Annotated in this window: 46 protein-coding genes and 1 pseudogene; 32 read left to right on the forward strand and 15 right to left on the reverse strand. The window is 35.5% G+C overall.

Going from position 1 to position 43911, the window contains the following annotated elements; genetic code table 11:
- The 14 genes from rpl7ae (at nucleotide 1) to argH (ending at nucleotide 8487) form a co-directional block, all read left to right on the forward strand.
- Nucleotides 1–390, forward strand: coding sequence for a 50S ribosomal protein L7Ae (rpl7ae, locus tag QZU83_RS07240; protein WP_394350261.1), 390 nt, complete (start codon nucleotides 1–3; stop codon nucleotides 388–390).
- 34 nt (nucleotides 391–424) lie between these two features.
- On the forward strand, nucleotides 425–631 hold the full coding sequence (locus QZU83_RS07245) for a 30S ribosomal protein S28e (protein ID WP_116669816.1): 207 nt from the start codon (nucleotides 425–427) through the stop codon (nucleotides 629–631).
- A gap of 14 nt (nucleotides 632–645) precedes the next feature.
- Complete coding sequence (locus QZU83_RS07250) at nucleotides 646–807, forward strand: 50S ribosomal protein L24e (RefSeq protein ID WP_295610859.1); 162 nt, start codon at nucleotides 646–648, stop codon at nucleotides 805–807.
- Complete coding sequence (gene ndk, locus QZU83_RS07255; protein ID WP_295610861.1) at nucleotides 804–1256, forward strand: nucleoside-diphosphate kinase; 453 nt, start codon at nucleotides 804–806, stop codon at nucleotides 1254–1256. Before QZU83_RS07250 ends, ndk begins: the two co-directional genes overlap by 4 nt.
- Before the next feature lie 37 nt (nucleotides 1257–1293).
- On the forward strand, nucleotides 1294–3084 hold the full coding sequence (infB, locus tag QZU83_RS07260; RefSeq protein WP_295610863.1) for a translation initiation factor IF-2: 1791 nt from the start codon (nucleotides 1294–1296) through the stop codon (nucleotides 3082–3084).
- 36 nt (nucleotides 3085–3120) lie between these two features.
- On the forward strand, nucleotides 3121–3504 hold the full coding sequence (locus tag QZU83_RS07265) for a 30S ribosomal protein S6e (protein WP_295610865.1): 384 nt from the start codon (nucleotides 3121–3123) through the stop codon (nucleotides 3502–3504).
- A 63-nt stretch (nucleotides 3505–3567) separates the two neighbouring features.
- Nucleotides 3568–4782, forward strand: a complete 1215-nt coding sequence (locus tag QZU83_RS07270; protein WP_295610866.1) for a translation initiation factor IF-2 subunit gamma — start codon at nucleotides 3568–3570, stop codon at nucleotides 4780–4782.
- A 10-nt stretch (nucleotides 4783–4792) separates the two neighbouring features.
- Nucleotides 4793–5185 (forward strand): PIN domain-containing protein, encoded by a 393-nt coding sequence (locus QZU83_RS07275; RefSeq protein ID WP_295610868.1) that lies wholly within the window; start codon nucleotides 4793–4795, stop codon nucleotides 5183–5185.
- A 36-nt stretch (nucleotides 5186–5221) separates the two neighbouring features.
- The gene (locus QZU83_RS07280; RefSeq protein WP_295610869.1) at nucleotides 5222–5806 is read left to right on the forward strand and encodes a DNA-directed RNA polymerase; all 585 of its coding nucleotides are present in this window, start codon (nucleotides 5222–5224) and stop codon (nucleotides 5804–5806) included.
- Nucleotides 5803–5979 carry a transcription elongation factor subunit Spt4 gene (gene spt4, locus QZU83_RS07285; protein WP_295610871.1) on the forward strand — a complete coding sequence of 59 codons (177 nt, stop codon included), beginning with the start codon at nucleotides 5803–5805 and terminating at the stop codon, nucleotides 5977–5979. The genes QZU83_RS07280 and spt4 overlap by 4 nt, the downstream gene beginning before the upstream one ends.
- A 10-nt stretch (nucleotides 5980–5989) precedes the next feature.
- Nucleotides 5990–6499, forward strand: a complete 510-nt coding sequence (locus QZU83_RS07290; RefSeq protein WP_295610872.1) for a GTP-dependent dephospho-CoA kinase family protein — start codon at nucleotides 5990–5992, stop codon at nucleotides 6497–6499.
- A gap of 19 nt (nucleotides 6500–6518) precedes the next feature.
- Nucleotides 6519–6833: a 30S ribosomal protein S24e gene (locus QZU83_RS07295; RefSeq protein ID WP_295610873.1), complete on the forward strand. Its 315-nt coding sequence runs from the start codon at nucleotides 6519–6521 to the stop codon at nucleotides 6831–6833.
- Between the two features lie 9 nt (nucleotides 6834–6842).
- Entirely contained in the window at nucleotides 6843–6995 is a 153-nt protein-coding gene (locus tag QZU83_RS07300; protein WP_292784086.1) for a 30S ribosomal protein S27ae, read from the forward strand.
- Between the two features lie 70 nt (nucleotides 6996–7065).
- Nucleotides 7066–8487 (forward strand): argininosuccinate lyase, encoded by a 1422-nt coding sequence (gene argH / locus QZU83_RS07305; protein WP_295610875.1) that lies wholly within the window; start codon nucleotides 7066–7068, stop codon nucleotides 8485–8487.
- A 242-nt stretch (nucleotides 8488–8729) separates the two neighbouring features.
- On the opposite strand, the gene QZU83_RS07310 is transcribed toward argH, so the two are convergent.
- Genes QZU83_RS07310 through QZU83_RS07320 form a run of 3 tightly spaced genes read right to left on the reverse strand, consistent with a single transcriptional unit; the run spans nucleotide 8730 to nucleotide 10562 of the window.
- Nucleotides 8730–8915: a hypothetical protein gene (locus tag QZU83_RS07310; protein ID WP_295610877.1), complete on the reverse strand. Its 186-nt coding sequence runs from the start codon at nucleotides 8913–8915 to the stop codon at nucleotides 8730–8732.
- 30 nt (nucleotides 8916–8945) lie between these two features.
- Nucleotides 8946–9965 (reverse strand): 7-cyano-7-deazaguanine synthase, encoded by a 1020-nt coding sequence (locus QZU83_RS07315; protein ID WP_295610878.1) that lies wholly within the window; start codon nucleotides 9963–9965, stop codon nucleotides 8946–8948.
- Nucleotides 9966–10562: an NAD(P)H-binding protein gene (locus QZU83_RS07320; RefSeq protein WP_295610879.1), complete on the reverse strand. Its 597-nt coding sequence runs from the start codon at nucleotides 10560–10562 to the stop codon at nucleotides 9966–9968. It abuts the gene before it with no gap.
- Nucleotides 10563–10802: 240 nt separating this feature from the next.
- Between QZU83_RS07320 and QZU83_RS07325 the strand changes: the two genes are divergently transcribed.
- From QZU83_RS07325 to QZU83_RS07335, 3 genes are all read left to right on the forward strand, one after another.
- Entirely contained in the window at nucleotides 10803–11876 is a 1074-nt protein-coding gene (locus tag QZU83_RS07325; RefSeq protein ID WP_295610881.1) for an ABC transporter permease, read from the forward strand.
- Between the two features lie 8 nt (nucleotides 11877–11884).
- Nucleotides 11885–12562 (forward strand): ABC transporter ATP-binding protein, encoded by a 678-nt coding sequence (locus tag QZU83_RS07330; RefSeq protein ID WP_295610882.1) that lies wholly within the window; start codon nucleotides 11885–11887, stop codon nucleotides 12560–12562.
- A 154-nt stretch (nucleotides 12563–12716) separates the two neighbouring features.
- Nucleotides 12717–13865 carry an aldo/keto reductase gene (locus QZU83_RS07335; protein ID WP_295610884.1) on the forward strand — a complete coding sequence of 383 codons (1149 nt, stop codon included), beginning with the start codon at nucleotides 12717–12719 and terminating at the stop codon, nucleotides 13863–13865.
- Nucleotides 13866–13899: 34 nt separating this feature from the next.
- Here QZU83_RS07335 and QZU83_RS07340 read toward each other — a convergent pair whose 3' ends face one another.
- Together QZU83_RS07340 and QZU83_RS07345 are read right to left on the reverse strand one after the other, a co-directional pair.
- On the reverse strand, nucleotides 13900–14079 hold the full coding sequence (locus QZU83_RS07340; protein ID WP_295610886.1) for a hypothetical protein: 180 nt from the start codon (nucleotides 14077–14079) through the stop codon (nucleotides 13900–13902).
- Entirely contained in the window at nucleotides 14057–14683 is a 627-nt protein-coding gene (locus tag QZU83_RS07345) for a hypothetical protein (protein ID WP_295610888.1), read from the reverse strand. Before QZU83_RS07345 ends, QZU83_RS07340 begins: the two co-directional genes overlap by 23 nt.
- Nucleotides 14684–14896: 213 nt before the next feature.
- On the opposite strand from QZU83_RS07345, the gene QZU83_RS07350 reads away from it, so the two are divergent.
- On the forward strand, nucleotides 14897–16183 hold the full coding sequence (locus QZU83_RS07350) for an O-acetylhomoserine aminocarboxypropyltransferase/cysteine synthase family protein (protein WP_295610889.1): 1287 nt from the start codon (nucleotides 14897–14899) through the stop codon (nucleotides 16181–16183).
- Between the two features lie 227 nt (nucleotides 16184–16410).
- Here QZU83_RS07350 and QZU83_RS07355 read toward each other — a convergent pair whose 3' ends face one another.
- A complete protein-coding gene (locus QZU83_RS07355; RefSeq protein ID WP_295610891.1) occupies nucleotides 16411–17214 on the reverse strand; it encodes an alpha/beta fold hydrolase in 804 nt (267 codons plus the stop codon).
- Between the two features lie 174 nt (nucleotides 17215–17388).
- Between QZU83_RS07355 and QZU83_RS07360 the strand changes: the two genes are divergently transcribed.
- The 10 genes and pseudogenes from QZU83_RS07360 to QZU83_RS07405 all read left to right on the forward strand — a co-directional run bounded on the left by QZU83_RS07360 (nucleotide 17389) and on the right by QZU83_RS07405 (nucleotide 29794).
- Entirely contained in the window at nucleotides 17389–18846 is a 1458-nt protein-coding gene (locus QZU83_RS07360) for a sodium-dependent transporter (RefSeq protein WP_295610893.1), read from the forward strand.
- 175 nt (nucleotides 18847–19021) lie between these two features.
- Nucleotides 19022–19435: a HEAT repeat domain-containing protein gene (locus QZU83_RS07365; protein ID WP_295610894.1), complete on the forward strand. Its 414-nt coding sequence runs from the start codon at nucleotides 19022–19024 to the stop codon at nucleotides 19433–19435.
- Nucleotides 19435–21306 carry a hypothetical protein gene (locus tag QZU83_RS07370; protein WP_295610896.1) on the forward strand — a complete coding sequence of 624 codons (1872 nt, stop codon included), beginning with the start codon at nucleotides 19435–19437 and terminating at the stop codon, nucleotides 21304–21306. Before QZU83_RS07365 ends, QZU83_RS07370 begins: the two co-directional genes overlap by 1 nt.
- 179 nt (nucleotides 21307–21485) lie before the next feature.
- Nucleotides 21486–22457 (forward strand): methenyltetrahydromethanopterin cyclohydrolase, encoded by a 972-nt coding sequence (gene mch, locus QZU83_RS07375; protein WP_295610897.1) that lies wholly within the window; start codon nucleotides 21486–21488, stop codon nucleotides 22455–22457.
- Nucleotides 22458–22601: 144 nt separating this feature from the next.
- Nucleotides 22602–23432, forward strand: coding sequence for a DUF4013 domain-containing protein (locus QZU83_RS07380; protein ID WP_295610899.1), 831 nt, complete (start codon nucleotides 22602–22604; stop codon nucleotides 23430–23432).
- 198 nt (nucleotides 23433–23630) lie between these two features.
- A complete protein-coding gene (locus tag QZU83_RS07385) occupies nucleotides 23631–24119 on the forward strand; it encodes a rubrerythrin family protein (RefSeq protein ID WP_295610901.1) in 489 nt (162 codons plus the stop codon).
- A gap of 92 nt (nucleotides 24120–24211) precedes the next feature.
- Nucleotides 24212–24757 (forward strand): rubrerythrin, encoded by a 546-nt coding sequence (rbr, locus tag QZU83_RS07390; protein WP_295610903.1) that lies wholly within the window; start codon nucleotides 24212–24214, stop codon nucleotides 24755–24757.
- Nucleotides 24758–24867: 110 nt separating this feature from the next.
- Nucleotides 24868–24998, forward strand: a pseudogene (locus tag QZU83_RS07395) (nicotinamide phosphoribosyltransferase domain-containing protein); the annotation flags it as partial.
- A gap of 12 nt (nucleotides 24999–25010) precedes the next feature.
- Complete coding sequence (gene bsh, locus QZU83_RS07400) at nucleotides 25011–25991, forward strand: choloylglycine hydrolase (protein WP_295610906.1); 981 nt, start codon at nucleotides 25011–25013, stop codon at nucleotides 25989–25991.
- A gap of 128 nt (nucleotides 25992–26119) precedes the next feature.
- A complete protein-coding gene (locus QZU83_RS07405; RefSeq protein WP_295610908.1) occupies nucleotides 26120–29794 on the forward strand; it encodes a C1 family peptidase in 3675 nt (1224 codons plus the stop codon).
- A 14-nt stretch (nucleotides 29795–29808) separates the two neighbouring features.
- Here QZU83_RS07405 and QZU83_RS07410 read toward each other — a convergent pair whose 3' ends face one another.
- From QZU83_RS07410 to QZU83_RS07420, 3 genes are all read right to left on the reverse strand, one after another.
- Nucleotides 29809–30519, reverse strand: coding sequence for a thymidylate synthase (locus QZU83_RS07410; protein WP_295610909.1), 711 nt, complete (start codon nucleotides 30517–30519; stop codon nucleotides 29809–29811).
- A gap of 268 nt (nucleotides 30520–30787) precedes the next feature.
- Nucleotides 30788–31360: a sugar O-acetyltransferase gene (locus QZU83_RS07415; RefSeq protein ID WP_295610911.1), complete on the reverse strand. Its 573-nt coding sequence runs from the start codon at nucleotides 31358–31360 to the stop codon at nucleotides 30788–30790.
- 86 nt (nucleotides 31361–31446) lie between these two features.
- Complete coding sequence (locus QZU83_RS07420; RefSeq protein WP_295610912.1) at nucleotides 31447–32148, reverse strand: hypothetical protein; 702 nt, start codon at nucleotides 32146–32148, stop codon at nucleotides 31447–31449.
- A gap of 107 nt (nucleotides 32149–32255) precedes the next feature.
- Here QZU83_RS07420 and QZU83_RS07425 point away from each other — a divergent pair, with 107 nt between their 5' ends.
- Nucleotides 32256–32996, forward strand: coding sequence for a 3-oxoacyl-ACP reductase family protein (locus QZU83_RS07425; RefSeq protein WP_295610914.1), 741 nt, complete (start codon nucleotides 32256–32258; stop codon nucleotides 32994–32996).
- Between the two features lie 25 nt (nucleotides 32997–33021).
- Here QZU83_RS07425 and QZU83_RS07430 read toward each other — a convergent pair whose 3' ends face one another.
- From QZU83_RS07430 to QZU83_RS07440, 3 genes are all read right to left on the reverse strand, one after another.
- Nucleotides 33022–34821 carry an ABC transporter ATP-binding protein gene (locus QZU83_RS07430; protein ID WP_295610915.1) on the reverse strand — a complete coding sequence of 600 codons (1800 nt, stop codon included), beginning with the start codon at nucleotides 34819–34821 and terminating at the stop codon, nucleotides 33022–33024.
- A complete protein-coding gene (locus tag QZU83_RS07435; RefSeq protein ID WP_295610917.1) occupies nucleotides 34818–36524 on the reverse strand; it encodes an ABC transporter ATP-binding protein in 1707 nt (568 codons plus the stop codon). Before QZU83_RS07435 ends, QZU83_RS07430 begins: the two co-directional genes overlap by 4 nt.
- Nucleotides 36525–36631: 107 nt before the next feature.
- Nucleotides 36632–37432, reverse strand: coding sequence for a DUF169 domain-containing protein (locus tag QZU83_RS07440; RefSeq protein ID WP_295610919.1), 801 nt, complete (start codon nucleotides 37430–37432; stop codon nucleotides 36632–36634).
- Nucleotides 37433–37500: 68 nt separating this feature from the next.
- Here QZU83_RS07440 and QZU83_RS07445 point away from each other — a divergent pair, with 68 nt between their 5' ends.
- Both QZU83_RS07445 and QZU83_RS07450 read left to right on the forward strand, forming a co-directional pair.
- On the forward strand, nucleotides 37501–38043 hold the full coding sequence (locus tag QZU83_RS07445) for a ribonuclease H (RefSeq protein WP_295610920.1): 543 nt from the start codon (nucleotides 37501–37503) through the stop codon (nucleotides 38041–38043).
- A 274-nt stretch (nucleotides 38044–38317) separates the two neighbouring features.
- Nucleotides 38318–39754, forward strand: a complete 1437-nt coding sequence (locus QZU83_RS07450) for a DUF3100 domain-containing protein (RefSeq protein ID WP_295610922.1) — start codon at nucleotides 38318–38320, stop codon at nucleotides 39752–39754.
- 184 nt (nucleotides 39755–39938) lie between these two features.
- Here the strand turns inward: QZU83_RS07450 and QZU83_RS07455 are convergent, their stop codons facing one another.
- Both QZU83_RS07455 and QZU83_RS07460 read right to left on the reverse strand, forming a co-directional pair.
- Entirely contained in the window at nucleotides 39939–40241 is a 303-nt protein-coding gene (locus QZU83_RS07455; RefSeq protein WP_295610923.1) for a hypothetical protein, read from the reverse strand.
- A 200-nt stretch (nucleotides 40242–40441) separates the two neighbouring features.
- Nucleotides 40442–41932 (reverse strand): sodium-dependent transporter, encoded by a 1491-nt coding sequence (locus QZU83_RS07460; RefSeq protein ID WP_295610925.1) that lies wholly within the window; start codon nucleotides 41930–41932, stop codon nucleotides 40442–40444.
- Nucleotides 41933–42016: 84 nt separating this feature from the next.
- On the opposite strand from QZU83_RS07460, the gene QZU83_RS07465 reads away from it, so the two are divergent.
- Nucleotides 42017–43345: an FAD/NAD(P)-binding oxidoreductase gene (locus QZU83_RS07465; RefSeq protein WP_295610927.1), complete on the forward strand. Its 1329-nt coding sequence runs from the start codon at nucleotides 42017–42019 to the stop codon at nucleotides 43343–43345.
- 65 nt (nucleotides 43346–43410) lie between these two features.
- On the opposite strand, the gene QZU83_RS07470 is transcribed toward QZU83_RS07465, so the two are convergent.
- Complete coding sequence (locus QZU83_RS07470) at nucleotides 43411–43869, reverse strand: hypothetical protein (protein WP_295610928.1); 459 nt, start codon at nucleotides 43867–43869, stop codon at nucleotides 43411–43413.
- Nucleotides 43870–43911: the final 42 nt, after the last annotated feature.

Raw genomic sequence — 43911 nt, forward strand, 5'->3', positions numbered from 1 at the left:
ATGAAAAAGGAGGTATATTTTATGGCAAACATTTATGTAAAATTTGACACACCTGAAGAATTAGCTAAACAAGCTGAAGAAGCATTAGAAACCGCACAAGCTACCGGTAAAGTAGCAAAAGGTACTAACGAAGTAACCAAATTCATCGAAAGAGGAGATGCAGCATTAGTTGTTATCGCAGAAGATGTAGATCCTGCTGAAATCGTTGCTCACATTCCTGTATTAGCTGATGAAAAAGAAATTCCTTACGTATACTTACCTACCAAAGAACAAGTTGGTGGAGCTGCTGGATTAACTGTTGGTACTGCTTCTGCATGTATTGTAGATGCTGGTGATGCTGAAGCTGCTGTTGCTGAAATCGTAGAAAAAGTTGCTGAATTAAAAGAATAGATAAATTCTTTTAATGGATTTTTACGGTGATAACATGGAAGAAGGAACTCCTGCTGAAGTCATTGAAGTTTTAAAAAGAACTGGTATGACTGGTGAGGTAATGCAAATCAAATGCAGAATCCTCGATGGTAGAGACAAAGGAAGAATTTTAACAAGAAACATTATGGGACCTGTTAGAGAAGGCGACATTTTAATGTTACTTGATACAATTAGAGAAGCTAAGGAAATTAAGACTCCATAAGAAGGTGTAACAACATGAGAACTTGTTCATTCTGTAAAAAAGATATAGAAGATGGTACAGGAAAAATGTACGTTAAAAAAGATGGATCAATATATTTCTTTTGTAGCAGCAAATGTGAAAAAAATATGATTAAACTCGGAAGAGTTCCAAGAAAAGTTAAATGGGTTAAAGAATGATTCAAAAAAGTTTTGTAATGATGAAACCAGACGCTGTTCAAAGACGTCTTATGGGTAAAATATTATCCCGTTTTGAAGATAAAGGTCTTCAAATCGTTGCTTGTAAATTAATTCAAATTGATGAAGATTTAGCGAAAACTCATTATGGAGAACATGCTGAAAAACCATTTTTCCCAAGTTTAGTAGAATACATCACTTCATCCCCATCATTAGCTATGGTTATTGAAGGTGAAGAAGCTATTACTACTATTAGGAAATTAGTTGGTGCAACAAATCCTTTAGAAGCAGATCTTGGAACTATCAGAGGAGACTTTGGTATGGATACAGGTAGAAACATTATTCATGCTTCAGACGCTCCTGAATCTGCAGAAAGAGAAATTGCTCTTTTCTTTAATGAAGATGAAATTTGCGATTACAAAATCGTTGACAATGATTTAATTTACGAATAGATTTAGATTTAGAAATTTATTATAAAAAAAAGATACTATGAAAATCAGATCCCCGATTGTATCCGTTTTAGGTCATGTAGACCATGGTAAAACAACTTTATTAGATTATATTAGGGGTAGTACAATAGCTGACAGAGAGGCTGGAGGTATTACTCAACATATTGGTGCTACAGAAATCCCAAACGATACTATTGAAGAAATCTGTGGAAATTTTATCTCAAGATTAACTATCAAAGATTTAATTCCAGGATTATTCTTTATTGATACTCCAGGACATGCTGCATTCACAAGTTTGAGAAAACGTGGTGGCGCATTAGCAGATTTGGCAATATTAATTCTTGATATTAATGATGGTTTTAAACCACAAACTTATGAAGCTATTAATATTTTGAAGATGTATAAAACTCCATTCATTGTTGTAGCTAATAAAATCGACATGATTTTTGGTTGGGAGGCTCATGAAGGTGCTTCTTTTAAAGAAACATTCTCACAACAGGCTCCAAGTGTTCAGCAAGAATTGGACACCAAAGTTTATGGTCTTGTCGGTGACCTTTACAAGGAAGGCTTCCAATCCGAAAGATTTGACAGGGTAAGCAATTTTGCTTCACAAATTTCAATCATTCCGATTAGTGCCAAGACTGGTGAAGGAATAATTGAAGTATTGGCTATGCTTTTGGGTCTTGCTCAGGAATATCTCACCGAGCAGCTCGAAATCAATGAGGATGCTCCTGCTAAAGGTACTGTTTTGGAAATAAAAGAAGAGGTAGGATTAGGTCTTACTATTGATAGTATTATTTATGATGGTGTTTTACGAACCAATGATGAAATAGCTTTGATGACTTCTTCAAATGAGGTATTAACAACCAAAATCAGATCTATTTTAAGACCACTTCCATTGGAAGAAATGAGGGATTCCAAAAAGAAATTCCAAAAATTCGATGAAGTTGTTGCGGCTGCAGGTATTAAAATTGCGGCTCCTAATTTAGATGATGTTGTTTCAGGTTCCCCGCTCAGAGTGCTGAGTGAAAAAGAAAATGTTGAAGAGGAAATTCTAAAAGAGATTGAGGACATTACAATCAGTACTGAAGATGAAGGTATTTTGGTTAAAGCTGATACCTTAGGTTCTCTTGAAGCTATTGTTAAATTGTTAAGGGAATTGGATATCCCTATCCGTGAAGCAAACATAGGTGATGTAAATCGCAGAGATATCATTAATTCATCCATTGCTTTAAATGAAAATGATGCCCACGGTGCAATTATTGCTTTTAATGTGGATGTACATCCTAATTCATTAGAAGATCTTAACAATTCCGATGTTAAGCTCTTTAAAGGTGATGTTATTTATCAAATCATCGAAGATTATGAAGAATGGATTGATGAAATGGAGCAAGCTAAGAAGAAAGCATTTTATAATGCAATTATTAAGCCTGCTAAATTCATGGCTTTACCGAAACTTGTTTTCCGTCAAAGCAAACCGGCTATTATTGGAATCGAATCAATCAGCGGTACAATTAAACAAGGTCAAACATTAATCAATAAAAATGGCGAATATGTTGGTGTAATCGCCAGTATGGAAGACAAAGGTGAAACCTTACCGGACATATCTAGAGGTCAAAGAGTTGCTATGGCTATTAAAGATGCCATAGTTGGAAAACATTTCGATGAAGGGGATGAATTGTATGTTGATGTCCCTGAAAAACATTATAAATTCATTGAAAGGGAATTTAAAGATAAATTAACTGAAGATGAATATGAAACTTTATATGAATTTTTAGAGATTAAACGTAAACAAGATCCAGATTGGGGTAAATTTGGTCTTTTTGAATAATAAATTAAGGGTTATAAAAAATTAAGGAGGAATACCATGGCATTCAAAGTAGTTGTGTCTGATAAAGCTGAATCTTATCAAGTTGAAGTCGATGAAACTAAAGCTTTCAATGGTTTAGTCATCGGTGATGAATTTGATGGTGGGCTTGTTGGTTTAGACGGTTACACTTTAAAAATTACTGGTGGTAGTGATAAAAACGGTTTTACTATGAAAAAAGATGTTTCTGGTACTAGAAGAATCAAAAGTTTATTAACTGGTGGTATCGGTTATCATCCTAAAGCAGATGGTGTTAAAAGAAGAAAAACCGTAAGAGGAAACACTATTGCTGAAGATATTGTACAAATCAACACTGTAGTTACTAAAGCTGGAAGCAAATCAATAGCTGACATTCTTGGTGCTGATGAAGAAGAGGAAGAATAGTTTAACTATTTTTCTTATTTTACTTTTAAGTTAAATTAAAATTATTAAAAAAGGTGGTTATCTGTGAACGTACAGTCAGATGTTAACATAGGTTTAGTTGGTCATGTAGACCACGGTAAGACTACTCTTACTAAAGCATTATCCGGAGTATGGACTGATACTCACAGTGAGGAAACAAAAAGAGGTATTTCAATTCGTTTGGGTTATGCCGACATTGAATTCAGAAAATGTCCTAAATGCGGAGAACCTGAATGTTACACTACTTCTGAAACTTGTGAAATCTGTGGGAGCGAAACCGAATTAATCAGAAAAGTATCTTTTGTTGATGCTCCAGGTCACGAAACCCTTATGGCAACTATGTTATCTGGTGCTGCAATTATGGATGGTGCAGTGTTGGTAATTGCTGCAAATGAGTCTTGTCCACAACCACAAACTAAAGAGCATCTCATGGCGCTTGATGTTATCGGCGTTAAAGATGTTATTGTAGTTCAAAATAAAATTGATATCGTTTCAAAAGAAAGAGCTATTGAAAGTTATAATGAAATTAAGGAATTTGTTAAAGGTACTTGTGCTGAAGATGCTTTAATAATACCTGTATCTGCTCAACAAGGTGCTAATGTAGATATTTTAATCGAAACAATGCTTAAACAAATCCAACCTCCAGAAAGGAATTTCGATGATACTGCTTTAATGCATGTAGCAAGATCATTCGATATTAACAAACCTGGTTCAGGTGCCGATAAAATTAAAGGAGGAGTTATTGGTGGAACATTGGTTCAAGGTACTTTCAAATTAGGAGATACCATTGAAATCAGACCGGGTCCTACTAATAATGGTGAAAGACTCACCTTAAAATCTGAAATTATCGGTCTTGAGGCTAATGGAGAACAAGTTGGAGAAATCGGTCCTGGTGGACTTGTAGGTATTGCAACTAAATTAGATCCATCTTTAACTAAATCAGATTCATTATCCGGTACTGTTGCTGGTGAAGAAGGCACTTTACCTGATGTATTGGACAGTTTCACTATGGAAGCTAATTTACTTGACCGTGTTGTAGGTACTAAAGAAGAACGCGATGTCGCTCCAATCAAAATTAAAGAACCATTAATGATTAATTGTGGTACAACCACTACAATCGGCGTGGTTACATCAACAAAGAAAAACGATGTTGATGTTGCTTTAAAATTACCGGTCTGTGCAAGTCCGGGAGATAGAGTTGCTTTAAGTCGTAGAGTTGGAGCCCGTTGGAGATTAATAGGTTACGGTATTATTAAGTAGAGGGCAAATAATGAACTCTAAAGAAGTTGTAATTGATACCAATTTTTTTATGGTTCCTTTTCAGTTCAATGTTGATATAATCACTGAACTTGAAAAATTATTACCTTCTTATAGATTAACTACTCCAAGCTTTGTTATCAATGAATTGAAGGGTTTGAAAAGAAATACTAAAGGAAAAACAAGGTTAAATGCAAATTTGGCCTTAAAATTAGCTAATTCTTCAAAAATTGAAATAAAGGATATTTCATTATTAGAAAATGAAACTGTGGATGACGCGTTACTTAGAGTTTCAGAAGTATTAGCTACAAATGATATTGAATTGAAAAATCGTGCAAAAGATAAAGGAATAACAGTTGCTTACTTAAGGCAAAAAAAATATATTGCTGTTGAAGGTAAAATATAATATTAATTAAACTTATTAATAAGATGAGGGATTATTTTGTATTATAAAACAAAAATCGAGGATACTGTAAGAATTCCACCTTACAGATTTGAAGATCCTCTCGAAGAAGTCGCTATTCAAACTTTAAACGAAATATATGAAGGTCGTTTAGACAAAAAACTTGGTCTACTTATCTGTGTTAACGATATTGATGAAATTAGTGAAGGCAGACTCATAATGGGTGACGGAGCTTCTTACCACAATGTTGTTTTTGAAGCAATTTTCTTCAAACCGGAACAACATGAAATCTTTGATGGTGAAGTAATTGATATTGTTGATTACGGTGCATTTGTAAGAATTGGACCTATGGATGGTTTAATACATGTTTCTCAGGTCACTGATGATTACATCAGTTACGATGCTAAAAGAGGAGCATTACTTGCAAAAGAATCTAATAAAACATTAGATGAAGGTGACTTGGTCAGAGCTAGAGCAGTTAGCGTATCTATTAAGGATGAATCTACTAACAACATTGAAAATAACAGGAATTCCAAAATTCCTCTCACTATGAGACAAAGCAATTTAGGTAGATTCGAATGGATTCAAGAAGCTAAAGAAAAAAGTAGGAAGGCAAAACAATGAAAGCGTGTACTGTTTGTAAATTAATTTCAAATAAGGAACAATGTCCTAATTGCGGAAGCCCTACTTCTGATAACTGGAGTGGTCTTTTAATCATAACCGATCCTGCAGAATCAGAATTAGCTCGTGAATTAAATATTGAAATTCCAGGCGAATATTGTTTAAGAGTAAGATAGAGGGTTTTTTGTGTTAAGGTTAGATGCAGAATTAAATAAAGATATAATTATAGAGCTTAAAAAGCCGTTAGGAAAGTTATATCCTGACTTTGAAGATGCAATTGAGGAGATTAAATCTTCCGAGTTTTTAATTTCTGTGGGTGATGAAACTTTCAATAATCTTACAAAATACGAATTATATCCAAATATTGGTATAATTGACAATCTAATTCAAAGAAAAAATCATTCTCATGATGTTATACATGCGGACCACATTTTAAAAGCGGACAATCCTGCCGGATATATCACTGATGATCTATGGGAAACCATAGGCCAAGCTCTTGAATTATCTAACACTGGCGAATGTTATGTAATTGAAGTAGCGGGGGAAGAAGATCTTGCAGTTCTTCCTTGCATCATCATGGCAAATCCGGAAACTACAATTTTATATGGACAACCTAATGAGGGTTTAGTGCTTTTAAAAGTTTCGGATGTTAAAAATAAAGCTCAAAGGCTTATTGACGGATTTATTAAAGAATAAATTGAATTGAGGTCTTATAATGGAAATTGAATTTATCGATGAAAAAGAAAACAAATTGTTTAACAGAAAAGAAATTACATTTTATGTTGATTATGATGGAGAAGCAACTCCTAAACTTTTAGATGTCAAATCTAAATTAGTTGCTTTATTAAATACTCAAAAAGATTTAATCGTAGTCGACAGTATTCAACCACACTACGGTGAACCTAAAGCAAAAGGTTACGCAAAAGTCTATGACACTGTAGATGATTTAAAATACATTGAAGCGGAACATATTATTGCTAAAAATACTGAACCAGAAGAAGAACCTGCTGATGAAGAAGCAGAAGAATAGGTGATTTATATGGTAAGAAAATCAGATCTTTACAAAGTAGATGGAGACAAAATTGAAAGGAAAAACCCAATTTGTCCTCGTTGTGGTGAAGGTGTATTCATGGCTGACCATGGTGACAGATTCGCTTGTGGTAAATGCGGATACACTGAAATGAAAAAATAAGATTTTTTAAATCTTTATTTTCTTTTTTTTATTATTTTTATTTTTAACTTACTTTTTAGAAGGGATTTTTTTGGATAATATTAGAAATGGTCGTTTTAAGACTGGAATGACTGATGAAGCAGCTGAATACACTTCATCTCTTGAAGCCGACATGCTTCTTTTTGAAGCTGATATTAAAACTAATTTTGCACACACTTCAATGTTAAAGCATGAAGGCATTATTGACGAAGAAATTGCAGATAAAATTCTATGTGCACTTGATAATCTTAAGGAAGAGGGTTATGAAGCTTTGGTATTTGACGCAACTATCGAAGATGTTCACATGGCAATTGAAAATTACGTAACCTCTAAAATAGGTCCTGAAGCCGGTTTTATGCATACCGCAAAATCCCGTAATGACCAGGTTGCATGTGATGTCAGGTTAGTCTTGAGGGAGATGATTGAGGAAATCCAAATCGGCATTTTGGAATTTATTGAAGGATTGGTTGAAATGGCCGGTGAGCATATGGAAGACATTTTCATAGGTTTCACTCACTTGCAGCATGCACAACCGATTACAATAGCTCATCACCTGATGGCTCATGTTCAAGCTCTAAAAAGGGATTATGAACGTTTAGCTGACACTTATAAGCGTGTTAATTTAAACCCGTTAGGTTCAGCGGCTATGGCTACCACCAGTTTTCCGATTAACAGGCAGCTGACTACTGATCTGCTTGGATTTGATGCTTATTTGGAAAACTCCATGGACGGGGTTTCAGCACGTGATTTCATCACAGAGACAGTCTTTGATTTGGTGTCTTTATCATCAACTCTTGCAAAAATATGTGAGGAACTTGTACTGTGGAGCACTTATGAGTTTGGTGTTATTGAAATGGCTGATGAATATTCATCAACTTCTTCTATTATGCCCCAAAAGAAAAATCCTGATGTGGCTGAGCTTGCAAGGGGTAAAACCAGCATTGCAACTGGTGAGTTAATAACCATTTTGACTATTTTAAAGGCGATTCCATACACTTACAACAGGGATTTACAGGAAATCACTCCTCATTTATGGAATGCAGTAAAAGTAACCAGTGAAACATTATCAATTGTAACAAAAATGATGTTGTCTGTAGAGTTCAACGTTGACAGATGTGCCGAACTTGCAGGCAAGAACTTTGCAACAGCAACAGACCTTGCAGACATCATGGTTCGTGAAAAGAAGATTCCATTTAGAACAGCTCACAAAATCGTTGGAAGAATAGTCAATGAAGCTACATCCAGTAATATGGCTGAAGAGGATATAACTTCCAGATTCATTGATGATATTGCAGTTGAGTTGGGTTTTGATGAATTGAATCTTGATGATGATTTGATTCAAAGAGCTTTAAATCCTGCTGAAAACGTTAGAATCAGGGCAGTGCCTGGCGGTCCGGCTCCTGAAATGGTGGAAATAGCTCGCAATAACATTAAAGTATTTTTAAATAAGGAATTTGAAAACAAGGGAATTTAATTATTCCTTATATTTTTTTTAAAAAAATTTGTTTAGGTGTACCTAAACTTTATATACTTGTGCGAACAATATATTAATTGTGGATATAATCATCTGATTATTGAAGCATGATTTTGCACAAGAGATATTTAGGAAACTTATTAAATTGTTCCTCAATAAATTCAATAAGTAAAGCTCAGCTCCTAAATTTCTCATGTGCCTAATCGTTTAACTTCTTTTGATAAAAAGTTAAAAATGATTTTTTATTCAGTATTTTCCTGATTTTGAGATTCCAAATAACTTTCATGAATCTCATCGGCAAGTTCCTGGTTGCCTTCAATGATGGGGCCGGTATAGTCGCAGTCATAGCAAACCCACTGGGACCAGTTTTGTGGAATAATCCATTTTACATTGTGTGAACCGCATCTTGGACAAATTTTGCGCATCATAGTATCTAATTTTTAATAAGTTGTTAATAACTATTTGGTTTTGTAGAAACTCCAAATCAAATCAAGGGCCTCACCGGGTTCAAGTGCTCCGGAACGGGTTTCCCTTAGTATTCTCTGTATTGAAAATTTTTTCATGTGAGGGAATTTTCTGTGAACCTCATAAAGCAGAGGACAGCCGAATCCTTTAAACTCTTTTAAATCATAGTTTCTAATCAAGGATTTTATCTCTTGCTTGCCAACACATAGACTTGCCGGAAGGTTCAATCGATATAATGAATCGTCCTGTAGATTTATGCATTGACTGCCGGTTGCAAGCATATCACCGAAGATAATAATTGGTATTTCCTTTGATTTTGCATATTCCTTAACAAGTTCGGAAGTATTTTTGGAACACCTTCCACAGGGATGGACCTTGCCTGTAAATGATTCCTGAATGATGTCGGAACAGTCGGTTTCAATATATTCATGGGTGATGTCCAGCTCATCTGTCAGTAATCGAATGTTGGCTTTGAACTGTTTAGGCAATATTATTGTTCCAGGATCAACAGTAACTGCCACGGGGTTAAAACCAAGCTTTTTTGCTAATATCAACGAAAAGCTACTGTCAACACCTCCTGAAAGGGCAACAACGGCTTCAGTATTTTCAGACTCTTCAAATTTATTTTCTGACAAATAATTTTCAAAGTTAAAACTATAAATATTATCTAATTTAGCATCTATTGCGGTTTTTAAGTTGTTTAATCCAACCAAATCAAGATTAAGGTTATCTACAGTTTTTTTGGAGAGTTTGAGCTTGTAATTTTTATTTAAAAAATCACCGTAGCTTTCGACATGAATGCTTTCAAGGTTAAGCTTTTCCCTAAGCTTTCCAACAACCCAACCCCCTTTTCCGATGATAGCTGATTTGTCTGGGCGATCTTCTGTAATAATCCATAACTCATTGGTTTTTTTGCTGAAATAGATTTCTTCAATAAAGATTTCCACCCTGTCATGACCAATTTCGTCACGAATCCGATTAACTTCACTTAAAATAAATTCCTTTGTATACATTTAACTCATGTCTCTTGTAATGCTAATGCTTTCACGTGAATAGAGTTCAGGATTTTCAATAATCTCAAGAGCAATTTTCTCAACGGATTTTGAAGTGGAAACATAACCTTTAGGGGTTTCTCCTTTTTTGGTTATTACATAATCGTCTTCTTCACCGTAAATCAGATATCCGCATCTTAAAATTGTATAGTCGAGGTCGCTTTCTTCGATGATTGCAACGGCATTTCTGTTTGGAATCTGCTCCTTTTCATTGTCGACATTGTATTCGCCGCCGTTATCCTCTGCAAGTTCGTTATAAATTCCGACAACAGTCATGTAAATCAGTCTTTTTGGATTTAGTTTGGCAAGATTTCTTGCAATGGCTCCCTGGTCAGTGCCTGAAACCGCACAGAAAACAACGTCTTGCCCTTCAAGAACATTTTTTAATTCTTTAATATTTGTAGCATCTATATTTTTTGCTGTAATTCTATAACTGTCTTCATAGCTGTTTCCTGCAGATTTGGAAAGTAATGTTAAATGGAAATCAGGTTTGGTAAGTAGTTTTGCAGTAAACGGTCTTCCAAATTTGCCGGTTGCACCAATTATAGCAATATTCATTTTTTCACCTTTTCTTTTTTGTTTAATATTTTTTGATTTCAGTTTAATTAAACTTATGTGAAATTTTTGATGTGTGTACTTTCAAAATGTGTCTGGAGATATTTTTCAATAAAAATGAATAAAATTATATGTTTGATTTATTATACTTTAAAATAATATACAGTTAGGCTTAATGGAGTTGTTACTATCAGGTTCATTACATTAATACTAAAAAATCCTTTCAGAAATAAAACAAGAAGTGTGCTTTCAATCATAGGCATTGCAATAGGCATTGCAACCATTGTTGCATTAGGTCTCATTACTGCAGGAATGGAAAGTTCTGTTCAGACCACATTCAATGAGGGAGGAGCGGAAATAACAGTTACCAATGAAACAAATATAGGTGGTGCTTCAGGTCTTTTGAATGTCTCCATGATTGATGAAATAAGGAATATGACAAATGTTTCGGATGTGGCCGGTGAGCTGCAGGTTATAGAAATCGTCAACACGTCCCTGCCGTCTCAAAGTCCGTTGGCCCGAATGACTGTTTACGGTTTGGATTCAAGTAAATTAAACCTGATTGGGATAAAAAATGTAAACGGGTCTGTTTATGAAGAAAATTCAACACAGGCTATTGTCGGCGAGTACTATTGTGAAAGAAACAACATCAGCATAGGTGATAATCTGACAATTTATGGAAATGATTTTGAGGTTGTGGGAATCTATGAAACCGGCGCCATGTATAGGGACAACAGCGTTTATGTTTCATTGGATGAACTTCAAAATATAACGGATACCTATGATGTCTCATCGATTCTTGTTAAAACCACTGAAAATGCCAATGATACGGTAATTAGTGACAATATCGAAAAGAAATATGAGAATATTTCAACTTTAACAAGCGAGGAGCTTTCGTCCATGCTTGACAATGTAATTGGAATTCTTGATTCAGCTTCACTTGCCATTTCAGGTCTTGCAATCATTGTCGGGGCTATCGGTGTTATCAATACCATGATAATGGCAGTTTATGAAAGAACAAAAGAAATTGGTGTTTTAAAATCAATCGGGTGGAAAAGCAAAAAGATACTGATTATGATTTTGGGTGAAACTTTGGTGCTGACAATTTTATCAGGAATCATTGGATCCCTGTTTGGAATTCTGATAGCTGAATTGGGTGTCAAATTCTTTGGAACCAATGGATTTTCCCTGGTATACACTCCTCAAACCTTCATATTGGCATTTGGAATAACAATAATTGTTGGAATTATTGGTGGGGTTTATCCTGCGTATAAGGCGTCAAAACTTGCTCCTACAGAAGCGTTGAGGTATGAATAGGTGATAGAATGGAATTGATTAGATTGCAAAATGTTTTAAAGCAATATGATAAGGGTGCAGTCACCGCTTTGAACAATATTAATCTGTCCATTGAACAGGGGAGTTTCGTATCAATTATAGGGCCGTCAGGATCCGGAAAATCCACTCTTTTAAACATGTTGGGAGCACTAGACAGTCCGGATTCCGGTCAGGTCATTATCAATGGAGTTGATTTGTCAACACAAAAGGATTTGAGTGACTTCAGACGCCATGAAATAGGTTTTGTATTTCAGCTTCACAATCTGATACCTAACCTTTCGGTTCAGGATAATGTGGAAATTCCTCTTATGGATTCAGGTCTTTCAGAAAAGGAAAAGCACAGAAGGGCATTGCTTTTCATAGAAGCTGTTGGTCTTTTGGATAAAAGAAAACAAAAACCGAATAAGCTTTCAGGTGGTGAAAGACAAAGAGTAGCTATTGCAAGGGCATTGGTTAACTTCCCGTCAATCATTCTTGCCGATGAACCTACAGGGGCTCTTGATACAAAAACTGGTGCTAAAATTTTAGATGTTCTAAGATTTGTACAAAGATCCGTTGGAGCTACATTGATTATTGTAACCCATGACATTGACGTTGCAAGATTGGCTCAAAGAACAATTGAAATTAGGGATGGCCGGATTATAAACGATTATTATAACCGTCGTTGAACGACCGGTTCAGAATCTATTTTTTTTTAATGGTTATGTGGCGGATTGTTGATTTGTTGTCAATTATCACCCATCGGCAATTAAATTTTTGGTATCAATACTTTTTTTAGTTTTTAACTACAAATAATAATCTATATATTTTTAGAGGGATTTAATGCAATATAGAAAATTGGGAGATACTGGCATTGAAGTGTCTGAAATTGCTTTCGGTGCCGAATTTTTAGTTGAAAGACCATATGAAGACACTGAAGAGTTAATCAGGGCTTGTGAAGAAAACGGCATTAACTTTGTTGACTGCTGGATGAGTGAACCTGATGTGCGCTCACATTTGGGCCGTGCAATAAAAGATAATCGTGAAAACTGGGTAATTCAGGGCCACCTTGGATCAACATGGCAAAACGAACAGTATGTAAGGACCCGTGAAATGGACAAGGTAATTCCCGCATTTGAAGATTTTATGGAAAGATTTCAGATTGATACCTTGGATTTTGGAATGATTCACTATGTGGACCAGTTGGAGGATTATGAAAATATCATGAACGGTCCATTCATTGAATATGTAAGAAAACTCAAACGTGAAGGAACAATAGCACACATCGGATTAAGCACCCACAATCCTGACATTGGAATTTTGGCCGCTGAAAACCCTGAAATTGAACTTCTGATGTTTTCAATAAATCCAGCATTTGACATGTTCGGTTCAATGGATGATATTGAAGAGTATAGAAAAGAGGATGCCTATGACGGTGAGTTTTCAAGCATCAATCCTAAAAGGGCAGAAATTTATGAATTGTGCGAGAAAAATGGTACTGCATTAACAGTAATGAAAGGATTTGCAGGTGGAAATCTTCTTTCAGATGAGACCTCTCCTTTTGGTGTGGCATTAACTCCTGTTCAATGTATACATTATGCACTGGAGCAAAAAGGAGTTTCAAGTATTTTCGTTGGTGTGAAAACACCTGATGAGCTTATGGAATCCCTGAAATACTGCGAGGCAAGTGATGAAGAAAAAGATTATTCTCAGGTTTTAAAGAATGCTCCAAAACATTCCTTTAAAGGTCAGTGCACCTATTGCGGGCACTGTCAGCCATGCAGTTCCGGAATAGATATAGCGACTGTGAATAAACTGTTTGATCTTGCAAAATATCATGATGAGGTGCCTGCAAGTATTCAGGAGCATTACAATAACCTGAAATATAATGCAACAGAATGCATTGCATGTGGTGAATGTGAACCAAGATGTCCTTTCGAGGTTCATATTGTAGATGTGATGTTGGATGCACAGGATCTGTTTGGTTTTTGAATGGAAAATTAATCATTTTCCATTTTATAATTAATTATTCTGTAAAAATGTCATCCCATTCAATTGGTATTCCCATCATATTAAACAAATAGTATACTCCTTCTTTTCCAGTAATTATATTTGGATTATCCATTCTTTCTTGAGCATTTTTGAATGCTTGGGGGTCTGTTATCCTTTTCTTACAGGAATATTCAGCAATTTTTGTTGTCATCATAATACTCCTTTTTTTCTAATTGTATTTCTTTTATAATTTTATTATTTATATATTTTGATAGTAATTTTCCATATTCTCTATCAATTTCATCATTTCGTTCATTTATATTTTCACATTTTTTTGAATAATAATCGAATACCATGTTAAATAATGTTTGTGAATTAATTTTTAGTTCAAAATTTAATTTTTCATCCTTTAATTTTCCTTTTAAAATCCATAATCCGTTGTGTGCTGCAATCAATTCGTAATCTTCCCATTGCCTTAAAAAAATTCCAAAATTTTTGTCTGATGGGGGCGTGTACATGTCTTTTGTATGGTTATGTATGGAAGCAACATGTTTTCCATCAAATTCATCATATTCAAATTCTAATTCAACAGTTGTTTTCTCACCAATTGCACATCTAAGAATTTCTCCAGTGGTATAATCAAAATATAGTAGGATTTCATAATCCAGATTAATTGTTTTTCTAATGAAATCATCTACAACTTTAAAAGCATTATCACTAAATTCCTGCGGCAAATCCGATTGTTTAATTGATGAAACATCTTTAATTTTCAACTTTCTGTACTTTTCACATTCACTTTTCTTGTTTATAAGTGACATTATACAAATTATTATCCGCATGATTTTTCTAAACATCATGGATTTATTTTAGTTTAAATTCAATATAAAATATTACTTTTAGAAATAAATGATAATTCATTTAATAAATGAAGTTTTAACTACAATTTCATTGGTTTAAATCAATTTTACAATGTAAAATCAGTTTTCATGTAAATATAAATATTAAATTTTACAGAAATATTATTGATTATTATGGCGTATGAAATTAAAAACAAAAAAAATATCTCAACAATTGGTGTACATGCTGGCCAGGAAGAAGTTGATGAAACCGGTTCAAGAGTAACACCAATTTATCAGACTACATCCTATGTATTTGAGTCTTCCGAGCAGGCTGCAAACAGATTTGCACTTAATGAAGGAGGAAACATTTACACAAGACTAACAAACCCGACCACTGAAGCATTTGAAAAAAGAATGGCAGCTATTGAAGGGGGAACTGCCGCATATGCAACTGCTTCTGGAATGGCGGCTATTTTTTATGCAATCATCAACCTGACTCAGGTCGGAGACAATATCGTATCTGCAGATAACCTCTATGGCGGAACTTATGAGCTTTTTGAAAATACTTTGGAGGAATTGGGCCGTACAGTAACATTTGTGGATTCACAATCTCCTGAATTGTTTGAAAAAGCTATTGACGATAGGACCCGTGCGATTTATGTGGAATCAATCGGAAACCCAAAATTGGACATTCCTGATTTTGATAAATTGGCTGAAATTGCACATTCACATGATATTCCTCTAATTGCGGACAATACTGTTGGAATAGGTTCAGTCAGACCATTTGACCATGGAGCTGACATCATTGCATCATCTGCAACAAAATACATCGGAGGTCATGGTACAACTTTAGGCGGAATTGTCATTGAAAAGGGTGACTTTGACTGGATGAACGGTAAATTCCCAACATTGTCCGAGCCTGATGCAACATATAACGGATTGGTATTTGCGCAGGAATTTAAAGGTGCTGCCTTTACAACCAGAATCCGTGCTGTTGTTGGAAGGGATACCGGTGCCGTTCCGTCACCGTTCAATTCATTTTTACTTATGCAGGGCCTTGAAACATTAGGATTAAGGATTGAAAGGCATGCTTCAAATGCAATGGCTGTTGCCAAACATTTGGAGGCCCATCCGAAAGTGGCATGGGTAACATATTCAGGTTTGGAATCATCTCCAAATCATGAAGTAGCTAAAAAATATGCCGAAAAGGGTTATGGCGGAATAGTTTCATTCGGTCTTAAGGCAGGTTATGAAGGTGCATTGAAATTCATTGAAAATGTTGAATTGATATCATTTTTAGCAAACATAGGTGATGCAAAATCCCTTGTAACCCATCCTGCATCAACAACACATTCACAACTGTCAGAAGAACAGCAATTGTCTACCGGAGTTACACCGGACTTAATCAGATTCTCAGTCGGTATTGAGGACATTGAGGATATTTTGGCCGATGTGGATCAGGCATTGGAAAAAATTTAAATTTAAAAAAAGTTTTTGGAGCTGTCCACAAATTTATGGACAGTCTTCATATTTCATTAAAGCATAAATAATGAAAGTATAAACAAAATCAAAAGTAGTACGAATGCTAATCGGGCTTTACTTTGGTTTTCTGCTCCACGATTGATAAACAATAATGCAGCTATAACTACCAGCATTATAAAAGTAACTATTTTTAATATTAACACCAAATTCATTTTCTCACCATTTTAATTTTTTAAGAAGTTTTCAACAATTTTTTTAAATTCATCAGGCTGCTCTACAATAACAAGATGTCCTGCATCTTTAATCAGTTCAAATTCAGCGTCCTTGATACCATCAGCTACTTCACGGCCTAATTCCGGCGGATTAATGCCGTCATATTCAGCACCGATAACCAATGTTTTGCAGGTAACTTTATCATAATCCTTGGAATTGTCAAAATTGGCAAGTGATGCATCCTCTGCGGCTTTTTCTTCTTCGCTTAATTCAGGACTTTCATCACTGCCCAATAACTCTCCAACGTCCAGTTCTCCGGTTGCAACTTTTTCCAAAGAATGTGGAGCAAGACTTGCTTTTAGTATAACGCTCATCATTTCTTCCTGTGTTATTTGCGTAATGTCGAGATTAGCTTCCTTCAATAGTCTTGCAACTGATGAAGTCTTGCCGTTCGGCTTGGTGCATAGCAATATGAGATGATTGATGTCATCACATTGAACTTCAGCAGTCCTGAGTGCAATGTATGAACCCATTGAATAGCCTAAAAGGTCAACCTTTTTCAGGTCCAGCTCTTTGATGATTTCGTGTATGTCAAGTGCATGGTCATCAATTGTATACTTCTCTGGGCGTGTTGATTCTCCATGGCCTCTTGTATCAATGGTAATTACACGGTAATCGTCCTTGAACATGTCCCTTATCGGATACATGCTTGATTTGTCTGCGGTCAATCCATGAACCAGCAATAATGCATTCTCGCCATGTTGTGTATCATCTACACAAATTTCAATATCGTTAATGTTTAAAAATCTTTTCATGTTTAAACCCCGCTTTCCTATGTATAATTATTTTTCAGTAATAATATATTAACCTTTGAATTTGGTTAAATGGTTTGATTTTTTCAAGTTACATGTTTAGAAAAGAAAAAAATGATTGATAAAACAAAAGAATTATATTGCATTTAAAAGAAATAAGTAATTGGTGAAGGATTAATGAATAATCAAAGTCAATGGAATTCTCGAATTGCCTTTCTTCTATCGATGATTGGTGCTGCTGTTGGATTGGGAAATATCTGGCGTTACAGCTATGTGGTCTATTCCAACGGTGGAGGAACTTTTTTTATACCTTATTTGGTTGCAATTCTGATTATGGGAATTCCGTTTCTGATATTGGAATACGGTATCGGATTCAGGCATAAGGATTCATTTTCCAATATTTTAAAGGGCATTAACCCTAAACTGGAGTACATGTCCTGGGCTTTGGTTTTAATCATGTATTTTGTTTTAATCTATTATCTGGTTATAGTGGGCTGGGATTTGGTATATCTGGGTTCCAGTTTCAATTTCAGTTGGGGAGCTGATTCGGCACTTTATTTTGTAAGAAATGTTGGCGGAAGCTCAAATCTATCCAATATGACAAGTTTCATAATTCCAACAGCTGTTTCCATGGTGATTGTGTGGATTTTTATCTGGTACATTTCCCATAAGGACTTGAATGAAGGAATAGGAAAGGCCTCAAAAATATTAATCCCTCTGCTTTTTGCCATAATGGCGTTCATTGTTATCTATGCGTTGACACTTCCTGGCGCAGGCTTAGGAATAAATGCATTATTGAATCCTGATTGGCAAATGCTTTTCAATGTAAACATTTGGCTGGCGGCCTTCTCGCAAATTATTTTCTCGTTAAGTATGGGGGAGTCAATTTCTCTAACATACGCCAGCTATTTGCCTGACGGATCAAAATTAACAGATAATGTTTTGATTGTGGTTTTTGCAAATTGTGCATTTGAAGTATTCACTGCATTTGGAATATTTTCCATTCTCGGATACATGTCTTATACTTCCGGAACACCAATGGTTGAACTTGTTAGTGAGGGTACGGGATTGGTATTTATTGTTTTTCCAATGATTTTCAATGTTATGGGTCCTATTGGCCATATACTTGCTCCATTATTGTTTGTAGCAATATTATTCGCAGGAATAACATCGGCCATTGCGGTGTTTGAACCGATGATCAACTCCTCAGTCCATAAGTTAAACTGGTCCCGTAAAAAAACAGTAACCGTATGGTCAATAGTGGGCTGCATAATTTCATTGCTGTTCACAACAGGAATCAGCAGCTATCTTGTCGGTATGGTTGATGGTTTCATCACAGAATTCTGCATTCTTTTTTTAATTGCAGTTCAATGCATAATATTCACATGGTTCTATGATATTGAAGGAGTAATTCCTATATTGAATGAAAATGACAGGGTTAAAGTTGGAAAAAAATGGGTATTTGTACTTAAATACATATTGCCTATATTTCTGCTTTTCATGTGGGGTAATGGAGTATATCATCTGCTTTTAAATGCAAATAATTTCGAATTAACAGTTTATGGGGTTATTACTGTTGTTATTTTGATATTGAGCTATATTTTCACAAATATCAATAAAGAAAGCCAAGGATAATTCTAATGATTTAAAAGATTATAACAAAAATGTTTTTTGACATAATATTGGCGATTATGATGACTGCTCCAAGTGGCTGAATTGAGATTAGCCTTAAATCTTTTTTCATAGAAAAATATTTTCAGTAAATTTTTTTAATTTAAACAGATAATATATTATAACATAGGTGAAAAAAATGGATTTTGATATAAGACGTGCTGATTTAGTAAAAATGACTATTAAAAATGCAGAATCCGGTCAGGAAATTGTATCCGACTGTTTGGAAAATAAAATTCATATGACAAGACCTGAAGACTATGAATATGATTCAGGCGAAGCAGTTTTTGATATTTTAACCCTGGAAAACTCAAATTGGCAGTTTAAAAAAGAAAAAGGCAAGGCAAAAATTAAGGTCGAAACAAGATTCGATGAAGATGAATTGATTGATTTGGCCGTTAATCATCCAGAAAATCATGTAAGAATCGCTGCAATCGGAAAAATAAACGATGATGATGTGCTGCTAAAAATTGTACAGAACGACTCTGAAAATGAAGTCAAACAGGCAGCCTTAGAAAGATTATCCGAATTGCACATAAAAAAGGATGAATAATGACCAATTCAGCAAATGTCAAAATAGAACTTATCAAACAATCGTATAATCAGGAAAAAATCGTAGATATAGCTCAAAATGACCTGAATTGGCATGTTCGACTGGCAGCAGTGGAAAATATAGATGATGAAAACATCCTGAAGGATATTGCAAACAATGACTTGACTTCTGCTGTGGCCATTAAAGCCATGGAGCACATTAACGATAAAGAATTTTTATCAGACATTTGCTTAAACCATCCTGATTCCTATCTTCGCCTAACAACAATTAACCGCATTTGTGATGAGTCACTACTTTCAAAAAAGGAACTGTCCCTGCTTTTGGAGGAGATGCTGTTAAACGATCCCGATTCATACATATTAAAAAGCATATGTGAAAATCCAAATCTGACAAATCAGGACGTTTTAATTAAAGTTTCAAAGTCCAAAAGCGATGAAACGCTGAAAAGACAAGCAATCAAAAAGATTGCTGATGAAGAAATATTAACTGATTTTGCTTTAAACGATTCCAATGATTACATTCGCCGTGAAGCTATTTTAAATCCCAATCTAAAAGATTTAGATGTTCTTTATAAAATCATAAGATCAGACAGTGACGAATTCAATAGAATCATGGCAATTTATAAAATTCCCGATGCGGAATCATTGCTTAAGATTATTTATAAAAAACCGCTCCACAACCGTCTGGTGGAAATTGCACAAAACACTAACTTTTCTTTAAATGATTACTTTACACATGTCTTTGAAACAGAAAAAGATGAGTATAAAAGACAGGTTGCAATAAATTTCATTACTGATTCGGATATTTTAGAAAATGCTGTTTTAAATGAATGCAATGATGAAATCCGTGCAGATGCAATCAAAAACAAAAGTTTCAAAAGTCAGGAGATGCTGGATGAGCTGATTTTAAACGAGTCAAATCCTAAAGTGCTTTTTGAAATTGTTTCCAAAATTCAAAACCAGGAATTATTGACCCGTTATGTTGAAGACCACCTTGACTATGACGAAGTTACCGTTAAGGCGATTTCAAGACTTCAAAATAATGTTTTGCTTGAGAAATTGACCAGTCATCCGGAATCCCGAATCAGGTTCGAAGCGGTTAAGAAAATCTCAAAACTTAACAATCAGGATGAACTTTTAAGAGATATTGCATTAACCGAGATTTGTGAAGAAATCTGTGTAGTTGCTGTCGAATCAATGAACATCAGAAATGACCTCATTGAGGTTGCAGACAAACGCAGAGAAAAAATCATAAGAATAAAGGCTCTCAATCAGATTAAGCCAAAAAGATTACTGGACAATTTTACAGGACCAATTATCAGAAATTCCCTTGCAGACCTTCCATTTGAATTCGCCTTGGAGAACATGGCTTTAAATGATCGTGATGACGATATAAGAAAACTTGCAACATCAAAACTTGATGATGAAAAGTTATTATATGAAATATCCTCGGGTGGCGATGTAAACAGCATTGATGCTCAAATCAGACTGGATTCTCTTTTTGAAGACATAAAAAGAATTGACAATGATTTTATTTTAAAGAGGCTGGCTGATTGCAATGACAGTGAGGTATCGGCCATGGCTCAGGAAAGACTTAACGACCTGACAACATGGAAGAGCCGAATAGCTGAAGTTAATGAAATAAATGACGTCAATACGTTAAAGGACATTTCACAAAACGATTTCAACTATCTTGTCAGAAGCGAAGCCGAAGGCAAGCTGGAAAAGATACTGTTTCACATTAGATTGGATGAAATTGAAGACCAATCCAATCAGGAAAAACTGAAAGCTATTGTTAGCGATGAAGGTTTTAGCTATGAAATTCGCAGAAAGGCACTTTTGCTGATTGCTGATGAAGAATTTTTAAAATAATTTAATTAATTTATTTTTCAGATAATGTAATGTTGAAATTATATGCCTTTTTTTCAAAGTTATTTGCTGTTTTCAAGGCTATTTTTTTCCAATTCATTTAGGCAAATATAAATAAGAATAAATATAAATTTTTACTCAATAACTTAAATGTTATAAGTTAATTTTATAGAGGTTAAACTATGGTAAGTGTAAACGTAGAAGCTAAAAAAACCGTAGATGTAATGATTGAAAAAGCAGATGAATTAAACATCGCTGTAGAAACTTTAGGCAATGGTGCTACTGTTATTGACTGTGGTGTTAATGTAGATGGAAGTTTCAAAGCAGGAGAACTTTATACTAAAGTTTGTCTTGGTGGACTAGCAGATGTAGGAATTTCAATTCCTGGAGATTTGTCTGAAAAATTCGCACTCCCTTCAGTAAAGATTAAAACAGACTCACCTTCCATTTCAACCTTAGGTTCCCAAAAAGCAGGATGGTCTGTATCTGTAGGTGACTTCTTTGCATTAGGTTCCGGTCCTGCTAGAGCTATTTCATTAAAACCGGCAGAAACCTATGAAGAAATTGGATATGACGACAAAGATGCTGATTTAGCAATCTTAACTTTGGAAGCTGATGTATTGCCTGGTGAAGATGTTGCAGAATACATTGCTGAAGAATGTAGTGTAGATGTTAAAAATGTCTACTTGCTTGTAGCTCCTACTTCTTCCTTAGTCGGATCTATTCAAATTGCAGGAAGAGTTGTTGAAAACGGAACATATAAAATGTTGGAATTCATCAAATTCGACGTAACCAAAGTAAAACATGCAGCAGGTATTGCACCAATCGCACCTGTTGACCCAGACGGCCTTAAGGCAATGGGTAAAACCAACGATGCCGTATTGTTCGGTGGAAGAACTTACTACTATGTTGAATCTGAAGAAGGCGATGACATTGCTGAAGTAGCTGCTCAATTACCATCTTCCGCTGCTGACGGATATGGAAAACCATTCTTCGATGTATTCAAAGATGCAGGTTTCGACTTCTATCAAATTGATAAAGGAATGTTCGCTCCTGCAGAAGTTGTCATCAATGATTTAACAACCGGTAAAATGTATAAAGAAGGATTTGTAAACGCTGAATTGCTTAAAAAATCCTTTGGCGTAGATGAATAATTTTATTCATCACTCTTTTTTTCTTTTTTTCTTTTAATTTATTTCGCATGAATTATAATTTGAATTGTTTTTCAATAATCTTTAAATATTATTAACAAGTAAATATTATATTGCTCATATTTAAAGAGTTTATAGGTGAAAGACATGGAAATTATTGATATTATTAAAGAAGCGATGGTTTATCCTTCAAATGACTTGGCTAAACTGGCAATATATATTGCACTTTCATTTGCTATTGGAATTTTGTTTATTTTAGGATTAGTATTATTTGCACTGGGAGTATCAGAAAATGCCGTTTTTGCAGTAATTGGCGTTATCTTATTCATCGGTGCATTAGTTGTAAGTTTTATACTCAGCGGATATCTGATATCCATTGTTAAATCCGGAATTGATGGTGATGAAGACCTCCCTGAATTCATATGGAAGGAAAACCTTATCACCGGTGTCAAATATCTGGTTGTAAATATTGTTTACTTTATCATCCCTGCAATCATTGTTTTAATTATAGGAGCTGCAACAAACCTGTTCGGATTGGCTGCAGAAGTCATTTCCAAAACAGTGAATGCATCTGTACAAGCTCAGGCCAATTCTACTGTAGTTGCAAGTAATGTTGTTCCTCAGGCTACAATGACCAGTTTTTTAACTGCTTTTAGTATTACAGCGATTATTGCTGCAGTTGTCTTCTTGATTTTCTTATTCATTGAAACAATGGCCGAAGCAAGACTTGCTAACACAGGTAATATTGGGGATGCTTTAAACATTCCTGAAGCATTTAAGGACATTGGAAGAATCGGTTGGGGAAAAGTTATTGCAGTTGTATTTTTAATATTCATTATAATTGCAGTTATTAATTCAGTTATATCTGGACTCAATTATTACATATCTGGAATCAGTATCATTTCTCTTATTGTGACTCCATATTTAACATTCTTCGCTTCAAGAGCGACAGGATTGTTATATTCCGATATAGCTTAATTTTAACCTTTTCTTTTTTTATTTTTTTTTAATTATCTTCAAGTTGATCTTTTTTAATTGGTGTTGCAATATTTTTGCAAACTGATGTTATGACTCATTTTCTTAATATTTTCAATAAACTTTTAAATGATAATAAACATACTATTAGTATTCTATATAGAATAAATACTTCAATTATTAATAATGGAGATGTATAAAATGGCAGATTTAAAAGGTACAAAAACTGAAGCAAACTTACAAGCAGCTTTTGCTGGTGAGTCCCAAGCACATACTAAATACCAATACTTTGCTGCAAAAGCAAAAGAAGAAGGTTACGTTCAAATCCACGATATTTTCATGGAAACAATTCCAGACACAATAGCTAACCTCAACGCTGCAGCAGACGGTGAAAATGAAGAATGGACTTCAATGTACAAAGAATTCGCAGAAACCGCTAAAGAAGAAGGTTTCCCAATGATTGCATTCTTATTTGAAAAAGTAGGAGCAATCGAAAAAGAACACGAAGAAAGATACAGAACTTTACTCGCAAATGTTGAAAACGACGCTGTATTCAACAAAGAAGCTGACATTGAATGGAAATGTGAAAACTGCGGATTTGTTTTCTCAGGTCCTAACGCACCTGAAAAATGTCCTGTATGTGGACTTCCTAAAGCACATTTCGAAGAAAGAGCTACCAACTTTAAATAAGCTCTCTTCCTTTTTTTATTTTTTTTAGTTACTAACTAATCACCAAATATTTAAATAGTCTTTTAAAATATATTTATTTGAGGTTTGATATTATGGCAGACTTAAAAGGAACAAAAACAGAAGAAAATTTAAAAGCAGCACTTGCCGGTGAATCACAGGCACGTGTAAAATACGAATTTTATGCTTCTCAAGCTAAAAAAGATGGTTATGTTGAAATCAAAGACATTTTCCAAGAATCATCTGACAATGAAAAAGAACATGCAAAAATCTGGTTCAAATTATTGAACGGCGGAAAAGTACCTGACACCTTAACCAATCTCGCAGATGCAGCAGCCGGAGAACATGAAGAATGGACTTCAATGTACAAAGGATTTGCAGAAACCGCACGCGAAGAAGGTTTCGATGATATTGCAGATTTATTTGATGCTGCAGGTGCAACCGAAAAAGCACACGAAGACAGATACAACGCATTAACCGACAAAATTAATGCAGGTAAAGTGTTCAAAAAAGATGAAGAAATCGCATGGAAATGTAACAACTGCGGATACATCCATTACGGAACCGACGCTCCTGAAGTATGTCCGTTATGCGATCACCCACAGGCACACTTTAGAAAACAAGATACTAGTTATATCTAAATCTTCTTTTCTATTTTTCTTTTTTTTAAATTTTATTTTTAAAATTCAACCGTTTACCACATTACTCAAATCTATATTAATGCCGATTTACTAATATAATAGTAAGTATCATGATTGAAAATAACATTTGTTTACTGATGTTAGTTACAAGGTAACTCACCACTATTTCTATCCAAAAGGTAGTGAAAAGATTTATTCATCCTTGAAAGAGATAGGCGCTGAGTTTAACAAAACAATTTTTTAAGGTGATAATATGTGTACTGCAAGTAATTATATAACTGAAAACCATTATTTTGGCCGTAACTTTGACTATGAGATTTCCTATCATGAAAGGGTTACAATAACACCAAGAAATTATGAGTTTAAATACAGAAAGATTGATGATATCAAAACCCATTATGCTATTATTGGAATAGCTGCAGGCATTGACGGATATCCGCTGTATTATGATGCATGCAATGAAAAAGGATTGGCTATGGCCGGACTTAACTTTCAAGGAAATGCGGTCTACAGGGAATATGAGGAAGGAATGATCAATATCACTCCATTTGAATTTATTCCATATATACTCGGAAGTGCATCTTCAGTATCTGAAGCCCGTAAATTGCTGGGTGAAATTAATCTGGTTAACATTAACTTTGCAGATGAACTGCCGTTATCTCCTCTTCACTGGATGCTGTCAGATAACAGCGGTGAAGCAATTGTTGTCGAACCTCTTGAAGACGGTTTAAGAATCTATGACAATCCAGTAGGAGTTTTAACAAACAATCCTCCATTTGATAAACAGCTGTTCACTTTAAATAATTACAGAAATTTATCCAATAAAAATCCTGAAAACACATTTGCTAACGGCATTGATTTGGATGAATATTCAAGAGGAATGGGAGGTATTGGGCTTCCGGGAGATTTGTCATCATCTTCAAGATTTGCAAAGGTGGCTTTCACACGCGCAAATTCATATTCCGGCAGTGATGAAGCAAGCAGTGTCAGTCAGTTTTTCCATATTTTGGGATCTGTTGAGCAGCAGAACGGCTGTACATTCATTGATGATCCTAATCTATTCGAATACACCATCTACACTTCCTGTTATAGCACTGAAAAGGGAATCCTATATTACAGAACATACAACAATTCTCAAATCACTGCAGTTAACTTAAATGGTGAGGATTTGGATTCTGAAATTTTAATCAATTATGATTTAATTAATGAAGAGCAGGTTAATTTCATTAATTAAACACTTTTTTTTTACTTTTTTTTCCTCTACAAAACATAGAATATTTATAATATAAGAATTATAAATAAAGGTAATCTATACATTTTAACAAATTCTAGTGTTTAATTTGTTAAATCGGAGGCAGCAGTTTGAAAAAAATTAAACTTGTAATGATATTTTCAATATTCTGTTTAATCATTGCAATGGCTCCAACCTTTGCAGTTGACAATGATACAGCTATTGGAGTTCACAATGATACTATAATCGGCAAAGACTATTATTTCGATGCAAACATTGAAAATGACACCGGAGACGGTTCAATCAATAATCCGTATAAGGAATTTGATACAAACAGGATTCCGGAAGGTTCAGTTGTTCATCTGGCTAATGGTGAATATACCCTTAAAGGCAGTAGTAGCTATGCCAATCTGTATATTCTAGGTGAAAATCCTACAAAAACTGTTATAAAATATTCCGATCTAGTCGGTTTAACTTCTAGAGGATCAATAACCTTAAAAGATGTGTCATTGGTAGATTTACGTGTAAATGTTAGTCCAAATGCTAATCTGACTGCTATAAATACAATATTTTTAAATTCCTCCGGTTCAAATAGTGTAATCTATTCATCTTCCGGTCCGTCTAATGTTGTTTTGGACAACTGTACATTTTCCCAAAATTCCGCACAGTATGGCGGAACCATTAAAATGAAATCCGGAAAGCTGAATATTAAAAATTCATTATTCATCAACAATCATGCTGATTATTATGGCGGTGCCATTGCCTGTGAGAATGTTGAGGTAACCATTTCAAATTCCAGATTCATCAGCAATCAGGCAATAAATGATGCAGGCGGAGCAATATATCTAAAAGATTCAAAACTGAATGGAAATAAGCTTGAATTTATTAACTGTTCTGCAATTTTCGGCGGTGCAATAACTTCCCTGTCATCTGATTTAAATTTAAATAATATTATAGCTAAAAATAACCTGGCGAAATATTACGGCGGTGCCGTTTATAAAATGTATACCAGCTTCGAATTACTGAATTCAAAATTTGAAAGTAACTCCGCTTTGAATGGTGGAGCATTATATGTCGACATGGTAGAGGATTTCAATATAAATTCAAATTATTTTGTAGATAACATAGCTTCTTCAACTGCTGGAGCAGTATTTTCCGTTTTAAGCGAATCATATTATGATATTGTTGATCAAAAGTTAAACAACACCTTTAAAAATAATAAAGCTCAATATTACAAGGATGTTTACCAAAACATCAATCCTAATTTAAATGTCGGTTCCAATGATTATGAGTTATTGCATTATAATCCGTCATATGTTGGTAATTTGCCTCAAAAGTATGATTTAAGGGATTACGGTTTTGTAACTTCTGTGAAAAATCAGGGTAGCGGTGGAAATTGCTGGTCTTTTTCAGCTTTGGCCGCTTTGGAATCAGCTATTTTAAAAGCCACAGGCACATCATATGACCTGTCTGAAGAAAACATGAAAAATATAGCTTCCAAATACTCTTCATATGGATGGGCAATGGATACCAATGTTGGAGGTTATGACAAGATGGCCATGGGTTATCTTACCGCCTGGCTGGGACCGGTAAATGAAAGTGTAGACGAATATAATCCGAATTCACTTTTATCTCCTTTATTGAATGCCAATAATCATATTCAAAACATCATATTTTTGACAAGAAACAGTTATACCGACAATAATGCTATTAAAAAGGCCATAATGGATTATGGTGCTGTTTCAACAAGTGTTTATTGGTCATCTAGCTATATTCACAATACTAAAAACTACTATTTCAATGGAAATTCAAGCGCAAATCATGCAGTGGTCATTGTCGGTTGGGATGACAATTATGCTGCATCAAATTTTAAAAACAAACCTGCAGGCAACGGTGCATGGATAATTAAAAATAGCTGGGGACTTTCAGGAGATAAGGGTTATTTCTACGTTTCATATTATGACGTTAAATTGGCACAGCCTGGAAAATACGTCTCCTATGCATTCGTTTTAAATGATACCATAAAATATGACAAGAATTACCAGTATGATATTCCGGGAAGAACCGATTACTTTTTCAATCATACAAATGTGGTTTGGTATAAAAACAAATTCACTGCAACCGGCAATGAATATCTGGCCGCAGTATCCACATACTTTGAAAAGGACACTAATTGGGACTTGTCTGTTTATGTAAACAATGCCTTAAAACTCACCCAATCTGGATTTGCAAATCCAAGTTACAAGACAATTGATTTGAATTCAGTGGTTCCTCTCAAAACTGGAGATATCTTTGAAATTGTATTTAAGATTAAAGTTAACGGGGACTGTGGAGTTCCGATTTCCGAAAGTGTTTCACTTAATAGTGAAATGTATAAGGAAGGTATTTCATTTGTTAGTTATGACGGTAAAAATTGGGTTGATTTCTATGATTTAAAATGGACTTATCCTGACCATACCTATAACTCCCAAGTTGCTTGTATTAAAGCGTTTACAGTTTTAAATAAAATCAACACAAATCTTGTTTTGGAAATTACAGATTCATTCAATCCTGTTGAGATTAATGCCAAAGTATTGACCCAATATGGAATCTTAGTCAAAACAGGTGTTGTCACTTTTAATGTGGAAGGCAGAAACATTAAGGTAAATTTAAATGATGGTGTTGCCAGATTCACTTATGCATTTTCATACACTGGCAATAATGCCGTAAAAGCTACTTTTAGTGGGGAAGGTTATTCCACTTCAACATCAAACACTATAGTTGATCCTATTGGTGTCAGTATAAAGGCTAATGATTTCACCAGTTACTTTGGAAGTTGTTATTATATGGCTAACTTGGTTGATGAAAATAATAAGCCTGTTTCTAATAAGGAAATTAAATTTAATGTAGACAATAAAGATTATGTTGTTAAGACTGATAAAAATGGATTAGCCAAAATCAAACTTAATCTGCCTGTTGGAAACTACAAAATAAGAATAGGTTTCAATGATTTGTCTCAAAATCAGAATATTGGTTTGGAAAAAAGCATTACGGTCAAATCTACTATAACCCTGCCGACAAACGAGGTATACACATTAAATTCATTATATTCTGTAAATTTAGTTGACAGTAACGGTCAACCGTTGGCAAATAAACAGGCAAATGTAACTGTTAATGGCAATGAAAGTACGCTTCCTACGGATGAAAACGGCAACATGGTTTATACTATTGATTTGAATCCGGGTTCCTATCAGATTACTGTTACAAATCCTCTCACAGGTGAGGTTAAAAATCAAACCATTGATGTTGTTGCAAGAATTGCTGAAAATAAATCTTTCACAATGTATTTCGGTAAAGGATTAAGCTATAAGGTAAGGGTGTTTGACGATAACGGAAATGTTGCGGCCGGTGTGGTTGTCAAATTTAAGATCAACGGCAAAAAATATTCAAGAACCACCAATTCTGACGGTTATGCCTCATTTAAAATTGACAATACCTTCGCTCCAAAAACATATACGATAACAGCCACTTACAAAGGATATAAAGTTTCAAATAAGATCACTGTCAAACCTACTTTAATTCTTAAGGATAAAACAGTCAAGAGATCTAAAACATTCACATACACTGTCAAATTGCTCAATAATAAGGGTAAAATCTTAAAAGGCAAATACGTCAAGGTAAAATTCAAAGGAAAAACATACAAGGCTAAAACCAGTTCAAAAGGAATAGCCGTCTTCAAAATAAAAGTCAATTCAAAAGTAGGTAAGTTCACAATAACAGCTACTTACGGAAGCGCTAAGATATCTAAAAAAATAACAGTAAAATAAGGTTGAAATGAACCTTATTTATTTGCCTTGATTAAGTTACGGGCTGCTTTAATGTCGGTATTGTAAATGTGGCCTGAGGTTGAGTGGTAGTGCACTCCGCCGAAATTTATTTTTTCGCCAACTATTTCCTTGTTGACTTCCTCTTTCATTTTCAAACCGAGATATGCTATGAAAAACATGTTTGAGTAGAATGCTCCGAAGATGTCATTGCTTCTAAAGATACAGTGGATTGTCAGTTCATTGTCACGGACAAGGCATTGCAGGAATTGAAGGCATGGTATGTCCTCTTCTTCAGCATCTTCAACCGGATTTATTGTTACTGCTACCGCACGGTTTGATCCTGTAGCATTCAAAATCCTTTTTTTCATTGTTTCAAATTGGTCAACATCAAAATGTGCAAAAATACGGTTAGGATAGGTGTAAACAAATCCTTGAGTGTTATCAATAATTTCAGGATCTTCCACGGACTGCACATATTGGTATAGTGCATCGCTTTTGATTGGACAGTTTTCAAGGTCGAATTTTCCTGACTTAATGTCTGAAAGCATCATGTCTGTGGTATAATTCTGATATTTTGCTCTGAATTTCAAATCAAGAGGGTCATCTATTATATAGAAGTTCCCTAAACTTTCAAGTAAATGATGATTTGAGTCCTTATAGGTTTCTTTTCCTTGTTTTAAGATTTTATCAACAAAATCTAGGTAACATTGAGTAATACTTAACATATAAAACATCCCTTTTAAATTAGTTATAGATATGTTGTAGATTATATATAATTTTTTAGAATTTTTTTGCGGTGCCTGTTTTTCAGTTAAAATTCAAATACTTTAGTGTTTCGATGTAGATGGCATGTCTTAATTCATCTGAGATTAATGATTGACTTGACTAAATTAATTTTAACTGTTAATATTTTAAGTGTTTTTACATTAGCTATAATTTTAATTAATCATACTTTTAATTATTTGCATGCTTAATGTTGTAGCGTTGATGTATCTATTTTTCATTGACCTTTCTTACAACTTTTGCAGGAATTCCGGCAACAATGGTGTTTGCCTCAACATCCTTTGTAACGACTGCACCTGCGGCAATAATGGCACCGTCTCCGATTGTAACTCCCGGAAGCACGGTGACATTTGTACCTAACCATGCACCATTTCCAATTTTAATCGGTGAAGGAAGCAGGTTGGCCCTTTTTTGGGGATCTTCGTTATGGTTGAGTGTAAGAAGGCATGCGTTATGTCCTATCAAAACGTTGTCTCCAATAAAAATTCCGCCCTGGTCCTGCATTGTGCAGTTTGAATTTATGAATACATTTTCACCAACATTGATGTTTTTTCCACAGTCAGTGTGGAACGGAGGAACCAGTCTTAAAGTTTCATTAACCGGCTGTGATGTAAGCTCTGCAAATATTTTTCTGATTTCATCTTCAGTATGATATTCACAGTTTAACTTGCTTTTGATTCTAATAGCTTCAAGAAGCAGTTTATCAAACATTTCCTGAACTTCAGAGGGACTTTCAACTTCCCTTCCACTATTTACATAATCTAAAAATTCTTTCAAATCCATATTCTGATATTTGTTTGAATTATCTTATAAAATTGATGTGGTCTGTAAAATTGGCATTGCTAAAAAAAGTAAATTGGGGATGGCGGCTAGTTGCAGGCAAATTCCACCATCATGTCAAACAGTTCTTTGGCCTTGTTGGTTGAATCCCATTCTGTAATGTCTTCAGGTATCTCATATACAAAGGTAGGATGACCTGACTGGGCTATTGGAATTGAAACCAGTTGGGCGGATGTTGATTTATATGTTTCGTTGCCTGTTCTCGGATAATAATTGAAATCACTGGTTTTCTGGATTTTTTCAGAAATTTCAACAGAATCATTGTCCATTGCAGGTGTGGCAACGTAAAATCCTTCACCATAACTTTCAATGTGGGAATGGCTGATTATAACACAGTCCGCATCTGAAGAGGCAACATCATCATTCACGTAATCCTGAACAAGATGTTCTCCATTGTAGCGTCCGTTTTCATAATCTTCCGGGTCTTTGGTTACTCTGACATCATAATGGATAATTTTAACGTCAGGATGGTCCCTTACATATTCTTTTGCAGCTTTGATTTCAGGATCAATTGACAGCGTTTCCCTCGGATGGATTCCGGTGATTAAAGCTATTGAGTTATTTGCGCTTGCATTGCCGTAAACATTTTTTACAACAGTTCCGGTGTCAGTATCCCCAAGCATAGTAGTGTTAATTGGAATCTGCACAGTCATCATCGGCCAAATATAGATTAATCCTGCAATAACTATTAAAATGACAACAATTATTGCGATTTTGTTATTCTTTTCCAAATTTTCACCTTTATATGATATTTATATTTAATATATAATATTTTTTTGTCAAAATTTATTAAATATTAAAGATATATTTATAATTACAAAAATACAGGTGATAAAAAATGGCAAAAAATGCAATAATTACTGGTGGATCCAGAGGATTAGGTAAAGCAATGACTTTGAAATTAGGCGAACTCGGATACAATGTAGCTATCAACTACAGAAGCGACTCATCTAAAAAATTAACCGAAGATTTAGTTGAAGAACTTAAATCAGAATATGGTGTGGAAGCTATTGCTGTACAGGCAGACGTAAGTAAATTTGAAGACTGTGAAAAATTGGTAAACGCAGCTGTAGAAGCATTCGGTGAAGAAATCGATGCACTTGTTAACAACGCAGGAATCACCAACAACTGTAACTTCATTGACTTGCAGCCTGAAGACTATGAAAGAGTAATCAACACAAACCTTGTAAGTATGATGCACATGTGCCACCTGGCCTTGCCTTACATGGTGGACCGCGATACTGCAATTGTATGCACTGCATCCGTCGGTGGTTTAACCGGTGTAATCAACCAGGCAGACTACTGTGCTGCAAAAACAGGTGTAATCGGATTATGCCGTGCACTTGCTTTAGAATTTGCTCCAAGAAAAGTAAGAGTTAACTCAATCGCTCCTGGAATGATCATGACTGACATGTTAAAAGGAGTAAATCAGGATGAATTGAATGCACTTGCCGGAACAATTCCACTCGGATACATCGGTGAGCCAAAAGAAATTGCAGGCGCTTTAGAATACATCTTAACTGCTGACTACCTGACAGGTCAGGTAATCTCACCTAACGGTGGATTTGTATTACAATAGGGTTAATCTTTTAACCTTATTTTTTTTACATTTTTTTTGATTGGGCATTTAGGGTGTTGTAGTAATATCCTTTTTTGGCCAAAAGCTCTTCATGATTTCCCTGCTCGATTATCTCTCCTTTTTCAATTACAATAATCTTATCCGCATTTTTAATGGTGGATAACCTGTGAGCAATAATAAAACTTGTTTTGTTTTCCATCAGCTTATCCATGGCCTTTTGAATAAGCTTTTCAGTTCTTGTATCAACGCTTGAGGTCGCTTCATCAAGAATCAATATCTCTTTTGTTGAAATGATGGTTCTAGCTATTGTCAGCAATTGCTTCTGTCCGTGTGAAATGTTGTCGGAATCCTCATTTAATTCGGTTTCATAACCTTCAGGAAGCTGCCTTATGAAATTGTCTGCATAAACCTGCCTTGATGCATCAATAACGTCGTTTTGTGAAGCATCAAGATTGCCGTAGCGGATATTGCTTTCGATGGTGTCTGAAAACAGCCAGGAATCCTGAAGCACCATTCCAACCAGTGACCTGAGGGAATGCTTGTCATATTCCTTGATGTCAACGCCGTCGATTTTAATTGATCCTGAATCGATATCATAGAATCTCATGAGCAGTTTGACGATTGTTGTTTTTCCGGCTCCTGTCTCACCTACAATAGCTACGGTTTCACCCTTTTTGACGCTGAATGAAAGATTTTTGATTATGAGCTCATCAGGTGTGTATCCGAAGCTCACATTCTCAAAGGTTATGTTGTCCTTGATTTCAGGAAGCTGTTTGTCTGATGGATTTGCCTCATCATCATATTCCAAAAATTCGAATATGCGCTCGCTTGCGGCCATTGCGGTTTGAATCTGGTTCATGACTCTTGTAATCTGCTGGATTGGTCTTGTGAAATTCTGCACATACTGGAAGAAAGCAAGTATGTCTCCAACGGTAATGGCCTTTTGAAGCACGAATATTGCTCCCAAAACGGCTATCAGAACATATGCAAAATTGGAAATGAAGTTCATCAGAGGACCGTTCAGGCTGGAGTAGAACTGTGATTTCCATTCTTGGTCAAACCACTTTTCATTGTCCTCTTCAAATTTCTCCATTGAAATGTCTTCCTGGTTGAATGCACGTATGATGTCATGGCCTGTGAATGTCTCTTCAATTTGAGCATTCAGTGAACCTTTATGAACCAGCTGCTTCAGGAAATAGCTTTGTGAGTATTTTGTAATTACTCTGATTACTAAAAATGCAATAGGAATCAGAACAATTGTTGCCAAGGTCATCCAAATGTTGATGGACAGCATCATTATGAATACTCCGACAAGAGTAATCACGGCAGTTGTCAGCTGTATGAATGACTGGGTGATACCGTTCTGCAGTGAGTCGATATCGTTTGTAATTCTGGAAAGTATGTCTCCCCTTTTGTTTTCTTCAACCTTGTCCATTGGAAGGCTTAAAATTTTATCCATCAGTCTTTTTCTCAAATCATAACTGATTTTTGCAGCTATTTTTATCAGTAAATAGCTTTGAACATATGAAAACAGGGAACTGACTAGGTATAGAATAACTACTATTATTAGAATATTATACAGGCTTGCAAAATCAATCGAACCGGTATGGTGTATGAGATTGTTGATTCCGTCATAGATTATTGTTGTTGCCTGACCAATCATCAATGGGGCAATGATTGTAAATGCCGTTGAAAGGACTGCACAGATTACGGTTATGACTAATCCGTATTTATGGTCCTTCAGGAGGGACAGGATATTTCTGATTGCCCTTCTGTTGTCGACAGGCTTTTCTGGAGGTTTTCGCCTTATTGGTCTCGGACTCATAACATCGCCTCCATGCTGTCGATTTGGGTGTTTGCTATTTCCCTGTAGATTTCACAGTTTTCAACCAGACTTTCATGTGTTCCCCTATCAACAATCTCTCCATTGTCGATTACGAGGATTTCATCAGCGTCCATGATTGTTGAAATTCTCTGTGAGACAATAAGGACTGATGAGGTTCTCAGGCTTTTCAGATTATCTTTAATTTTGCGCTCGGTGTTCATGTCAAGAGCTGAAAAGCAGTCATCAAACAGATAGAAATCATGATGTCCTATGATTGACCTGGCTATTGAAAGACGCTGCTTTTGACCGCCTGAAAAGTTTGAGCCTCCCTGGGTTACCTCTTCGGCAAGGTTTTCAACGAAATCTACCTGAGCCATATTCAAAGCATTATTGATTTCATCTTCTGTGGCATCATTTTTTCCTGTTTTCAGGTTTGATTCGACTGTTCCCTGAAACAGTATTGCCTTTTGGGGTGTGAAGCTTATTTTATCCCTCAATGTCTTTAAGTTGAAGTTTTTAATGTTTACATCATCAATTAGGATTTCACCGGAGGTCGGGTCCTGAAGCCTTGGAATAAGATTGAGGATTGTTGTTTTCCCGCTTCCGGTTCCGCCAATGATGGCAGTGGTTTTACCTGGCTTCAGGCTGAAATTGATGTTTTTTAGAGTTTCCTTTTCACTGCCTGGATACTGGTAGCAGACGTTTTTGAACTTGATTGTTGAATTTGGACTGATTTCGGTCAATTCGCCGTCTGTTATTGTAATTTCTGTTGTTAGGACTTCATTTATACGGCGTCCTGAAACAAGAATTCTTGGAAGTATTATGAAGAATGCCCCGATCATCAAAAATGATGTGACAATCTGGGTTGCATACTGGATAAATGCAATGATGTCTCCGGTTAGGATTGAGCCGTTCAGTGCGTCATAGGCTCCGAAGTATAGGATTACAACAACCATCACATTCATAATCAGTGTCATTAGCGGAAGCATTATGAGAATTATTTTAAATACATAAAGGTTAACGTCATAAAGGTTCTTATTGGACTTATTGAACTTGTCCCGTTCATAATCCTGTCTTACAAATGCTTTAATGACCGGTATTCCGATGAGTATTTCCCTTGAAATCTTATTGATCTTGTCGATGATTTCCTGAGTGATCTTAAAGTATGGAAGGACTTTAAACATGACAATCACCATAAGAATGATGACCGCCACGAATGTGACTGCAATAATCCATGACAGGTCGGTTCCAAGCTCAAAGGCTTTTATGATACTTCCAATACCCAGCATTGGCGCAAACAGGAGTGTTGTAAAAATCATTCCAAGAACGCTCTGAAGCTGATTGATGTCATTGGTTGACCTGGTAATCAGGGATGACCTTGAAATTTTGTTCAGTTCATGGTTTGAGAACTTAAGCACCTTCGCATAAACGATTTTTCTCAGGTCTTTTGCATAACCGGATGATACTCTGCTTGAAAAATAAGAAACGCCTACAGTTGCAAAGGCGGAAATCGCCACCATCAAAAGCATCATCTCTCCAACGGATATGATAAAGTTAAAATCAGTATTCTGGATACCTATATTCACAATATCTGCAGTGTATTGGGGCAATGTCAAGTCACAGTAAACCTGCACGGCCAAAAAAAGGAATATTGCAAAGATATATCCAATCTTATTTTTCAGTGGTGCGATTAATTTTATCATTGGTTAATGTTTGTGTTTTTGAATTATTAAAAGTTACATATTCTGTGGTGTTGTTGATGTTTTGTTCAAATGTCCGAGGGAATCGGACATCTGAAAATTTTTCCGGATTACTTGAATTTCTTCCACAAATCGGTTTGCAGAACACTGTTTTCGCCGACTTTTTCAAGTTTTAAAAAGAGTTCCCAAGGCATTGAGACGACCAGATAGTCATTTGGAATGAAGTGTTTCATTTTGGAACGTCCTGCAAAGTCAATTGGGCTTAAAACAGGTTTGGGATCATCACTTTCGCTTTCCCTGAATGTGAAGTTTCCAATTGCCTGACATGCTGATGCCTGTGGGGTTAGCAGTGATGCGCTGTTGTCCCTGAATGATGAATTTATCTGTATCAATGCGGTCAGTTCAATAGGATTGACTGTAAAAATGACTGATTTTGGAATTTCACCATCTTCAAGGTTTTCAAGACCCTTAAAAATCACATATTCTCCCTCATCATATACAGGCCTTGATTTGATTCCTGCCTTTGCAGTATCAAAATCACAGTATATTCGCTCACCGTGCCTGAACATTTCACGGGTTGGCTTTGCCATGCTTTCAAGTCTCTTTTCATATTCCTCTCTATTTGGGGCTGAATCAACGCCCAGTGACAGGAATGTTGCCTGGAAATCAATTGCATCCTCATTAGCCATGCCTGATCCCCATCCGAAACCTACGGAGATTCCGCCACAGGTAATGTGTTCACGGCCAAAATATGTTGTTTTTCTTTTGGCTATTGTCTGTGCAACAAAACTCATTACACATCCACCCTTTTCTGTTTTTGGACCGATTGCATCTTCTGGTTTGGTGTCTGTCTTTAATAAAACGATTGGTGGAAATTTCATGTCCAATTCTTTTGCGATTAAACTTTGCATAGTAACTACCTCAATATGATTTTTAAAGATGAAGATATATAAATATTAATTAATTAGGAGAGATTATTATGGATATCTATTCTTATTTTACTGACGGTGCAGCCACAATGGTCAATAAAAACGGCAAATATCTAAGAAAAGAAGGTGGATGGGCATTCATCATGTGTCTCAATGGTGAAAGACATTCCGTTCAAAGTGGAGGCTGTGCAAAAACAACCAATAATGAAATGGAACTGTATGCAATATACGCTTCCATGAGGGATTTTCTTGACAACTGCAAAGATGGGGACAAAATAGAAATATATACTGACAGCGGATACTGCATCGGAATATTCACCCAGTGGGCCAAAGGCTGGGAAAGGAGAGGATGGAGAAAATCAGACGGAAAACCTATTGAAAACCTCACACTGATTAAGGCAATCTGGAAATTGATGGGGGATATTGAAGATAAAGGATGTGAATTGCTGTTCGTTAAGGTTAAAGGCCATTCCAATAATGCACTGAACAATGAAGCCGATGAATTGGCGGTTGAAGCAAAAGTTGATGCCAAAAAGACTGGCAGGATAATCGGTTATGACAACAAACCGGACCCTCTCCTTGGAACTAAATGATTTTCAATGAATGTTTGAGGGTAATTTGTCAAAATAATATTGATGTTATGGCTGATAGTGGGCTGTTTATCGATATTTTCCATATTTGCCTTTTCAATAACAGTAATATTTTAATATGGTTGATTAATATATATTAAAGTGTATTTGAATATGTTTAGCAAAATGTATTTTTTGCATGTTTATTCAGAAGATACGAGAACTGTTAAATGAATGTTTGATGGGATATTTTTAAAATTTTAGGAGGGATTTTATTTCCGACGATAAGTCGAAGCACATGCATGATCAAAAAATTACTGAAGAGCACATGCATGAGCAACAGATACATAAACTACATATGCACAGACAGCGCAGGTTTAAACGTTACAGACTTAGGAGACGAGCGGATAGGGCAATTAAAAGGAAACCTCCATGGAGAGAATATAACTTAAATTTTGTTGTATTGATTTTGGTTATTATCTCAATGTCCATTGGGGTTATAGAGATTAAAATAACAGACACCATCAGCTTTTTATTGCTGCCTTTAATTTATTCTTTGGTTATGGGTTTGATTCTTTATTTGGCAAAGCCTTTCAAATACATAGATGATGAGCAGGCTAAAGTGGCTGAGGGGGTCATGGTTTTACTCATAGGGGTTTTAATTTCCAAATTAGCTATTTCAAGCGGTCAGTCTATTGGAATTATTTTTCAGGTAGGTCCGGCTTTAATTTTACAGCTTTTAGGTGATTTAGGTACTCTTATAGCATTGCCTGTCGCTTTGCTTTTAGGTTTTAGAAGAGAAGTTATTGGTATGACAAGTTCCATTTGTCGTGAACCGAACTTAGGTATTATTATTGATAAATATGGTTTTAAATCTCCCGAAGCACGTGGGGTTTTAGCTATTTTTGTTATAGGATCTATTATTGGTACTCCTTTTATAAGCTTTTTATCAAGTATGTGTGTTTCACTCATACCATATCATCCGTATGCCTTTGCAATGGCATCAGGTATAGGAAGCGCAAGTATGAATGCCGCAGCATTGGTTCCGTTGGTGCACATGCATCCGGCCATGGCTACACAATTGGAGGCTTTTGCAGGATGCAGTAATATTCTTTCATTCTGTTTAGGTATTTACATGTGTATGTTTGTTTCCTTGCCGATTGCAGAAAAATTGTATGCATGGTTATCTCCAAAAATAGGTAGAGGAGATGCAAACATTGAAGATGATGGCTATGTTCCTGATGATATGGATGAGAATGATGAAGAGGATTCTGATGGATTAAGTTTTGGAAAGCTTAAAAGATGGGCAGCATTGCTTTTAGCATTTTCAATCATTGTAGCGGTTGGAAATGTCATAGGTTATCATACTTCATTTGTTGATTCTTTTATTGGAATGCTTATCATTTCAGTCATTACACTTATAGGAATGGCTCTTGAAAGGGTTTGTCCGGGCAATATTCAATCAATTATCTTTATCAGTATAATTGGTTTGCTTGTGTCTATTCCAGGGGTTCCAACTGCCGATTTTGTGGCACGTTACGTTTCTCAGGTAGAGTTAACCACAATCTGTACTGCATTTCTTGGTTATGTTGGTATTGCAATCGGTAAAGATTGGGAAGAGTTTAAAAGAATCGGATGGAAAGGAATTATTGTTGCTTTAATTGTAATTACCGGAACTTACCTCGGTTCAGCATCAATTGCAAATATAACCCTGTTTTTAACAGGTATGATTTAGGAAATCTTTTTTCCTTTTTCTTTTTTTTATTTTCAAACATTTACAAAATCTGTTTTAGAAAATTTCAGTTTCCAGCAGATGAAATTAGACTAAATATATTATGTCTAATTAATTTCAGTTAAAATTTTTAAAAAATAGAAAATAAATGATTATTAAAATCATTTTTTAATTTAAAGTAGATAAATTATAATTTAAAGAATTCAGACCATTTTACTTTACGTCTGGTTTCTTCAATTGCCACATCGTATGTTTCAGGTTTAGAGTCAGCCTTTTCCATTATTTCTGCTTTAATGTTTACATCGAAGTCGCTGTTTTCTATTTTTTCCAGTATGTCATCGTCAGGGTGATTTTCTTCAACTTGTGTTTTAATTTCATTTTGGACTTTAAAAAGAAGATCGATTGCTTGGCCAACACTAAGTCCATTAGATTTTAAAATTTCAACTTTTTCCATTTGTTCATCTGTTAATTCAATTTCCATTTTTGCCATGTTTATTCCACCAATATTTGCATTAAATATTTTGCATATATCTTTTTTCCATTGAAAAACTATCGTTCAATTTACTTGATATTAAATTAGTTTTATACCATATATCCTAGATTTAATACATTTATACACAGTTTTATGTATATTTTAATAAATATAATTTTTGATTAGCTCATAATGATTTACATCCCCTTAAAGGGAGTTCATTTGATTCTTTCTTCGGTTTCAAACCAGTCTTGGGATTTGGCAGGCATCCGTGTGAATATCCATGATACGATTATCAATATTAAAGCCAGCACAGTTACAATCATCGCGGATTCTGTGGTTTTTATTTTAAGTAGCTCATGCATTCCTCCAAACCAGATTATAACTAACAGAATTGGAATGATATATTTGACATGTAACAGCCACCATTTTCCAAGTTTGAATGTTTTGCTTCTGCTGTTCATAAAATCAATTAATTTTTCAGCTTTGAATACCCAAGCAAATAGGATACATTCTACAAATACTGAAACTATAATGAAAATGTTATTTATGAAAATATCTGCGATTTCAAGTATGTATCCTCCGGCTGAAGTTGCATAGACCATTGAAGCCAGAGCTCCAATCAAACATAATATTGTAGTGACCTTGCGTCTTGATAGGGCGAATTTGTTTTGTACGGCAATTGAAAGCACTTCAAATGTGGACAGCATGCTGGTAATTCCCGCAACATATACTGTGAAGAAAAACAATGGGCCTAAAATTAAACCGAGTGTTCCCAGAATATTGAATACTTGCGGATATGCTACAAAAATCAGGGTTGTTCCCTGTGAAATGATTTCGGAAACTGGAGTTCCTGACTGAAGGGACATGTATCCAAGTATTGAAAAAACGCCCAATGCTGTGAAGTTTTCAAAAGCGCAGTTAGCTATGATTACATATAATCCTGATGAAATAAGGTCTATGTTGTCTTCGGTATAGCTTGCATAGGTAAATCCTGCACCCATTCCCAGACTCAGTGAAAAGAAGACCTGTCCGAATGCAGCCATCCATATGTCGAAATGCCCTAAAAGTGACCAATCAGGATGGAATAACTCCGCAAGGCCGATATTAGCTCCTGGTAATGTCAGTGAAGCTACGACGATAATGAACATAACAACAAATAATAATGGTACAAATATTTTACAGACTCTTCCCAAACCTTCATCAAGGTTTCTATGGGATATGAACCAGATGAAAAACCATCCGAGAAGTATGAAAATGGCAACAAATGGAATGAAATTAAAAACACCGCTCAATGAATTGGTGGACTGCAGCAGATTAACATTTAAAAAGGTATTTGGATCCGCTCCCCATCCCTTAAAAAAGCTCAAGAACAGATAGATTCCGTCCCATCCTATGATTGTTGAATAATAGATTGTCAGTATAAATATGCTGACAGGCAACATCCATCCGTATAGTTCGAATTTAGGTTTGAGCTTGACAATTGCTTTTGTAAACGATGACTGGTAATTATATCCCACTCCATACTCTAAAATCAAAAATGGAATTGCCAACGTTATGATTGCAACCAGATATGGAATGTAAAATGCCCCACCACCATTTGAATAGAGCACATACGGGTATCTCCATATATTTCCAAGTCCGACAGCTGATCCTATCATTGCAAGAATAAATGCAAGGTTACTTCCCCATTTGTTTTCATTTGCCATAATTATCTCTCTAATAATCTTGATTATTATTTATATGCTTGAAAGTATATATTCATTATTGATTAATATAACAGGTGAAATATAATGCGTACAGTAATTATAGGTGCGGGCGCTGCGGGACTTACCCTTGCATCCAACTTAAGAAACAATGATGAAGAAAGTGAAATAATTATTTTTACAAAAGGAAAAGACATCGCATATTCTCCATGTGCCATCCCATTGGTTTTAGGCGGATGCATAGAGTCATTTGATGATATAATAATGCATGATGCAGATTATTACCGTGATAGGGATATACAGGTTCATTTATCCACCACTGTAACCGGTGTGGATTCCGCCAACAAGGAAATTACATTTGAAAAGGACTCAGACTCACAAACAATGACTTATGATAAACTGGTCATCGCCGCAGGCTCTGATCTTATTGCTCCTGAGTTTGACATTGACGATATGGATAATATTTACTCATTGGCCAACATCGATGACGGAAGGGTTATCCAGGAGTCTATTGAAGGCAAAAAGGACATTGTATTCATTTCTAATTTTTCCATAGGTATTGAAAGCGCCTATGAATTGGCAAGGAAAGGTTATAACGTAACATTTCTGGAACAGTCATTTGGCATTCTGCCGTTATTTTTGGATGGGGAAATCGCAGGCAAGCTTGTGGAATTAAATGAAGGAGTCAATTTCGAAACAAATGCAAATGTAGAGGGCATAAAAACCAACGGCTCCAGAAAGGAAATCCGCTACAATGACAAAACAATATCTGCCGACATTGTCATACTGCCGAGCAGTAAAGTGCCGTCAACATCTTTAGCTGGTGAGGCCGGATGTGAAATCGGAGATTTTGGAGCAGTCAAGATAAACGAATACCTCCAAACAACCGTCGAGGACATTTATGCCATCGGGGACTGTGTGGAAGTGAAAAGCCATGTAACCGGCACACCAACACTTTCACCCGCAGGAACAACTGCCGTTCGCCAGGCTATGGTTCTTGCAAATAACCTCTCAGGCAATAAGATGACTTTTGATCCGGTTGTCAATACTGTAGTCTCCAAAGTGGGAAATTACAATTATGCATGTTCAGGAATAACAGAATCCTTTGCAAACATGATAGGAATGCCTGTTGTGTCCGAATGCATTGAAACCTGCCAAAAGGCAAGATACTACCCTCAAAACAATAGATTATACATCAAGATGATTTGTAAATTGGACGGAACCATTGTGGGCTGTCAAATGCTGTCCAACGGAGACCTTTCATCAAGAATAGATGCCCTGTCATTCATAATCACCGGAAACATGAAATGTGAAGAGCTTATTCAAAAGGAATTTTCCTATACTCCGTCATTGGCAATGGTTGTAAATCCTATTGTTCAGGTTGCATTGGAGCTTATGAAAAAATTAGATGAATGATTTCAGATTTAAGAGATTCGATGAAAATAGGTTGGAAGGAAAATCCAAACCTTATTTCAAAAATTTCAATTTGCCATAGGGTCAAATCCGAACACTTTCTTGGCAAGCCAGAATCCGATCGGATAGACGATGATGTTGATTAAAAGGTATGCGGTCACCCATCTTAAAGGCCACATTGTGAATAGCAAATCCACAGGCAGTCCCATTGGCAAACCGAATATTGCCGCCATGATGAAACTCATCATCAGGCTTATGAAAAATGCTGCAGGATTCCAAAGACCCATTCCGTCCCTGTCGGGATTGAAGTGAAATACCTTTTCCGCCAATCCGAATCCTATCGGATAGATAATGATGTTGATTAAAAGGTATGCGGTCACCCATCTCAATGGCCACATATACAGGCACAGGTCCGGTTCAAGTCCCTGAAGGCCCATAACTGACGGAACAAACATCCCGAATATTATTGCCATTACCATACTCATTATCAGGCTTATGAAGAATGCTGCAGGGTTCCAAAGTTTCATTTCAAACCTCCTTTTTTGTCTTTTTTAAATTAATGAATTCGA

The sequence above is a fragment of the uncultured Methanobrevibacter sp. genome (assembly GCF_902771435.1).
Lineage (GTDB): Archaea > Methanobacteriota > Methanobacteria > Methanobacteriales > Methanobacteriaceae > Methanocatella.

Bases quoted from the DNA above. Each gene is read 5' to 3' on its own strand.
- bsh (WP_295610906.1), top strand. From the start codon at position 25,011: ATGTGTACTGCAAGTAATTATATAACTGAAAACCATTATTTTGGCCGT.
- rpl7ae (WP_394350261.1), top strand. From the start codon at position 1: ATGAAAAAGGAGGTATATTTTATGGCAAACATTTATGTAAAATTTGAC.
- infB (WP_295610863.1), top strand. From the start codon at position 1,294: ATGAAAATCAGATCCCCGATTGTATCCGTTTTAGGTCATGTAGACCAT.
- QZU83_RS07445 (WP_295610920.1), top strand. From the start codon at position 37,501: ATGGATATCTATTCTTATTTTACTGACGGTGCAGCCACAATGGTCAAT.
- QZU83_RS07275 (WP_295610868.1), top strand. From the start codon at position 4,793: ATGAACTCTAAAGAAGTTGTAATTGATACCAATTTTTTTATGGTTCCT.
- QZU83_RS07470 (WP_295610928.1), bottom strand. From the start codon at position 43,869: ATGAAACTTTGGAACCCTGCAGCATTCTTCATAAGCCTGATAATGAGT.
- QZU83_RS07440 (WP_295610919.1), bottom strand. From the start codon at position 37,432: ATGCAAAGTTTAATCGCAAAAGAATTGGACATGAAATTTCCACCAATC.
- QZU83_RS07430 (WP_295610915.1), bottom strand. From the start codon at position 34,821: ATGAGTCCGAGACCAATAAGGCGAAAACCTCCAGAAAAGCCTGTCGAC.
- QZU83_RS07335 (WP_295610884.1), top strand. From the start codon at position 12,717: ATGCAATATAGAAAATTGGGAGATACTGGCATTGAAGTGTCTGAAATT.
- QZU83_RS07300 (WP_292784086.1), top strand. From the start codon at position 6,843: ATGGTAAGAAAATCAGATCTTTACAAAGTAGATGGAGACAAAATTGAA.
- QZU83_RS07370 (WP_295610896.1), top strand. From the start codon at position 19,435: ATGACCAATTCAGCAAATGTCAAAATAGAACTTATCAAACAATCGTAT.
- QZU83_RS07410 (WP_295610909.1), bottom strand. From the start codon at position 30,519: ATGTTAAGTATTACTCAATGTTACCTAGATTTTGTTGATAAAATCTTA.
- QZU83_RS07245 (WP_116669816.1), top strand. From the start codon at position 425: ATGGAAGAAGGAACTCCTGCTGAAGTCATTGAAGTTTTAAAAAGAACT.
- QZU83_RS07345 (WP_295610888.1), bottom strand. From the start codon at position 14,683: ATGTCACTTATAAACAAGAAAAGTGAATGTGAAAAGTACAGAAAGTTG.
- QZU83_RS07460 (WP_295610925.1), bottom strand. From the start codon at position 41,932: ATGGCAAATGAAAACAAATGGGGAAGTAACCTTGCATTTATTCTTGCA.
- QZU83_RS07315 (WP_295610878.1), bottom strand. From the start codon at position 9,965: ATGTATACAAAGGAATTTATTTTAAGTGAAGTTAATCGGATTCGTGAC.
- spt4 (WP_295610871.1), top strand. From the start codon at position 5,803: ATGAAAGCGTGTACTGTTTGTAAATTAATTTCAAATAAGGAACAATGT.
- QZU83_RS07330 (WP_295610882.1), top strand. From the start codon at position 11,885: ATGGAATTGATTAGATTGCAAAATGTTTTAAAGCAATATGATAAGGGT.
- mch (WP_295610897.1), top strand. From the start codon at position 21,486: ATGGTAAGTGTAAACGTAGAAGCTAAAAAAACCGTAGATGTAATGATT.
- ndk (WP_295610861.1), top strand. From the start codon at position 804: ATGATTCAAAAAAGTTTTGTAATGATGAAACCAGACGCTGTTCAAAGA.
- QZU83_RS07265 (WP_295610865.1), top strand. From the start codon at position 3,121: ATGGCATTCAAAGTAGTTGTGTCTGATAAAGCTGAATCTTATCAAGTT.
- QZU83_RS07320 (WP_295610879.1), bottom strand. From the start codon at position 10,562: ATGAATATTGCTATAATTGGTGCAACCGGCAAATTTGGAAGACCGTTT.
- QZU83_RS07385 (WP_295610901.1), top strand. From the start codon at position 23,631: ATGGCAGATTTAAAAGGTACAAAAACTGAAGCAAACTTACAAGCAGCT.
- QZU83_RS07310 (WP_295610877.1), bottom strand. From the start codon at position 8,915: ATGATGCGCAAAATTTGTCCAAGATGCGGTTCACACAATGTAAAATGG.
- QZU83_RS07465 (WP_295610927.1), top strand. From the start codon at position 42,017: ATGCGTACAGTAATTATAGGTGCGGGCGCTGCGGGACTTACCCTTGCA.
- QZU83_RS07360 (WP_295610893.1), top strand. From the start codon at position 17,389: ATGAATAATCAAAGTCAATGGAATTCTCGAATTGCCTTTCTTCTATCG.
- QZU83_RS07355 (WP_295610891.1), bottom strand. From the start codon at position 17,214: ATGAAAAGATTTTTAAACATTAACGATATTGAAATTTGTGTAGATGAT.
- QZU83_RS07450 (WP_295610922.1), top strand. From the start codon at position 38,318: ATGCATGATCAAAAAATTACTGAAGAGCACATGCATGAGCAACAGATA.
- QZU83_RS07435 (WP_295610917.1), bottom strand. From the start codon at position 36,524: ATGATAAAATTAATCGCACCACTGAAAAATAAGATTGGATATATCTTT.
- QZU83_RS07250 (WP_295610859.1), top strand. From the start codon at position 646: ATGAGAACTTGTTCATTCTGTAAAAAAGATATAGAAGATGGTACAGGA.
- QZU83_RS07425 (WP_295610914.1), top strand. From the start codon at position 32,256: ATGGCAAAAAATGCAATAATTACTGGTGGATCCAGAGGATTAGGTAAA.
- QZU83_RS07365 (WP_295610894.1), top strand. From the start codon at position 19,022: ATGGATTTTGATATAAGACGTGCTGATTTAGTAAAAATGACTATTAAA.
- rbr (WP_295610903.1), top strand. From the start codon at position 24,212: ATGGCAGACTTAAAAGGAACAAAAACAGAAGAAAATTTAAAAGCAGCA.
- QZU83_RS07415 (WP_295610911.1), bottom strand. From the start codon at position 31,360: ATGGATTTGAAAGAATTTTTAGATTATGTAAATAGTGGAAGGGAAGTT.
- QZU83_RS07380 (WP_295610899.1), top strand. From the start codon at position 22,602: ATGGAAATTATTGATATTATTAAAGAAGCGATGGTTTATCCTTCAAAT.
- QZU83_RS07340 (WP_295610886.1), bottom strand. From the start codon at position 14,079: ATGATGACAACAAAAATTGCTGAATATTCCTGTAAGAAAAGGATAACA.
- QZU83_RS07295 (WP_295610873.1), top strand. From the start codon at position 6,519: ATGGAAATTGAATTTATCGATGAAAAAGAAAACAAATTGTTTAACAGA.
- QZU83_RS07455 (WP_295610923.1), bottom strand. From the start codon at position 40,241: ATGGCAAAAATGGAAATTGAATTAACAGATGAACAAATGGAAAAAGTT.
- QZU83_RS07350 (WP_295610889.1), top strand. From the start codon at position 14,897: ATGGCGTATGAAATTAAAAACAAAAAAAATATCTCAACAATTGGTGTA.